Below are 55,445 nucleotides of genomic sequence, written 5' to 3'. Positions count from 1 at the left end.
GATCGTCGTCATGAGCAACGGCGGCTTTGGCGGCGTGCACCAGAAGTTGCTGGAGGCGCTGGGCCGATGATTCTGTACCTGCATGGATTTCGCTCGTCGCCCCTGTCGATGAAGTCGCGCCTGCTGGCCGCGCAGATGCAGGCGCTGGGCCGCGAAGCAGAATGGCTGTGCCCGCAATTGCCGGCCTCGCCCAAGCTGGCCATCGAGCTGGCCTTGTCGCTGGTCAAGGATGTGGCGCCGGCCGACCTGACGATTATCGGCTCCTCGCTGGGCGGCTATTACGCCACCTGGCTGGCCGAACAGCTCGGTTGCCGCGCCGTGCTGCTCAATCCGGCGATTGTTCCCCTTATTGACCTGGAACAACATGTGGGCGTGACGACCGAATTCCATTCGGACAAGCCATTCGAGTTCAAGCGCGAATACATCGATGAGCTACGCACGTTTGCCGTAGAGAAAATTACGCAGCCGCAACGCTATTTCCTGATTGCCGCCACGGGCGATGAAGTGCTCGACTACCGCGACATGGTGGCGCATTATCAGGGGGCGCAGCAGTGCGTCATCGATGGCAGCGACCATGGCATTAGCGAATTTGCCGCATACCTGGCGCCCGTCCTGGCCTTTTGCGGCATCGACGCGGACTCTGCCCGGTGAGGCCGGGTTCGCTGCGCCAGGCGCAATGGCATGCGCACGTGAATGCCGTCCATGCGCCGCCGGCCTTGCGCCACTGGCTGACGGGCGGCGGCTCGCTGACGGCCAAGCTGAAAGCGCATAGCAGCGCGTTCCGCGTGCAATGTTTGCATCAGGAAACATCGCGCTGTTTGACCGACGAGGCCGCCATCATCGGTCTGCACCGTGCGGGCCGGGTGTGGGAACGCGAAGTGCTGTTGCGTTGTGATAACAAACCGGCCGTGTTTGGCCATACCGTCGTGCCCATGCAGGCGACGGCCACGGACTGGCCCTTGTTTTCCGCGCTGGGCGAGCGTTCGCTGGGCACGACCCTGTTTGGCGACCGCATGGTACGGCGCGGTGAACTGGAATTTGCCCGCTTGCGCGCCGGACACCCGCTGGTGCAGCGGGCGCAGGCGGCGCTGGCAGGGGAAGGGCAGCGCGTCGATGACAAGTCGCTGTTTTTTGCCCGCCGCTGCTTGTACCAGCGTCACCAGGGATTGCTGCTGGTAACCGAAGTATTTTTGCCGGCGGTGCTGGAGTTGACGTCCGTCACTCGCACCGTTGCAACCGACACATTAATAAACAAAGCATAACAATGAATCTATTTTTTGAAGAATCCGGCGATTTCAAGGTCGGCACGGTCCTGTCGCAAGCGGGTGAAGCGTACCAGGTCGAAATGGCCAGCGGCAAGCGCACCAAGGTCAAGGTCAAGGACGTGCTGCTGCAGTATGAAAAGCCGTCTCCGGCCGAGCTGCTGGAGCAAGCCAAGACTGTTGCTGCCGAGATCGACCTTGATTTCCTGTGGGAAGTGGCGGGCGAAGACGAGTTCGGCTTTGCCGAGCTGGGCGCCGAGTATTTCGGTCACGCACCATTGCCGCCGGAAGCTGCCGGCCTGATCCTGGCCCTGCATTCGGCGCCCGTGTATTTCTACAAGAAGGGCCGTGGCCGCTACAAGGCGGCGCCGGAGACGTCCTTGAAGGCGGCCCTGGCCGGCATCGAAAAGAAAAAGCAGCAGGCGCTGGTGCAGGCAAGCTATGTGGAAGAGCTGAAACAGAACCGTTTGCCTGCCTCGATGCAGCCGATGGTGCTGCAACTGCTGTTCAAGCCGGACAAGAACACGATTGAATACAAGGCGCTGGAAGCGGCGTGCACGGAATTGCACACGACGCCGCCGCGCTTGATGCTGGCCGTCGGTGGCATTGCTTCGCCGAAAGACTTGCACCTGTCGAAATTCCTCTTCGAGAATTTCCCGAAAGGCGCCGGCTTCCCGAGCGTGCCCGTGCCATCCGTGACGGCCAAGCTGCCGCTGGCCGACGTGGCCGCCTTCTCGATCGACGACGTGACCACCACCGAGATCGACGATGCCTTCTCCGTGCAACCGTTGCCGGATGGCACGGTCAAGGTCGGTATCCACATCGCCGCGCCGGGCCTGGGCATCCGCCCGGAAGACGTGATCGACAAGATGGCGCGCCAGCGCATGTCGACCGTCTACATGCCGGGCGACAAGATCACCATGCTGCCGGATGAAATCGTGAATGCGTTCACCCTGGCCGAAGGCACGACGTGCCCGGCGCTGTCGCTGTACGCCACGCTGGACCCGAAAGCGGACTGGGCAGTTGTCAGCACGCACACGCGCGCGGAACTGGTGCCGATCGCCAGCAATTTGCGCCATAACCAGCTGGACGACCTGGTCAACGAGGAAACCCTGGCCAGCGGTGAAGGCGAGTATCCGCACAAGGCCGATTTTGCCGTGTTGTGGCAATGGGCGCAGCAGCTGGAACAGGGCCGCATGAAAAAGCGCGAAGCGTTTGGCTTGAAGCCGGAACAGAATAACCGCGTCGATTTCAATTTCTATGTGGAAAATGACATTGTCACCGTGGCGCGCCGCAAGCGTGGCGCGCCGCTGGACAAGATCGTCGCCGAATTGATGATTTTTGCCAACAGTACCTGGGGCAAGATGCTGCACGACCATGGCGTGCCGGGCATCTACCGCAGCCAGGGCGGCGGCAGTGGCAATAGCTGGGCGGCAAAGATGCAGGTGCGCATGGTCACCCATGCGGCGCCGCACCAGGGCCTGGGCGTGGATCAGTACGCATGGAGCACCTCGCCCTTGCGCCGCTACACGGACCTGGTGAATCAGTGGCAAATCATCGCTTGCGCCGAGCATGGCGTGACGGCGCCGCTGGTGGCGCCGTTCAAGCCGCGCGACGCGAATTTGTTCGCCATCGTCTCCGCCTTCGACGCCGCATATGCCGCGTATGGCGATTTCCAGTCGAACATGGAACGCTACTGGTGCCTGCGCTGGCTGCACCAGGAAAACGCGCGCCAGGTCGATGCCGTCGTCTTGAAAGATGAAATCCTGCGCCTGGTCGACATTCCGCTGGTCATCAAGCTGCCGGGCATGCCATCGGTGGCGCGCGGGGCCCAGGTGAAACTGGACTTGCTGCGCTGGGATGAAGTCGACCTGAGCATCGAAGCGCGCCTGCTGGAAATCGCCGCCGTGCCGGACGCGGCGGCCGACGACGCCGAGCTCGACTACGAGGAAGATGCGGGCGACGAAGGCGCCGACGAGGGCGATGTGGCGCCGGAAGCATCGCCGGAAGCGGCCAACCAGGTCAGCGATGCCGAGGCGGAAGTGGCGGAACTGGCCAGCGAAGACGTGGTCAGCGAACCCGGGGTCAAGTAAGGCGTCCGTCAGGCCATCAGGCGGTGCTGAAAACTGTTGCCGGCACCGCCCTTTGACGTAGAATTCAGCCATCTTGTATCTTGTGCTTGTTGCGAACTGGGTTGCGCGTGAAGTCTTTCCGAGAGAATCGTTTCCTGATGATAGCCGTGGCGGTGTCGCTGCTGGCGCACGGCGCCTTGCTGGCGATGCATTTTGTCGCCCCGCCGCCGCAGCGGGCCGTGGCTACCGATCCCGGCCTGGAAGTGATCCTGGTCAATGCCAAGCATGCGAACAAGCCGCTGAAGGCCGAGGCGCTGGCGCAAGCCAACCTCGACGGTGGTGGACAGGCCGACAAGGGGCGCGCCAAGTCGCCCTTGCCCGACATGCGCAAGGTGGAAGAGGGCGACAGCGTCAAGGCCAGCGCCCGGCGCATTGCCGAACTGGAACAAAAACAGCAGGAATTGCTGACGCAGGCGGCCAAGCCGACGCCTTACAGCGCCGCGCCCGTCACGGAAAAGGACAAGCCCAATCCCCTGGCCAGCGGCTCGGACTTGATGGAAAGCAGCAAGGCCATCGCGCGCATGGCGGCCGAAATCAGCCAGACCGTGGAAGACCAGAATAAACGTCCGCGCAAGACTTTTATTACGCCCAGCACGCAGGAAGTCGGCTATGCCATGTATTACAAGACCCTGCAAAAGCGCATCGAGGAAATCGGCACCCTGAATTTCCCGCAAAAGAATGGCCGCAAGATGTATGGCGAACTGGTCGTCTATATCCCCATCTTCCAGGACGGCACGATTTACCAGAAGGAAGGCGGCGCCCGCGTGGAAAAAAGCTCGGGCAACCCGGCGCTGGATGCGGCGGCCCTGGCCATCGTGCGCCGCGCGGCGCCGTATGGCCGTTTTCCACCGAATATGTTGTCGAGTGACAAGGATGACCTGTGGGTCGTCATCACCCGCTTCAAATTTACGCGCGAAGAAAAAATGGAAGCTAACCTGACTGGCGGCAGCAATTGAACAAGAATGAAATGAATCCAGATCAATATTGCGTCTTCGGCAACCCTATCGCCCACAGCAAGTCCCCCTTGATCCACGCCGCGTTTGCCTTGCAGACAGGGCAAGCCATGGTCTACGATCGCCGGCTGGCGCCGCTCGACGGTTTTGCGCTGGCGGCCCGTACGTTTGCCGCCGAGGGCGGCAAGGGCGCGAACGTGACGGTGCCCTTTAAACTGGACGCGTGCGCGCTGGCCACCGAGTTGACGCCGCGTGCGCAAGCGGCCGGCGCCGTCAATACCCTGCGTTTCGATAATGAAACCATTCTTGGCGACAATACCGATGGCGCGGGCCTGGTGGCGGACATTGTGCGCAACGCGGGCATGAGCGTCGCGGGCAAGCGCATCCTGCTGCTGGGCGCCGGCGGCGCGGCGCGCGGCGTCGTGCGGCCCTTGCTGGAGCAGGGGCCGCAGGAAATGTTCATTGCCAACCGCAGCGTGGCCACGGCCGAGGCGCTGGTGGCGCAGTTTGCCGATGCGCTGGCGCACCCCGGGCAGCTGCGCGCCGGCGGTTTCGCGCAGCCCGATGGCCAGTTCGATATCGTCATCAATGCCACCTCGGCCAGCCTGGCGGGCGACTTGCCGCCCGTACCGCCGGGTATTTTCGGCCGCCATACCCTGGCGCTGGACATGATGTACGGCGCCCAGCCCACCGTCTTCATGGGCTTTGCCGCCCAGCATGGCGCGCAGGTGCGCGACGGCCTGGGCATGCTGGTGGAGCAGGCGGCCGAAGCGTTTTACGTGTGGCGCGGCGTGCGGCCGCAGACGCAGGATTTGCTGGCGCAATTGCGCAGTGCCCTGTGAGCGCCGGCAAGAAGGGCGCGCGCAAGGGCGGCAGCGGCAGCCGCTACGGCTGGATCAAGTGGCTGTTCATCCTGCCCGTGCTGGCCTTTATCGTCGTGCAACTGTATTTCTTCCTGCAAATCTGGTGGTGGGTCGACCATAACCCGTCCAGCACGGCTTTCATGCGCGAACAGTTGTCTGTCTTGCAGGACAAGAATCCCAACGCCACCATCCAGCAGACGTGGGTGCCGTACAACCGCATCTCGAACAATTTGAAACGGGCCATCATCGCCTCGGAAGACGCGAATTTTTCCGAGCACGAAGGCGTAGACTGGGAAGCCTTGCAAAAGGCATATGAAAAAAACAGCAAGAAGCAAAAGGTCGTGGCAGGCGGCTCCACCATCACGCAGCAACTGGCGAAGAATCTGTTCCTGTCCGGTTCGCGCAGCTATGTGCGCAAGGGCCAGGAATTGATCATCACGTATATGCTGGAAAGCCTGATGGAGAAGCAGCGCATTTTCGAGATCTATTTGAATGTGGTGGAGTTTGGCACGGGCATCTTTGGCGCCGAAGCGGCCGGACGCCACTATTACCGGGTCAGCGCGGCGGGCCTGAGCGCCGGACAGGCGGCAAAACTGGCCGTGATGCTGCCGAATCCCCGCTATTATGACCGTCACCGCGATACGGGCTACCTGAACCGGCGTACCAGTGTCATCCTGCGCCGCATGGGGGCGGCGGAATTGCCTTGAGGATAGTGGAATTTCTTTGCATAAAATCAAGGCTGCCTGATTGGCATTATTGCGGCGCAGCATCTTAATCGGCCCGGTTGGTGCAACGCCGCACTTTTTCCGTGAAAAAGCGGTGCCGGGGGTGGTCGTGAAAAGGCCTTTGCGGGTACACTTGCGCTGTTTTCATTTTTGGCGCCAGCGCCAGCACATCACGATAACCCAACATCCGGCTGAGAGCGCGCATGATCAATGTCTTTGTATTACAGAATGGCCGGCTCAACCAGGTGCCGATCGACAGCCGCGCAGACCTCGAAAATGCCGAACCGGTGTGGGTCGACCTGACCGACCCCACCGATGATGAACGGGCCTGGGTCAAGGCCATCTACAACGTCACCTTGCCGGGCGAAGACGAGGTCAAGGATATTGAAGCGTCGGCCCGCTATTACGAAGCGGAAAACGGCGACTTGCATCTGCGCACGGACTTCCTGCGCGAAGAAGATGACGGTCCCTCGCGCGTCATCACGGTAGCCTTCATTCTTGCCCGCAAGATCCTGTTTTCCATGCATACGGACGACTTGCCCGTGTTCCGCCTGGTGCGCATGCGCGCCCGTTCGCGGCCAGGCTCGATTGCCGACTACATGGACGTGCTGCTCGACCTGTACGCCACCGATGCCGAATATTCGGCCGACGTGCTCGAAGGCATCTACCAGAACCTGGAAGAAGTCAGCACGCGCGTGCTGCAAAAGGAATTTACGGATGCGCACGCGGCCGAAGCGCTGAATGCTATTGCCCACGAGGAAGATTTGAATGGCCGCATCCGCCGCAACATGATGGATACGCGTCGCGCCGTGAGTTTCCTGATGCGCGGCCGCTTGCTCAATTCCGAGCAGTTCGAGGAAGCGCGGCAGATTTTGCGCGACATCGAATCGCTCGACGGTCACACGTCTTTCCTTTTTGATAAGATCAACTTCCTGATGGATGCCACCGTCGGTTTCATCAACATCAACCAGAACAAGATCATCAAGATCTTCTCGGTGGCCAGCGTGGCCTTCCTGCCGCCTACCCTGATCGCCAGCGTGTACGGCATGAACTTCAAGCTGATGCCGGAACTGGAATGGTCGTTCGGCTATCCGTGGGCCTGGGGCCTGATGGTTACCAGCGCCATCGCCCCCTTCCTGTACTTCCGCCACCGCGGCTGGCTGAAATAAGCCCTTGTCGCCGGGACGCGTCCGCGCCCCGGCGCTACCACGGGATCTTGTCCGGATTTCAATGCGAGCGCAGCAATTTCAAAAATCAGCGATAATCACTGGTATTGCGTGGTATTGAATTGGTATTTGCGCGTAGCCGCTTGCCTGACGCCCGATTCTTTCCCCGTTGGCTGCCTTTGGCAGAAAAGTATCGTCATTCAGACGTTTTCTGCGTGGTAGCGTCCGCCTGTTCCACCTATGATCGTTGCGATGCCAGCCTTGGCCGGCTGGCCGCCGCATTTCCCGTCACTGTTGCCTTCTGGAGAGTCCATGCCTGATACCGCCACCATCCCAACGCGCTTTACCCACCTGATCAGCGACTGCGACGGCGTGCTGGTCGACAGCGAGGCCGTGGCCCTGCAAGCGCTGCTGGAATTGCTGGGGCCGCGCCTGCCCAACCTGCCCGAGGGCGTCACCCTGCAGGGCTTGATCGAGCCGCGCCTGGGCCAGCGCCTGGTGCCGCTGATGCAGGACATCTACAAGGAGCTGGGCTTGCCGCAATTGCCGGCCGACGAGATCATGGCCATCGGCAACGCCGTCGATGTGGCCTGCGATGCGCAGCTGCGCGCCGTGCCCGGCGTGGCGCAGGCGCTGGCCGCCATTCCCCTGCCCAAGGCCGTGGCCTCGAACAGCGTCAGCGCGCGCGTGCTGTCGTCGCTCGAGCGGACTAGCATGGCGCCGCTGTTCGACAAGCGCGTCTTCACGCCGGACCTGGTGGGTCACGCCAAGCCGCATCCGGGCCTGTACCTGGCAGCGGCGGCTGCTTTCGGCGTGCCGCCGGGCCAGTGCCTGGTGCTGGAAGACAGCGTCACGGGCGTGACGGCCGCCGTGGCGGCGGGCATGACGGTATTGGGATTCATCGGCGGCGGGCATATCGCCGCCGGCCAGGAAGCGCGCCTGAAGGCGGCTGGCGCGCATGTCGTGTTCAGCGACATGGCCAGCCTGCCGGCGCTGGTGGCCGCGGTGATGGACACCGCGGTGGTGTAACTTTACGCGAGCTTGGCAAACACCTTGCGTGCGGCAGCGATGGTGGCGTCGATGACGGCATCGTCGTGCTGCGCCGAGACGAAGCCTGCCTCGAAGGCGGCTGGCGCGAAGTACACGCCTTCGTCCAGCATGGCGTGGAAGAAGGCGTTGAACTTGCTGCGGTCGCCCGCCATCATTTCCGCGTAGCTGGTCGGTGGGGTGGCGCTGAAATAAATGCCGAACATGCCGCCGATATAGTCGGCGCAGAAGACCACGCCCGCTTCCTTGGCGGCGGCCGTCAGGCCTTCGGCCAGGCGCTTGGCCGTGGCGCCCAGCTGCTCGTAGAAGCCAGGCTGCTGGATCAGTTTCAAGGTGGCCATGCCGGCCGCCACGGCGACGGGGTTGCCGGACAAGGTACCGGCCTGGTAGACGGCGCCCAGCGGCGCCATATGGTGCATCAGCGCCGCGCTGCCGCCGAAGGCCGCTACCGGCATGCCGCCGCCGATCACCTTGCCCAGCGCCGTGAGGTCCGGCTTGATGCCGTACAGCGCCTGCGCGCCGCCCAGGGCCACGCGCAGGCCGCACATGACTTCATCGAAAATGAGCAGGGCGCCGTGCTGCGTGCACAGTTCGCGCATCGCCTGCAGGAATGCCGGGGTGGCTTTCACCAGGTTCATGTTGCCGGCCACGGGTTCGACGATGACGCAGGCGATTTCCGCGCCGAAGCTGTCGAAGGCGTCCTTCAACTGTTCCACGTTGTTATAGTCGAGCACCAGCGTGTGTTTCACGAAATCTTCCGGCACGCCGGCCGACGTCGGGTTGCCGAAGGTGAGCAGGCCGCTGCCCGCCTTTACCAGCAGCGAATCGGCGTGGCCGTGGTAGCAGCCTTCGAACTTGACGATCTTGTCGCGTCCCGTGGCGCCGCGCGCCAGGCGCAGGGCGCTCATGGTCGCTTCCGTGCCCGACGACACCAGGCGTACCTGCTCGATCGACGGCACCAGGCGCGTGATTTCCTCGGCCATCAGCACTTCGCCTTCGGTCGGCGCACCGAATGACAAGCCCAGTGCTGCCGCATCCTGCACCGCCTTGACTACCTCGGGGTGGGCGTGGCCGACGATGGCCGGGCCCCAGGAGCCGATGTAGTCGATATAGCGCTTGCCATCCGCGTCCCAGAAGTACGGGCCTTCGGCGCGCGTGATGAAGCGCGGCGTGCCGCCCACGGAGCGGAAGGCGCGCACGGGCGAATTGACGCCGCCTGGCGTGGTTTTTTGTGCGCGGGCAAACAGGATGTCGTTCTGTGAAGTCGTCGTCATGATAATCGTGCCTTGAAAGTGGATCGTTGTCTGTGTCGTCTGGTCAGTGTCTATTGGCCGCCGCGCGGGCGCTGCTGCCGGAACAGCCGGTTCGGCACCAGCTTGCCCATGCCGTGGCGCTGCGCGTGGGCCAGTGCGCCGGTAGTGAATTCCTGCGCCGCCACGACCACCTGCGGCACATCGTCTTCGTTTTCCGCCAGGGCCAGCAGGGCGGTGGCCGCGGCCGACAGGGTGCTGCCGGCGCCGTTGAAGATGCCGGGCAGGTGCTGCCATTCGTCGTGGCGCACCACGCCGTCCTCGCCGAACAGGGTATTGGCGCGCAGCTTGCCTTCGGCCGTGCCGGATTTGCTGGCGTCGGCCGGCATGCCGGTGACGAGCACGTATTCGCAGCCCAGGGCCACCAGATAGTCGACGTCGTTTTGCAGGGTGTCGTCCGGATCGGCGTCGCGCCAGGTCTCGGCCAGGCGTTCCAGCTCCACCGGCGAGAGCACCAGCAGGGTCGTTTGCGGGATCAAGAGCTGGCGCACGGCCGTGAGGATGTCTTCGTCGTCCATGCCCTGTTCCGGCAGCGCCGAAATGAAGGGGTCGAGGATCAGCGGTACGTTCGGATAGTCGGAGACGATTTCGGCGATGGCCGTGACGTTTTCCACGCTGCCCAGCGCGCCGATCTTGATGGCGGCCACGGACATGTCTTCCAGCAGCACGCGCGCCTGGTCGGAAACCCAGTCAGGATCGACCGCCTGCACGTCTTCCACGCGCGCCGTATCGCTGATCAGCAGGCCCGTGGTGACGGACAGTCCATGGCAGCCGAAGGCTGAAAACGTGGCCAGGTCGGCCTGGATACCGATCGCGCCGACCGGATCGGACACGCCGAAGCTTAATATGAGGGGAGAAGTTTGGTTTTGCACGGCGGGTAGATTAAGATACCTAATTCAGCATTTTACTTGATTGAAGGGTGGCAGAACGTGAGTAGCAACGAAACAACGCAGCAATTCCAAACGTGGATGTGTCTTATTTGCGGCTGGGTTTATGATGAAGCGGCCGGCCTGCCCGACGAAGACATCGCTCCGGGCACGCGTTGGGCCGATGTTCCGATGAACTGGACCTGTCCTGAATGCGGTGCGCGCAAGGATGATTTCGAGATGGTGGCGCTGTAATTGATCGCAGTCCATGGGATGCCGCTGCCGCAAGCAGGTATCGCGGCAGCCTGTGCTATGGTATGAAAGATTGTCGAATAATCACATGACGCGTCCCTTTCTGCCCGAGGCGCCGGCTGATGCCGCATGCACCGGCATCACGATACTCGTCATCGACGACAGCGCGACGATACGCAGCGCGGCCGCGAAGATCCTGGGCGAGGCCGGTTATCGCGTGGTGGTGGCGGAAAACGGCTTCGAGGCCCTGGCAAAAATTGCCGACTGCCGGCCGGCGCTGATCGTGTGCGACATTGTGATGCCGCGCCTGGACGGCTACCGCACCTGCGCGCTGATCAAGGCCAGCGCGGCGCATCACGCCACGCCGGTGCTGATGCTGTCGTCGAAGGAGGGCCTGTTCGACCGCGCGCGCGGCGCCATGGCAGGCGCCAGCGCCTGCCTGGCCAAGCCGCTGGCGCGCGAGGCGCTGCTGGAGGCCGTGCGGCTGCACCTGGCCGGGCATTTTGAGTAAGTGGTTTTATTGATTGACAACGCAGCAAGGAAGCAGATGGCCATACACACAATTCTGATCGTCGACGACTCGCCGACAGAACGCTATTACCTGAGCGAGATCCTGGTGCGTGCCGGCTACGCCGTCCTCACGGCGCAGGACGGCGCCGACGCGCTGGCGCAACTCAAGCAGGCCAGGCCCGACCTGATCCTGATGGACGTGGTGATGCCCGGTGCGAATGGCTTCCAGATCACGCGCGCCATCGCGCGCGATCCCGAACTGCAGGACGTGCCGGTGATTATCTGCTCCAGCAAGAGCCAGGAAACGGACCGCATCTGGGGCTTGCGCCAGGGCGCGCGCGATTACCTGGTCAAGCCGGTGGTCGAAGCCGAGTTGCTGGCCAAGATCGCCGCGATTTCCTGAGCATGCAGACGATGCCAGGTCACGGCGTATCCACCGCGGCTTACCCGTCCGCCGCCATGCCATCTTTCGAGACGGGTGCGCGGCAGGGGCGCTTGCGCCAGTATCAGCTGCAATTGATCGAGCGGATACAGGCCGCGCGCAGCGGCGCACTGGCGGCGCGCAAGGAACTGGGCGTGATGCTCGGTGGCCGGCCGTGCCTGCTCGACCTGACGCAGCTCGGCGAAATCGTCATTGCCGCCGGTGTGCAGATCCAGGGCGTGCCGCTGGCGCAGGACTGGTACCTGGGCCTGGCGGCCATGCGCGGGCGTCTGACGGGGGTCGTCGACCTGGCCCGCTACATGGGCGAACCGGCTTGCGCGCCCGGCAATCACTGCCGCATCATCACCTTTTCTCCCCGCCTGGGCCTCAATTGCGCATTGCTGGTCGAACGCGTGCTGGGCTTGCGCCAGTTGCGCGCGATGCAGCCCGTGCAGGATGCGGCGCAGGGCGTGTTCCCATCGTGGGCGGCGCAGGCGCTGCGCGACAGCGAAGGACAGCAGTGGCTGCGCCTGGACCTGGCGCAGCTGGCGCAGTCGGCACGCTTCCTCGATGCCGGCTTTGACGGCCTCCCTGACCACAAGGATATTTGCTGATGGGTGCCCATTCCCCGATCCTGGCGGCCGGCTTGCCCGAAGCGCAGCACGCTCCGGAAGCGCCGACATCGACGGCCGACCTGCCGCTGCGCCTGCGCGACGCGCTGGGACGGCGCAAGTCGCTGGCCAGCGCGCCTGCCGGGGACTGGAAGCTGCCGCTGATCGGCCATTTTCCGCTGCAAAAACAATTGAGCATCCTGTCGACGGTGATGGCCCTGAGCCTGGCCGCCAGCCTGCTGTTCGTCGGGCTGAACACGCGCAGCGGCAATATTGCCTCGGCGCAGACGCAGCTGGCCAGCGATGCGCTGATGCATTCGCAGCGCATCGGCAAGGCTGCGCCGAACGCTGTGCAAGGCAATCCGGAAGCCTTCCGCCAGCTCGAGGAAAGCCGCAATGAACTGAATCAGGATTTCCGCCTGATGCTGCGCGGCGGTACGTATCACGGGCGCGATATCGGCGAGTCGCGTTCCGCCCTGTTGGCTGCGGTGGCCGACGCGCGCAAGAAGTGGGCCAGCAGCGACCGCGCGGCCAGCACCATCTTGCGCCTGAAACTGGAACTGGGCGAATTCGACAAGACCTTGCAGCAATTGAATGCGCTGTCGCCGGCGCTGCTGGCGCAGACCGAGGAAATTGCCGCGCTCAAGGTGCAGCGTGGCGGCAATGCGCGCGACCTGGCCGTCATCGGCCGCCTGATGATGCTGAGCCAGCGCATGAGCCGCAGCGCCAGCGAGTTCCTGTCGTCGGGCAGCATCAGCTCGGAAACGGCGTTCTCGCTGGGACGCGACACGACGTATTTCCGCACCGCCGTCGAAGGCTTGCTCAATGGCAGCGTGTCGCTGCAATTGGCGCCCACGCGCGACGCCGAACTGCGCGACCGGCTGGTGGCGCTGAAAGCCAGCTTCGACACTTACCAGAAGCTGGTTTCGTCGATACTCGATCGGCTCGATAAATTCAGCTCGGCGAAAAGCGCCGAACAGCTGATCTTCAACGAGAACGAAGACCTGCGCCAGCGTTTGACCCTGCTGCAGCAGATGTACCACGTGAACCAGGAAACCCTGGGCGTCGCCTTCTGGATGATGGTCGGCGGCGTGTTGCTGACCCTGATCGCGGCGGCCGGCATCGGCCGCGTGCTGCTGCAGGACTCCGTCAACCGCACGCGCGACGCCGAGCGGCGGCGCCAGGAAGCGGAAATCCAGCGCCTGCTGTCGCAGGAAAAGGAAGAGCAGGCCAAGGCCAAGAATGAGCAGAACCAGGCGGCCATCCTGCGCCTGATGAACGAATTGCAGAAGGTCGCCGATGGCGACCTGACGGTGCAGGCGACCGTCTCGGAAGACATCACGGGCGCCATCGCCGATTCCGTCAATTACACGGTCGAGGAATTGCGCGGCCTGGTGGGGCGGGTGACGGCAACGGCGGAACAGGTCAACCGCGCCTCGACGCAGGCGCAAAGCATCTCCAGCAAGCTGTTGATCGCGTCGCAGCAGCAGTCGCGCGAAATCCAGGGCGTCAGCGCCACCGTGGTCAAGATGGCCAATGCGATTACCGACGTGTCGAAATCGGCCAGTGTCTCGGCCGATGTGGCGCGCCAGTCGGTGGCGGCCGCGCAGCAGGGTTCGACGGCGGTGGAAAACGCCATCAAGGGCATGCATGAAATCCGCGAGCAGATCCAGGATACGTCCAAGCGCATCAAGCGCCTGGGCGAATCGTCGCAGGAAATCGGCGAAATCACCGAGCTCATTTCCGACATCACCGAGCAGACCAACGTACTGGCGCTGAACGCCGCCATCCAGGCGGCCTCGGCCGGCGAGGCGGGGCGCGGCTTTTCCGTCGTCGCCGAGGAAGTGCAGCGCCTGGCCGAACGCTCGGCCGCCGCCGCCAAGCAGATCGGCGCGCTGGTGCGCACCATCCAGGCCGATACCCAGGATGCGACGCGGGCGATGGAAACGTCCACGCAGGGCGTAGTCGAGGGCGCGCGCCTGTCCGACGCTGCCGGCGCGGCCTTGAACGATATCAGCCAGGTGTCGAAACACCTGGCTGAACTGATCCAGGGCATCTCGTTCGCCACCGGCACGCAGGCCGGTTCGGCCAGCGGCGTGGCCTTGAATATCCAGCATATCCTGAGCGTGACGGAGCAGACCCAGGATGGCACGCAGCAAACGGCGCAATCGATCCATAAACTGTCGATGCTGGCGCAGGAACTGAAAAATTCGGTGTCGCGCTTCCGCGTCGCCGCCTGAACGCCGCGCCAGTCCAGGCGATTTCCTTACCGAGGCATGCATGAGCACACCTGATAGTCCACTGCAGTCCAAGCCGTTCGACAGCGAACCTTTGTCGTGGGTGATGGTGGAAATCCGCGAAGCGCTGGGCCGCTCGAAAACAGCCCTGTTCGAGGCGGGTGGCCGCGAGCGCGAGGAACGCGCCACGGCCCTGCAGCATGCGCGCTCGCATCTGCACCAGGCACATGGCGCACTGGTGATGGTCGACGTGGCCGGCGCCAGCCTGCTGACGGACGGCGCGGAGCAAGCGCTTTCGCGCTTTCGCGACGGCAGCCTCGAATACACCCTGGACCATGCGCAAGTCGTCGCCGAACTGTATCAGGCCCTGACCGAATACCTGGAAGACCTGGTGGCTGGCACGCCGCCGCAGCCGACGCGCTTGTTCCCCTACTACCGTGACCTGCAAACCATGCTGGGCGCCGAGCGCATCCACCCGGCCGACCTGTTCTTTCCGCCAGCGTCGGTGCTGGAAGGGCATGCGATCGCGCTGGCGGACGCGCCCCCGGTAGCCGATTATCCGGCCTGGCGCGGGCGCTTTGAAAAGTCCCTGCTGCCCTTCCTGAAGGCGCAGGATGACGCGGTGCGGCTCCAGCATGCAAGCGACTTGCACGCCACCCTGACCCTGGTGGCCGATGCGCAGCAGGAAGCGCCGGCGCGCACCTTCTGGTTCGCCATGCAGGCGTTTGCCGGGCTGGCGGCCAGCGGCGAGGGCATGGGTACGCTCAACGTCAAACAGTTGTTCGGCCTGATCAATCTGCAGTTGCGCCGCCTGGCGCAGGGCACGGCCAGCCTGCCCGAAGCGATGCTGCGCGACGCCCTGTTCTTCATTGCCGCCGCCACCGAGTCGACGCCGGAGGCGCGCCAGCTGCGTGCCGCCTTCGCCCTGGACGGGCAGGTGCCCGCCGACGTGGAAACGCGGCGCTACGGCCAGGTCGACCAGGAGGTCCTGCAAGGCGCCCGCACGGCACTGGCGCAGGCGCGTGCCAGCTGGAGCCGCCTGGCGCAAGCCGACCTCGATCCTGCCCTGGGCACGGATTTTGACGCCTCGCTGCAACAGGTGGCCGCGCATGCGGAGTCCCTGAAGCAGCCGGCCCTGGCCAGCCTGTTGCGCGAATGCGCGGCCGTGGCGCGGCAAGCCGTGGCCAGCGGACGCAGTGCGGCCCTGGAAAATGAAATCGGCATGACGCTGCTGTTTGCCGACACGGGCCTAGAGCAGGTGCGCCGCCTGCCCGACGATTTCGCCGGCAATGCGGAAACCATCGCCGCGCGCCTGCAGGCGCTGCTGGCTGGCGAAGCGCCGCCGCCCGTCACAGCGGGCGAGCTGTCGCGCCAAATCGAACAGGGGCAGACGGTGGCCGCGCTGGCCGAGGAAATGAAGACGGGCCTGCGCCAGGTGGAAAAGGTGCTCAATGCGTACTACGCGGATGCAGCGGGGGCGAAGGCGGGGGCACTCGATGGCGTCGCGCCCTTGCTGGAGCAGTTGCAGCAGCAGTTGGCCGGGCTGGAACAGGAAGAGGCGCGCGCCGCCGTGCTGCAGGTCGATGCGGCCGTGCGGCAGCTGGCCGATGGCGACGCCAATGCGGACGCCAAGGCGGAGGCGCTCGACGAGATCGCACAAAATATCAGCGCGCTGGGATTTTTTGTCGATATGTTGGGCCGTAACGCGCAGGCGGCCAGCGGGCGTTTCCATTTCGACGCGGCCGCCGGCGCCTTCCGCGCCCTGCCATTTGAAAAAGTCGCCGCCGCCGGCGCCGTGCCCGTACCCTTGCTCGACCAGGCCCTGGCGCCCGCCGCGCCTGCCAGCATGGATGCCGCGCCGGCAGTGACCGATGTCGATGCGGAGATGCTCGACATCTTCATCGCCGAAGCGCGCGAAGTGCTGGCCTTTATCGACACCACCCTGGCCCTGCCGCGCGAGCAAGCCGCCAGCGGCGACCACCTGGCCATGCTGCGCCGCTCGTTCCACACCCTGAAGGGCAGCAGCCGCATGATCGGCCTGGCGCAGTTTGCCGAAGCGGCCGGCGCCATCGAGCGCGTCATGAATACCTGGCTGGCCGAAGCGCGACCCGTCAGCGACGATCTGTTTACCCTGCTGAATTACGGCTGGTACCAGCTCAGCGAATGGGTGGCGGAACTGGAAGGCGGGGCAGGGCGAGAGCGCGAGGCCGGCATGCTGCTGGCGGCAGCCGAGCGCGTGCGCGAAGGAGGTCCGTTCGAATTGCGCAAGCCGCGCCCGGCCGCGCCCGTGGCCGGCAACGGCAATGTGATCGGCCTTCCCTTGGCCACTGCGCCCGCGCTCCACGAGGCGCCGGACGATCACCTCAAGCACGTGGGCGAACTGCGCATCAGCCTTCCCTTGTACAACATCTACCTGGCCGAGACGGATGAATTGCTGCGCGTGCTCACGCGCGACTTCGGCGAATGGCGTCATGAGCAGCGCGCCGTCAGCGCGGAAGCGCTGCAAGCCGTGCATACCCTGGCGGGGACGTCGGGCACGGTCGGCTTCCAGTCCCTGCGCGACCTGGCGCACGCGCTCGAGACGGTGATCGAAACGGTGGTGCCGCCGCTGGCCGGCCTGCGCGCCGAACAGCACGACGTGCTGGAGCAGGCCACGCAGCGCATCGGGCAAATGCTGCAGGCGTTTGCGCTGGGCGATCTGGCGCCAACGCAGCCGGACATGATCGAAGCGCTCAACACCCTGTGGCGCGCCCTGACGGCGGCGCCTGGCGAGAGCAAGGAAGAGCGGCTCGACGCCATGTTTGCGGCCGCTTACGCCAGCATCGTCGGCGCACCGGCGCACCCTGCGGAAGCGCTGCCCGACGCGCTGGCCGAGGTTCCTGTGCCGCAGCTCGAGACCCTGTTCGAGGCGACGTATGCGAGCATCGTCGCCGACGCGCTGCAGCCGGCTGCTGCCGAAGTACCTCTGCCAGCGCCGGTGCAGGACAGCGGCGCCAGCGATGACCTGTTCGACGCCGGTTTCGAACATGCGCCGCCATTGGAGCACGCGGCGCCGGAAGCGCCGGCGCCTGCCATCATGCCAGCCGATGCGGCCGCGCTGCTGGCGGCCAGCGCTGGCATCAGCGATGAACTTGACCTCGATTTATTGTCCGTCTTCCTGGAAGAGGGCGCCGACCTGCTGCCGCAGATCGGCGAGGCGCTGCGCAGCTGGCAGCAGCAGGCGCACGACAGCGGCCAGGCACAGATGCTGTTGCGCACCCTGCATACGGTCAAGGGCAGCGCACGCATGGCCGGCGCCATGCGCCTGGGCCAGCATGCGCATGAAATCGAGACGCATATCGAAAACATGCTGCATGCGGGCACGGCCACGCCGCAGGCTTTCGAGGAATTGCTGGCCCATTACGACCATGCGTTGCACCTGTTCGAGCAGTTGCAGCAGCCCTTGCTGCCCTTGCCGGGCATGGAAGACACGCCGATCGCCGAACCGAAGGCGGCCCTGGTGCGCGTGCGCGCCGATATTCTCGACCGCCTGGTGAACCAGGCAGGCGAAGTGTCGATCACGCGCTCGAAGATGGAAAATGAAGTTGGTGTGCTGTGCGCCTCGCTGTCCGAGTTTTCCGATAATCTGGCGCGCTTGCGGCGCCAGCTGCGCGAAGTGGAAATGCAGGCCGAATCGCAGATTGCCTCGCGCATGGCCGTCGGCAGCGAGCGCGATTTCGACCCGCTCGAATTCGACCGCTTTACGCGCTTGCAGGAACTCACGCGCATGATGGCCGAAAGCGTCAACGACGTGGCCTCCTTCCATGAAAACCTCAGCCACAGCGTCGACGCGGTGACGGACGACCTGGTGCTGCAGGCGCGGCTGACGCGCGAGCTGCAGCGCGACCTGATGCAGATCCGTATGGTACCGTTTGCCAGCATCGCCGAACGCCTGTTCCGCGTGGCGCGGCAAAGCGCCAAGGAAGTCGACAAGCGCGTCAATCTCGACATCCGCGGCGGCGGCGTGGAAATCGACCGCAGCGTGCTCGAACGCATGGCTGCTCCGTTCGAACACCTGCTGCGTAACGCCATCGTGCACGGCGTCGAGCCGCGCGACGCGCGCCTGGTTGCGGGCAAGAGCGAAACGGGCGAGCTGCTGGTGCAGGTCAGTCAGCAGGGCAACGAAGTGGCGATCGCCTTTTCCGACGATGGCGCGGGGCTGGATATGGAACGCATCCGCGCCAAGGCGCACGGCGCCGGCCTGCTGACGACGGACGCGCCATTGACCGACGCGCAGGCGGCCGAGCTGATTTTCACACCGGGTTTTTCCACCGCCGACAGCCTGACGGAATTGGCCGGACGCGGTTTTGGCATGGACATCGTGCGCTCCGAAGCGCTGGCGCTGGGCGGGCGCGTGGAAACGCTGACGCAGGCGGGCCTGGGCATGCGCTTCACCATCCACCTGCCGCTGACCCTGGCCGTCACCCAGGTGGTGCTGCTGGCGGCGAACGGCAAGACGTATGCCTTGCCATCGGTGCTGGTGGAGCAGGTGCTGCACCTGAAAGGCGAGCAGCTGGAGCAGGTGCGGGCGGCCGGGTGCATCGAATCGCACGGGCAGTCGCTGGCGCTGCACCACCTGTCGGCCATGCTGGGCGAGACGCCGGCGGCGCAGGCCACGCAGCGCTATGCGCCCGTGCTGTTGCTGAGGAATGGCAATGACAGGCTGGCCTTGCAGGTCGATGACGTGCTGGGTAACCGCGAAGTCGTGGTCAAGCACGTGGGTCCGCAACTGGCGCGCATGCCGGGCATTGCCGGTGCCACGGTGCTGGGCACGGGCGACATCGTGCTGATCCTGAACCCCGTGGCGCTGGCGCAGCACCTCGAGCACCATCCGGAACTGCTGTCGCAATATGCGCTGGCCAGCCGCGAGCAGCATGCCGTTTCCAGCGCGCTGGCCGCGCCTGTTGTGCGCGTGATGGTGGTCGACGATTCGCTGACGGTGCGCCGCGTGATGCAGCGCCTGTTCGAGCGCGAAGGCTACCAGGTGCTGCTGGCCAAGGATGGCGTCGATGCGCTGGAGCAGTTGCATGCGCTGGAGCCGGCTGCCATGCCGGCCCTGCTGCTGGTCGACGTGGAGATGCCGCGCATGGATGGTTTTGATTTGACGCGTAATGTGCGCAGCGACGACAAGACGCGCGCCATCCCCGTCATCATGATCACTTCGCGCAGCGCCGACAAGCACCGCGCACATGCGTTCGAGCTGGGCGTGAATGCGTATTTCGGCAAGCCGTTCCAGGAAGAGGAATTGCTGGCGGAAGTGGGGCGCTTGTTGACCGAATCTTGACCTACGCCACCACCTTCACCACGGCATAACGCTCCAGGGTCTCCTTGCGCGCCTCGTCGTGCTGCACCAGCGGTTCCGGATAGTCGCGCCCCAGCACGATGTTTTTTTGCTCGAGCAGCATGCGCGGCACCAGCCAGGGTGCGTGGATTTCCTTGTCGCCCAGCGCCTTCAGCTGCGGCAGATAGCGGCGGATGAAGCGCCCGCTGGCATCGAATTTTTCCGATTGCGTGATCGGATTGAAGATGCGGAAGTAGGGCTGGGCGTCGCAGCCGGACGACGAAGCCCATTGCCAGCCGCCGTTGTTCGACGCCAGGTCGAAGTCATTGAGGTGCAGCGCGAAATACGCTTCGCCGCGGCGCCAGTCGATACCCAGGTCCTTGATCAGGAAGCAGGCCGTGACCATGCGCAGGCGGTTGTGCATATAGCCCGTCTGGTTCAGCTGCGCCATCGCCGCGTCCACCAGTGGATAGCCGGTGCGCCCCTCGCACCAGGCGGCAAAGGCGGCATCGGCTTCGGGACCCGTTTCCCAGGCGATGGCGTCGTAGGCCGGCTTGAAGGCGCCGCCTTCCACGTGCGGGTTCTGGTACAAAATCATGGCGTAGAAATCGCGCCAGATCAGTTCGGCCAGCCACACGGGCGCACCATCGCCGCCACCGCCCCTGTCCATCAGGTCGACGATGGTGCGCACCAGGTAGCGCAGCGACACGGTGCCGAAGCGCAGATGCATGGACAGGTAGGACGGCCCCTTCAAGGCGGGAAAATCTCGCGCCACGTCGTAGCGGGCCACGCGCGGCAGGAAGTCCTCGAACAGCGTGCTGGCACCCGACATGCCGGTGGGAATGGCCAGCTCGGCCAGGTTGCTCGGTTCGAAACCCAGCTCGCCCAAGGTGGGCAGGGGCACCGGCGCGCCGGCGCGCGGCGGCGCCAGGCTGGCCGCATGCGGCTCGATAGCGAATGGCGCCAGGCAGCCGGGTTCCGCGCGCATTTTCTTCAGCCAGGCATTCTTGTACGGCGTGTAGACGGTATACGGCTTGGCCGAGAGCGTCAGCACTTCATCCTTTTCAAAGATCACCTGGTCCTTGAAACTGAACCACAGGCGCGCATCGCGCGTGAGCGCGGCGGCCACCGTGGCGTCGCGCGCGATGGCTTGCGGTTCGTAGTCGTGGTTGGCAAAGACGGCGTCGGCGTTCAATTCGGCGGCCAGGCGCGGGATGGCCTCGGCCGCGTCCGCGTGCAGCACGATCAGGTCGCCGCCCAGCTGGCGCAGCTCGCCAGCGAGTTCGGCCACGCTGGCATGGATGAAGTCGACCCGCCGGTCGTGGCGCGGCAGGGCCGCCAGGATGGCGGTGTCGTACACGAAGACGCAATGCACGGCCTGGCTCTGGCACAGGGCGTGATGCAGTGCAGCATGATCAAACGCGCGCAGATCGCGCCGGAACCACACCAGGGAAGTCTTGATTGTCATTATTTCGCGTGTTCAGGGTCAAAGATAGGCCATTTTTTGCCGCCAACGGGGCTTTATCGCCGCTCGGGTCGCGCCTTTGGCGTCGCTGCGGCGGCAATTCAGTGTAAACTACCGGGTATGTTCGTGGTGCTTTATGTGCGACAGCGATTTTGCAATCAATTTTACAATTGGCATTGAAATGCGCTTGCAGGGAAAGCGACGTTTCCTATCAAGCAAGTCACTCAGCGTGCAGGATGTCGCCGCATGGCACAGCGAATTGATAACTAATTTATAACATAGCAAGAATAGCGCCTGGCAACACGGTTCCCGCCGCCCAGCATTCGCGGCAGGATGTGCCAGGCGTACGATAGCGGGGTAAGCGAGACTTGCCAGCAAGCCCACAGAGAGAGCATCGCGTATGAAAAAGAGTAAAATCGACCAGACTCTACCAGGACATCGTCTGATGCAGGGTGTGGGAGAGCCGGCCGCGACCGGTTCCTCCACCCTGAATCTGGCCAACCATTTCCTGATTGCGATGCCGGCCATGCAAGATCCGATCTTCGGCGGCACGGTCGTGTACGTGTGTGAACATAACGAAAACGGCGTGCTGGGCGTCGTCATCAACAAGCCCACCGACATGACCATGGAAGTGCTGTTCGACCGCATCGACCTGAAACTGGCGGCCGGCAGCGACACGCCCATCATCAACGAACCGATCATGTTTGGCGGCCCGGTGCAGGACGACCGCGGCTTCGTGCTGCATACGCCGGGCGCGCGCTATTCCTCGTCGCTGACGGTGACCGATGAAGTGGCGTTTACCACCTCGATCGACGTGCTCGAAGCCGTCGCCAAGGGCGATGGCCCCGAGCGCATGCTGGTCTCGATCGGCTACTCGGGCTGGAGCCCGGGCCAGCTGGAAGACGAGATCGGCCGCAACGGCTGGCTGACGGTGGGCGCCTCGGCCGACATCCTGTTCGATTTCCCCATCGAGCAGCGCTACGTGGCGGCCATCAAGTTGCTCGGTATCGATCCGCTCATGCTCGCCAGCGAGGCTGGCCACGCATGAGCGGTGACGCCATCGACACCATCCTCGCCTTCGATTTCGGCTTGAAACGCATCGGCGTGGCCATCGGCAATACCATGATTTGCCAGGCCAAGCCGCTCAGCGTGATCACGGCCACGGCGAATGAGCCGAAGTTTGCCGCCATCGATAGCCTGATCAAGGAGTGGGGCGCGAGCCGCATCGTAGTGGGCTTGCCCAGCCATCCAGATGGCACGGAACACGAAATGAGCGCGCGCTGCCGCCGTTTCGCCAACCAGGTGCATGGCCGCTTCAACCTGCCGGTGGAACTGGTCGACGAGCGTTATTCATCGGCCGTCATCGCCGCCAAGCGCGGTGAAGTCATCGATGACCGCGCCGCCGCCATCATCCTGCAACAGTATTTCGACGCGAATTATTAATCTGACCTTTGACCCATTCCTGAATGATCAAGAACCCTATGCCGCATCCTACGAATCCTTCCCAACTCGACGCCGAGGCCCTGTACGCGGTCTTGCTGCAACAGGTGCAGAGCGGCCTGGCGGGCATCCCCAACGTGGCCATCGTCGGCATCCATTCGGGCGGCGCCTGGCTGGCTGAACGCCTGGCGCGCGACCTGAACCTGCTCGACCGCCTGGGCGTGCTCGATGTCTCGTTCTACCGCGACGACTTCGCCCAGAAGGGTCTGCATGCCGACGTCAAGCCGACGCAAATCAGCTTTGACGTGGCCGGCGCCACCATCCTGCTGGTCGACGACGTGCTGTACACGGGCCGCACCACGCGCGCGGCCATCAACGAATTGTTCGACTATGGCCGCCCGGCGAAGATCATGCTGGCCGCCCTGGTCGACCGCGGTGAACGCCAGCTGCCGGTGGCCGCCGATTTCGTGGCCGCCTTCACTGCCGTGCCGCCGGGCCAGGCCCTGGTCCTGAAGCAAGCCAACGATGGAAAATTCACGCTCACCATAGATACCCACCATGCTTAATCCGCAACTGAATAAACACGGCGAACTGCAACATTTGCTGACGATTGAAGGCTTGCCGAAGTCTATCGTCAACCACATCCTCGATACCGCTTCCTCGTTCGTCGGCATCTCCGACCGCGATGTGAAAAAGGTGCCGCTGATGCGCGGCAAGAGCGTTTTCAACCTGTTCTTTGAAAACTCCACACGCACCCGCACCACCTTCGAGATCGCGTCAAAAAGGCTGTCGGCCGACGTCATCAACCTGAACATCCAGGCGTCGTCGGCCAGCAAGGGCGAGTCCCTGCTCGACACCATCGACAACCTGTCGGCCATGCATGCTGACATGTTCGTCGTGCGCCATGCGCAGTCGGGCGCACCCTACCTGATCGCCAAGCACCTGATCGACACGAAGCAGCCGCACGTCCACGTGGTCAACGCGGGCGATGGACGCCACGCGCACCCGACCCAGGGTTTGCTCGACATGTACACGATCCGCCACTACAAGAAGGATTTCACCAACCTGACGGTGGCCATCGTGGGCGACATTCTGCACAGCCGCGTGGCCCGTTCCGACATCCACGCGCTGACCACCCTGGGCGTGCCGGAAGTGCGCGCCATCGGCCCGCATACCCTACTGCCGGGCGGCCTGGAACAGATGGGCGTGCGCACCTTCACCAACATGGATGAAGGCCTCAAAGGCGTCGACGTGATCATCATGCTGCGCCTGCAGAATGAACGCATGAGCGGCGCGCTGCTGCCGTCGGCGCAGGAATATTTCAAGAGCTATGGCTTGACGCCCGAGCGCCTGGCGCTGGCAAAACCGGACGCCATCGTCATGCATCCGGGCCCGATGAACCGCGGCGTGGAGATCGATTCGGCCGTGGCCGACGGTCCGCAGGCGGTGATTCTGCCGCAGGTGACGTTCGGTATCGCCGTGCGCATGGCGGTGATGAGTATTTTGGCTGGTAATCAGGGCTGATAGCCCAAGGACGAGTAAGCGAGCATGACGACACTACATATCAAGAATGGCCACCTGATCGACCCTGCCAACGGCATCGATGGCTTGCAAGACCTGTTTATCGCCGACGGCAAGGTGCTGGCCGTGGGCAGCGCCCCGGCCGGTTTCAAGGCTGATACTACCTTTGACGCGGCCGGCCTGGTGGTCTCCCCCGGCCTGGTCGACCTGTCCGCGCGCCTGCGCGAGCCGGGCTACGAATACAAGGCAACGCTGGAATCGGAATTGCAGGCAGCTCTCCAGGGCGGCGTCACGAGCCTGGTCTGCCCGCCCGACACCGATCCCGTGCTCGACGAGCCGGGCCTGGTGGAAATGCTGAAATACCGCGCCAAGACGCAGAACAAGGCGCACGTGCATCCGTTGGGCGCACTGACCATGGGATTGAAGGGCAAGTCGCTGACGGAAATGGCCGAATTGACGGAAGCGGGCTGCATCGGCTTCGCGCAGGCGGAAGAGCCGATCGAAGACACCACTGTGCTGCTGCGCGCCATGCAGTACGCGAACACCTTCGGCTACACGGTCTGGCTGCGCCCGCAAGACCCGCACATCGGCCGCGGCGGCATCGCCCATAGCGGTCCGCTGGCATCGCGCCTGGGCCTGTCCGGCGTGCCCGTGATGTCCGAAACCATCGCGCTGCACACGATCTTTGAGCTGATGCGCGCCAGCCGCGCGCGCGTGCACCTGTGCCGCATTTCGTCGGCGGCGGGCCTGGAACTGATCCGCGCCGCCAAGGCCGAAGGCTTGCCTGTCACCTGCGACGTGGGCGTGCACCATGTGCACCTGACGGACGTCGATATCGGTTTCTTCGACCCGAACGCGAGGGTCACGCCGCCGTTCCGCAGTCAGCGCGACCGCGATGCGATCCGCGCCGGCCTGCTCGACGGTACGGTCGACGCCATGTGCTCGGACCACACGCCCGTCGACGACGATGAAAAATTGCTGCCGTTCGGCGAAGCGTCGCCCGGCGCCACGGGCCTGGAACTGCTGCTGTCGCTGGCCCTGAAATGGGCCGACGACTATGCGCTGGCGCAGCCGCAGGCGGGCGCCCGTCCGCTGGCGCGCGCCGTAGCCAAGGTCACGTCCGACGCGGCCCGTGTCGCCGGCATCCCGGCCGGCAGTCTGGCCGTGGGCGAAGCGGCCGACATCTGCGTCTTCGACCCCGCCGCGCGCTGGACCGTGTCGTCGGCGTCGCTGGCCAGCCAGGGCAAGCACACGCCTTTCCTCGGCTATGAGCTGAGCGGCATCGTCAAGGCGACCATCGTCGCCGGACAGGTGGCGTTTCAGCGTTAAAAAATCAGATCCGTGGACCGGGGCACGCTGCCCCGGCATCCCTTGTCTGCTCCCGGATTTCGGTTCTGGTTTATTTGTTGGTGTGATTTGAAACTTCTGCTTACCTACCGCCTCGCGCGCATCGCCATTCACCTGAGCTGCGGCATGGCCAAGAGCGCCGTGCTCTTTCCCTGGCTGGACCTGGAGGGCCGCAACCGGCGCATCCGCCGCTGGTCGACGCAGCTGCTCGACATCTGCGGCGTGCACGTGGCGCAGCCGGCAGACAGCGTGCCGGCGCTCGACCATGCGATGGTGGTGGCGAACCACGTGTCGTGGCTCGATATCTTCGTCATCAATGCCGTGCACCCCTGCCGTTTCGTCGCCAAGGCGGAAATCCGGGCCTGGCCCATCCTGGGCTGGCTGGCGGGGCGCGCCGGCACCATCTTCATTTCGCGCGGCAGCAAGCGCGATTTGCGCCTGATCTTCCAGGGCCTGGTGGATAAATTGACGGCGGGCGAGCGCATCGCGTTCTTCCCCGAAGGCACCACCGCCGCGCAGGGACAGATACTGCCGTTTCACGCCAACCTGTTCGAGGCGGCCATCGACGCGCAAGTGCCGGTGCAGCCGTTCGCGCTCGTGTATGTGGATGACAAGGGAGCACTGCACCACGCCGTCGACTTCATCGGCGAAATGAGTTTTGTGCAAAGCATGGTGGCAATCCTGAGCGGCCCGCCCATCACGGCGCGCCTGACCTGTCTGGCGCCAGTGGCGACGCTCGATGCGCACCGGCGCGAACTGGCGACGGCAACGCAGGCGGCGGTGGCCGCCGCGCTGCCGCTGGAAAAAACCGCCTAGTTTTTGACGTGCAGCCAGCGCGCATGCGCTGCGCGGGCCAGGTAGTCGAGGATAAATCCAAGTATGCCGATCAGCACAATGGCGGCCATCAGCTCCGAATACGCGAGCCGGTCGCGCGTATCGAGGATGAAGTAGCCGAGACCGGCCGACACGCCCAGCATTTCCGCCGGCACCAGCACGATCCAGATGATGCCGATGGCCAGGCGCACGCCCGTCAGGATGTCGGCCGTAATGCCCGGCAAAATCACCTTGAAGACGATTTCGCTGCGCGTGGCCGACAGGCTGCGCGCCAGCAGCAGCCAGTTCGGATCGAGCCGCGCCACGCCGGCCGCCGTATTGAGCAAAATCGGCCAGACTGCCGCAAACGCCAGCAGGAAGTACACGGGCGCGTCGCCGACGCCCAGCACCATCACGGCGATCGGCATCCACGACAGTGGCGAAATCATGCGCAGCAGCTGGAACAGCGGCATGGCCGCGCCGGAAAAACTATTCGACATGGCCACCAGCACGCCCAGCGGCACGCCGATGACGATCGCCAGTCCCAGGCCCACGGCCACCCTTTGCAGGCTCAATACCACATGCAGCCAGATATCCGAGCCGCCCAGCATCTCCTTGAACGCCAGCGCCGTGGGCAAGGGCGCGAAGGCGGTGGCGATGGGCGTGGATTTCTCCAGCGCTGTCACGCCCATGGACCACAGCAGCAAGGCACAGGCCAGCCCCACGAGGGGCAGGCCGAACTTCGTGAACAACTTGCTTGCCATCGTCAGACCGCCACGGTTTCGCTGCGCAGCAGGTTGGCCGGCAAGCCGAAGGCGGCCGGGCCGCCGACTGCCGCGATGGCCTTGCGCACGAAGCGGTCATCGACCAGGTCGCGCGCGGCGAACTTCGGATCGAGGTTGGCCAGGAAGCGCGTATCGCCTTCCACCTTGGTACGGCCGATGGCGCGCACCAGTTCTTCCGTGTACGAGGCAAACGGATATGGCTGGAAGTCGATGCGGCGCTGCTGCCAGTTCTTGTGCACGATCAGGCCCTGCTTTTCATAGCCGGCGTAATCGGTGGTGGCCAGCACCTTGGTCAGCACCTGCAGCGGATGCGGCGTGTAGCGGTGTTCGCCCACGTTCGACAGCAGCTTGGCCGTGTCGACCTGGTTCGAACGCGTCCACAGCTGCGCCTTGACGATGGCGTTGGTGACCTTCTGCGCCCATTCCGGACGCGTGTTGATGTCGCGCTCGGACAGGAAGGTGACGCAGCACGCATGGTTTTTCCACACGTCGCCCGAGAAGCGCAGTATCTTGCCGATGCCGGCGTTTTCCGCCGCCGCATTGAACGGTTCGGCCACGATGTAACCGGCAATCGACTTGCTGGCCAGTGCCGAGACCATTTCGGCCGGCGCCAGCACGATCAGGTTGACTTCATTCGGCTTGATGGCCGCATTGCGCGCCCGCGTGACCGGGGTCAGGCCGTTCGAGGACAGGATCTGTTGCAGCAGGATGTTGTGGATCGAGTACCAGAACGGGATGGCGACCGTGCGGCCGCCCAGGTCGGAGACCTTGTTGATCTCGTTGGCCACCGTCAGCGCGGAACCGTTGACGTGGTTCCAGGCGACGACTTTCGCGGGGAACTTGGCGCCGTAGCGCACCCACAGGGTGGCTGGCGAAAGCAGGTGGATGACGTTGACCTGGCCGGCGACGAAGGCTTCGATGATCTGCGCCCAGCTGCGGAACAAACGCGGCGTCTCCGCCTGCAGGCCTTCCGCTTCAAACAGCTTGCGGGCGTGGGCGACGAGCAGCGGGGTGGCGTCGGTAATCGGCAGGTAGCCGATTTTCACGGGCTGGTCGTCGCCTTTCGGGCCTTGCTGGGCCATGGCGTCACCGGCGAACAGCAGGGGAGAGGCCACGCTGGCCGTGGCCAGGGCCGACATGCGCAGGAAGTCGCGCCGCGTCAGGCCGCAGTCGCAATCGGACGAGGCGCAGATATGCAGGGGTTTGTTTTGATCTTCGAATGTCATGGGAAGGTTCCGGTCGATTAATTGGGAGCGAAGGCGGGCGTTTGATCCTGCTTTTGCAGCGCCTGCAGGGCCTCGAGGATGTCCATCTTGAGGGCGATGACGTCGGCGCTGTGGCCGATGCGGGGCTGGGCGATGGCGACGGGCCATTCGCGCACGATGTTGCCCGGCTTGCCGCCCATCAGCAAAATGCGGTCCGCCACGAGGATGGCTTCGTCGATATCGTGCGTGACGAGCAGCACGGCCGTGTGCCAGCGGTGCACCACGTCGACCAGCAGCGATTGCATCTCGGCGCGCGTGATGGCGTCGAGTGCGGAAAACGGCTCATCGGCGAACAGCAGTTCCGGTTCGCGCGCCAGCGCACGGGCCAACGCCACGCGCTGCGCCATGCCGCCCGAGAGGGCGGATGGATACAGCTTTTCGCGTCCCTTCAAGCCCACCGCCTCAATGGCTTGCGCCACGCGTGCCTGGTGCGCCTCGCGCGTGAGCTGCGGCTGGTGCTTGAAGTCCAGGCCGAAGCCTGCGTTGCCCGTGACGTTCAGCCAGGGTAGCAGGCTGGCTTGCTGGAACACGAGGGCGCTGCGCGGGTCCGGTTCGCGCATGGGCGCGTCGAGGAATTGAATCTCGCCCGTGGACGGCGGCTGCAGGCCGGCCAGCACGCGCAGCAGGCTCGATTTGCCGCAGCCGCTGCCGCCCAGCAGGCAGACGATTTCACGCTTGCGCACGCCCAGCGAGACGTGCTGGAACACGGGCGCGCTGCGCGCATAGGCGTAGCTCAGGTCCTGCGCCTGCAGCGCCCAGTCTTGCGTCGCTGCCGTCATGCCGGGGCTCCCGCCGCCTTGGCCGCCTGCTGGCTGTCGAACAGCTGCAAGGCTGCCTGCAATTGCGTCAGGCTGGGAGTGACGATGGGGATGAACGACGATTCGCGCCAGCGGCGGGCAAAGCCCTGCTGCTCGGCGTTCAGGTAGGCGCGCCCGCCCATGGCCTGCAGTTCCAGCATCAGCGCCTGCTGCAGTACGTCGGCCAGCTGTATGCGCAGGCGGAACATGGCCGGCGCCTGCGTCTTGAAGCGGCCATCGTGCACGCCGGCCAGCAAGGTCGCGACGGCGGCCTCCAGGGTCGCTTGCAGCGCTTCGATGCGCGGCGTAAGCTGGTTGCGCGAGCCGGCGGAAATTTGCGCCGCTTTGGCCAGGCTGGCGCGCGCCAGGCCGATCGACAGGCCGCACTGCATGCCGAGGAACGATGGGCGCACCTGCGGCAGCCAGGCCGGCGCGTTGTCGCTGATGATGTCCGCGGCGCGAATGTGCACCTGCGTCAGCTTGACGGAAGCGGTATTGCTGCCGCGTAAGGCGATCAGGTCCAGGTCGTCGCTGCGCTGCACGCCTGCCGTGCTGCTGTCGAAGGCAACGATGACGGGTGGCGCGCCGTCGTTCGGCGCCACGGCGGCTGCCGCGACAAAGCCCGCCTTGCGCAAGTTTGTCACCCAGGCCAGGCCGCCGTCGACCAGCAAGCCGTCATCATGGCGCGCGCCCGTGATTTGCAGCTGCTCGATGCCGGACAAGAATTTCATGGCGTTCGACAAACCGCTGGCGCCCGCCTGCGTGCCTGCCAGCAGGCCAGGCAAGCGGCGCTCGGCCAGGGCGCGGTTCCCGCTTTGCAGCAGGAATTCGATGAAGCAGCGCTGGCCCCAGAAAACAAAGGCCGCCGTCACCGATTGTTCGGCCACGTTGGCGATGGCGTCGATGGCGTCGCGTACGTCGCCGCCCGCGCCGCCGTGTTCCTGCGGCACGCCGATGGCCAGCAACTGGTCGCCAGCGAGGGCCGGCAAAATGGTTTCAGCCAGGTCCGACGATTGGTCCAACTGGTCGGCATGCGTGTGCAGCCAGTGATTGAGGTGGCCCATGTCAGACGGCGCCAGGCAGGTAGGGCGTCAATTGCGGATTGACGGGCGTGCCGGCCAGGCTGTTGGAGAAATTGCACAGGGTGGCCAGGCTGATGCCCAGCACCACTTCCAGCGCCTGCTGTTCGTTGTAGCCGGCCGCCAGGAAGGTTTGGTATTCGGCGTCGCTGACGGCGCCGCGCGTGGCAATGACGGCCGTGGCGAAGGCGGCGACGGCGTCGAGCTTTGTATCGCCCGTCGGCTGGCCATGCTGCAGCGCGCGCACCGTGTCCGGTGTCTGGCCCGCTTTTTTCAGCGAGATTGCGCTATGGCCGGCGATGCAGAAATCGCAGCCGTGGATGCGCGCGGCCGTGATTTGCACCACTTCGCGTTCCATTAACGTCAGGCTGGCGCGCGCATTGATGCCGGAGACGGTCAGATAGGTTTCCAGGGCCAGCGGGGCATTGGCCAGCACGCCGATCAGGTTGGGCAGGAAGCCATTGTTGGCGATGGCCTTTTCCACGAAGGGGCGGCTATCGGCCGGGGCGGTATCGAGAGTGTGCAGCGTCAGACGGGACATGGGGTACCTTGCTAAGTTGGTAAGTCACTCATGCATTATATCGGCCATGCCGTGCAGGTAACAGACGTCAGCGTCGTCCTTTTGTGCTCGTTCGTCTGCGATTGTGCGATCCTTGATTTCAGCTGGCCAGTTGGCGCTGGCGCTGGTCGCGCCGGTAGGCGCCTGGCTGTTCGCCCGTGACCCGCTTGAACGCGCGCGTAAAGGCGGCGTGCGAGCGGTAGCCCACCAGTTCGGCCGCGCGTTCGACGGAGACGCCATCGTGCAGGCGCCGCGCGGCGATCTTCATGCGCAGCAGGAGCAGGAACTGGGCCGGCGAGTGGCCGCTGGCGCTGGCGAAATGCTTGCAGAAGCTGGCGCGCGACATGCACGCGGCCTTGGCCATGTTCTCGATCGACCAGTCATCGGCGGGGGCGTCGAGCATGCGTTCGAGCAGCGGTGAAAATGCGGGCTGGTGCAGCAGCGACAGCAGGCCGGCCGCCACCTGCTCGCCCTGCGCCACATGGCGTATCAGGTAAAAGAACAGCAGTTCGACCAGGCGCGCGATGAGCGGCGACGGTTGTTCCGGGTCGCCGCCGGCTTCCGCCAGGATCAGGTCGAACAGCGCGGCAGCGGCGCTGAAGGCGGGCGCGTCGCCGCGTATCAGCAGGTACGGCGGGAAGGAGTCGACGATCAGCGCGGAGAGGGCGCCGCGAAATTGAAAGAAGCCGCAGGCCAGCGCCGTCGCCGGCTGGTCCGTGGACGACTGCAGCGGCAGCATGGCTTGCGCGCTGACCGCCTGCAGCGGGTCGCTGTGTGGGCTGAGGAAGTGCGGCAAGTCGCGCAGCAGGAAGACGCCGTCGCGCGGGCCGAGCGCAATCGGCGCCGCCCCGTCGAGGTGCAGATAGCAGTGGCCATCGAGCACCAAGTGAAAGCTGCCCAGTTCCCGGCCCGCCGTGGAGGCGCGCCAGCGGCCGCAGTACTGGCCTACATGCAGGACGGCGGTGTCGAGCTCCAGGCTGCCGAGCAGCCAGCGCGCCAGTCTGTCGGTATCAGGATGCATGGGATCGCAAAGGCAAAAGTTGCATCATACGGGCTGCGCGCGGCAAGGCCAACGACCGATTTCGACTAAGCATATGCGCGCCATGCTTGCCATTTAGCGCTTGCCGCTGTGCTGCTGGAAGGCGGGGCAGGCGACTTGCAGCAGCGAGCGGTCTTCCAGGCACACGGCCGACAGTTTGCCACCCCAGACGCAGCCGCTATCGAGTCCGATCAGGTGCTCCCGCAGCTGCAGTCCCAGCGCCGACCAGTGGCCGAAGACGATGGTGTCGCCGGCGCTGCGCCGTCCCGGCACGTCGAACCACGGCAGCAGGCCGGAGCCCGGCGGTGGGCTGCCGCTCTCCTTCATCTTGAAGTCCATCACGCCTTCCGGCGTGCAAAAGCGTAGCCGCGTCATGGCGTTGACGATGCAGCGCAGCCGGTCGGCGCCCTGCAGGTCGTCGCGCCAGGCGGCCGGCTCGTTGCCGTACATGGTGCGCAGGAAGGCCACCCAGCCGTCGCTGCGCAGCATCGCGGACACTTCCCCGCTCAGGGACAGGGCCTGGGCCGCGCTCCATTGCGGCAGCAAGCCCGCATGCACGAGCACGTGGCCGTCGTGCTCCAGTGCCAACGGCCGCTGGCGCAGCCAGTTGATCAACTCGTCGCGGTCGGGTGCGTCGAGGATCTCGGCCAGCGTATCGGACGCATGCTCGGGGCGGATGCCGTTGGCCACGGCCAGCAGGTGCAAGTCATGGTTGCCCAGGACGCTGTCGGCCAGGCCCTGCTGCGCTAGCGCGTGCACGTGGCGCAGCGTGGCCAGCGAGGCCGGGCCGCGGTTGATCAGGTCGCCCGCGAACAGCAGGCGGTACGGGCCATTCGCCGCCGCCTGGATCCGTTCGATCAGTTCGATGGTTTGTGCATGGCAGCCTTGCAGATCGCCGATAAAGTAAGTTTTCATATGTGCCAGGGTGAAGTGAACTACGCGCCTGCATTATAAGCATGCCTGCCCTTTGGTGTTGGGTGCATTCCTGGTCGGTACCCGATTGCGCGCACGGCTGGCGGGAAGAGAAGCGGATACCGATTATGCTGTCGGAAATTTAATGGGGGGCATTTCCCGCTGGCATATATCGATAATCATCCGCCAGCGCGTTTATCGGAATGGATAGCCGCGCCACGCTGGTCTTGCAAGCGGGCTGCGCAGGAAGTCGGAATGCCACTCATCCATGTTTATTTATTTTCTGCGCGTACTTTCGGCATATTTTTCATTGAATCTTAATGTGGAGCAGATAAATAAGCCGATAGCCGTGATTCAATAGGCGATGGATTATGCAATGCTGCGCAGATGTTTATGCAATGTAGTATATTTCACGCTTATTTTATTATTTAAATTAATATAAAGGATGTACGGGATGGATCTGTCTACGATGACGATGCTGGAATTGCGCAAGCTGGAAGATAATATCAAGCAGGAATTGAACAGCCGCGAACGTGAAGATTTGAACAAGGCGCGCGAACAGATCATGGCCATCGCGCAGCAGGCGGGCATTCCGCTGAAACAACTGATACTCGACGGCTTGCACCCGCGCACGGGCAAAGTCGCGGTGCGTTACCGCCATCCTGACAATGCGACCGAACAATGGACAGGCCGTGGCCGCCAGCCTCTGTGGGTCAGGCAATGGGTGGAATCGGGCAAGTCGATCGATCTGCTGCGCGTATAATTCGGTATACTCTTGGCGCAGTAGCAAGCTGTCAGTCCCGCGCTGCACCTCGCCAGGCACCCTATTTGACCCTCTTTATACCGCCCACACCATGCTTCCATTGTCCAGAACGATCTTCAAGGCCTACGATATTCGCGGCATCATCGCTAAAACCCTCGATGCCAGCGTGGCCCACAAGATCGGTCAGGCATTTGGCCAGGCCGCTCTGGCCAAGGGCGAGCAGCGGGTCGTGATCGGCCGCGATGGCCGCCTGTCGGGGCCGGAATTGACGGCGGCGCTGGCGCAGGGCTTGCAAGCTGCAGGCGTCGACGTGATCGACCTGGGCGTGGTGGCCACGCCGATGGTCTACTTCGGCACGAATGTGCTCGACACGCGTTCCGGCATCATGGTCACGGGCAGCCACAATCCGCCCGACTACAACGGCTTCAAGATGGTGCTGGCCGGTGAAGCCATTCACGGCGAAGCGATCCAGGCCCTGTACCACAGCATCGTCGCGCACGACGGCAGCGCCAGCAGCACGCCAGGCAACTATGCCACGCACGATATCCGCGCCGCCTACCTGGAGCGCATCCTGGGTGACGTCAAGCTGGCGCGCCCGATCAAGATCGCCGTCGATTGCGGCAATGGCGTGGCCGGCGCATTCGCGGGCGACCTGTTCCGCGGCATGGGCTGCGAAGTCATCGAACTGTTCTGCGAAGTCGATGGCAATTTCCCGAACCACCACCCGGACCCGGCGCATCCGGAAAACCTGCAAGACCTGATCCGCTGCCTGGCCGAGACGGATGCCGAAATCGGCATCGCCTTCGACGGCGACGGCGACCGCCTGGGCGTGGTCACCAAGGATGGCCAGATCATCTACCCTGACCGCCAGATGATGCTGTTCGCCGCCGACGTGCTGACCCGCCATCCGGGCGCGCAGATTCTGTATGACGTCAAATGCACGCGCCACCTGGCGCCTTACATCACCAAGCATGGCGGCGTGCCGCTGATGTACAAGACGGGCCACTCGCTGGTAAAAGCCAAGCTGCGTGAAACGGGTGCGCCGCTGGGTGGCGAAATGAGCGGCCATATCTTCTTCAAGGACCGCTGGTACGGTTTCGACGACGGCCTGTATTCGGCTGCGCGCCTGCTGGAAATCCTCACGCGCGAAGCCGATCCATCGGCCTTGCTGAACTCCCTGCCGCAGTCCGACAGCACGCCCGAACTGCACCTGGAGCTGAAGGAAGGCGAGAATGTCGCGCTGATGGACATGCTGCGCCGCGACGCCGTCTTCCCCGGCAATGAGCAGATCATCACCATCGACGGCTTGCGCGTGGAGTATGCGGATGGTTTCGGCCTGGCCCGCTCGTCGAACACCACGCCGGTGATCGTCATGCGCTTCGAAGCAGAAACGCCGGCAGCGCTGGCGCGCATCCAGGGACAGTTCAAGAGCGTGATCCTGGCCGCCAAGCCAGACGCTGTGCTGCCGTTCTGACAGCATGGCCGGCCAAGCTGGCGCACAGGCGCCCTTGAAAATCCTGCTGGTGCGGGTGTCCTCGCTGGGCGACGTACTGCATAACCTGCCGATGGTGGCGGATATCGCCCGCCATTATCCGGATGCGACCATCGACTGGGTGGTCGAAGAGGGTTATGTCAGCCTGGTGCGCCTGAATCCGCGCGTGGGCACCATCTTCCCGTTCGCGCTGCGGCGCTGGCGCAAGAGCCTGGGCAAGAAAGAAACGCGCGCGGAAATCGCTGCCTTCTTCCGCAGCCTGCGGCAGACGCGCTACGATTATGTGTTCGATACCCAGGGCTTGCTCAAGACGGGCATCATCATGGGTGCCGCGCGCCTGGCGCCGGGCGGACAGAAAGTCGGCCTGGCCAATGGCAGCGAAGGCTCCGGCTACGAAGGCATCTCGCGCATTTTTCATACGAAAAGCATTCCGCTCGATCCGCGTACACATGCGGTAGCGCGCGGCCGCCTGGTGGCCGGCGCGGCGCTCGGCTATACGGTCGATACGCCGGCCGATTTCGGCTTGCCCGACGTGTCGGGCAGCGAAGCGCGTCCGGACTGGATGGGCGAGGCGCCCTACTGCGTGTATTTCCACGGCACGGCGCGCGACGCCAAGAAGTGGGCGCCGGAAAACTGGATCGCCCTGGGCCACGCGCTCGCTCCCATGCCGATTTTGCTGCCCTGGGGTTCGCCCAAGGAAAAGGCGGAAGCCGAACAACTGGCGGCCAGCCTGCCCAACGCGCGCCTGCTGCCGAAGCTGTCGATGGAAGACGCCACCCTGCTGGCGCGCCATGCGGCGCTGGTGATCGGCGTCGACACGGGCCTGACGCATATCGCCGCCGCCTTTGTACGTCCGACGGTGGAAATCTATGCCGATTCGCCGCTGTGGAAAACGGAAGGCAACTGGTCGCCGAAAATCATCAACCTGGGCGACAAAGGCGCGCCGCCCGGCGTGCCGGAAGTGCTGGCCGCGGCGCGGCGCCTGCTGGCCGACCATCCTCCCGCCTGACTTCAACATCAAACAAACATGCGACTTCTTTATACCCTTGCCTGGTGGCTGGCCTTGCCCCTGGTGCTGGCGCGGCTGTGGCTGCGCGGACGCCAGGAACCTGGCTACCGCCAGCACTGGGGCGAGCGTCTGGGCTTTTATGGACGCCGGCCGACATCCGCTACCGACACCATCTGGCTGCACGCCGTCTCCGTCGGCGAGACGCGCGCGGCCGAGCCGTTGATCGATGCGCTGCTGGCCACATGGCCCGCGTGCCGCATCGTCCTCACGCACATGACGCCGACGGGGCGCGCCACGGGAAAATCCCTGTTCGCCAGACACGGCGCGCGCCTCGTGCAAAGCTACCTGCCGTATGACACGGGCGCCATGCCGGCCCGTTTCATCCGCCATTTCGCGCCGCGCATCTGCATCCTGATGGAGACTGAAGTGTGGCCAAACCTGATCCACCAATGCAATCGCTACAAAGTGCCCGTGGTGCTGGCCAATGCGCGCCTGTCGCAGCGATCGCTGGGCAAGGCGCAGCGCCTGGGGAAACTCATCGCCGATGCGGCGCGCGGCATCACCCTGGTCGCGGCGCAGACGCAGGACGACGCCGATCGCGTGCGCCAGCTGGGCGTGCGTGACGTGGTGGTCACGGGCAGCATCAAGTTCGACGTCGTCGTGCCCGAGGCGGTGCTGGCGACAGGCGCCTGGCTGCGCGGCGCCATCGGCACACGTCCCGTGCTGCTGTGCGCCAGCACGCGCGAAGGGGAAGAGCAACTGATTCTCGACGCCTTGGGCCGCGCCAGCCTGCCAGCGAATGCGCTGCTGTTGATCGTGCCGCGCCATCCGCAGCGCTTCGACGAGGTGGAAAAGCTCATCGCGGCGCAGGGCCTGGCCGTGCAGCGCAGGTCTGGCATGGCGCAGGGCGATGCCGTGGCGGCGGGCACGCAGGTGCTGCTGGGCGACTCGATGGGCGAGATGTTTGCGTATTATGCGGCCTGCGATTGCGCTTTCGTGGGCGGCAGCCTGCTGCCGCTGGGTGGTCAAAACCTGATCGAGCCGGCGGCCCTGGGCAAGCCCGTGCTGATCGGCCCCCACACCTTCAATTTTGCGCTGGTGACCGAGCAGGCGATTGCCGCAGGCGGTGCCGCGCTGGTGGCGGACGCCGACGCGCTGATGGCGCAGGCGGCGGCCCTGCTGCAGGATCCCGCGCGTCTGGCGGCCATGGGAGAAAAAGCGCTGGCGTTTGCCAGCCAGCACCGGGGCGCCACGCCGCGCACGATCGCTGCGATCCAGCCTTTGCTGCCAGCTTAATTGAACAGGACTGGCAATTCCTGCGAGCGTTTTCTGAGCGCCTGCTTGGCTCCATCGTAATCGGGATAGATCGATTCCACGGTGGCCCAGAAGCGGGGGCTGTGGTTCATTTCCAGCAGATGCGACAGTTCGTGCGCCACCACGTAGTCGATGAGCGGCAGGGCGAAATGGATCAGGCGCCAGTTCAGGCGGATCTTGCGCTCGATGGTGCAGCTGCCCCAGCGCGTGCCGGCCGATGACAGCGACAATGAATCGTAGCGCACGCCCAGCTTGTCCGCATAGACGTCCAGGCGCGACTCGAACAGCTGGCGCGCCTCGTGCTGGAACCAGCCCTTCACTTTTTCCTTCAACTGCTGCTCGCTGCCCGTGGGCGTGACCCATACGTGCAGTTCATTCGTCTCGCGCTGGAAGCTGGCACGGTGGCGCGGCGCCTGGTGCAGGCGCAAGGTGATGTCGCCGCCAAGATACGGCAGCACGGCGCCGTCGACCCATGCCACGGGCGGGCGCTGCTGGCGCTGCACCTTGCGTTCGCCCCGTTCCAGCAGTTTCGAGACGATCCAGCCTTGCTTGGCGCGGATGGCGTTGTCGATTTCGGCCAGGGTGACGCGCTTGGGCGCCGTGACGCGCAAGCCGTTATCGTCGATCATGAAGCCGATGGAGCGGCGCGTGGAACGGCGCAGGGCAAATTCGACGAGGTGGCTGCCCAGTTGCAGCTGGCGCAGTGGCGGGCCATCGGCGGTGCGTGGCGGGGAAGGCAGGGGAGGCGAGGCAGGACGAGCGATGGGGGGCGCGGGTGCCACTAGCGGTGGCGCCACGGGCGGCGCTGGCGGTGCCGTGGGGCGCGCCGCCGGGGGCGTGCTGGTCGAGACGTCATGCGCGAACAAATCCAGTTGCTGGTCGCCGACCCTGATGGTCTTCATCTGCTGGCGCAGTGTCGGCTCCTGGATGACCGCGCTGATGCCGTCTAGCCAGCGTTGTAGGCGTGAGGCGAAATGACGCGCATTTCTGATTCTATCCAATTTTCCACCTGTTGCATCATGCTGTCCGGGGTTTGCCCTTCCGGCGAAATCGGTTTGCCTATCGAGACGGTGATCAGTCCCGGGCGTTTGAGGAACGATTGCTTGGGCCAGCACTCGCCTGAATTATGCGCAATCGGCACCACCACGGCGCCCGTGGCGATAGCCAAACGCGTGCCGCCGCTCTTGTACTTGCCCGCCTGGCCCACGGGAATGCGGGTACCTTCAGGGAACATGATAATCCATTGGCCATCTGCCAGGCGGCGCTTGCCATGTGCGACGACGCTCTTGAACGCATGCTTGCCCTGCTTGCGGTCGATGGGGATCATGCGCAGCAGCGCCATGGCCCAGCCGAAGAAGGGGATGTACAAAATCTCCTTCTTGAACACATATACGAGCGGACGTGGCAGGCTGGGAAGCAAAAAGATGGTTTCCCAGGCCGACTGGTGCTTCGAGAGCACGATGGCCGGCGCATCGGGGAAGTTCTCTGCGCCCTTGACTTCATAGCGGATGCCGCAAATGACCTTGGCACACCACAGGATAAACACGTTCCAGCGCGAGGTGACCCAATAGCGCTTGTTGTAGCTCAATGGCGCGGCAAAAAAGCACACGCAGGCCCAGACGATGGTGGCCACGATCATGATGATCATGAACAGCAGGGATCGCAGGAACAGGGAAATATTACGCAATGCGGTTCTCCGAAGATTAGATACTGAATGCCACTGTGGGCGCCGGTGTCGCTGGCGCCTTGAGCAGGTGGCTGACGACGGCGGCCAGGTCGGGGAAGACCTGGGTGCCAGGCGGCAGGCCGCCCGTTTCATTGGTCTTCTCGCCCTTGCCCGTCAGGACCAGGTAGGGCACGCAGCCGCTGATGAAGCCTGCCTGCAGGTCGCGCAGCGAATCGCCGACCGTGGGCACGCCCTTCAGGCTGGTGTTGTAGCGCTGCGAAATTTCATGGAACATGCCGGGCTTCGGCTTGCGGCAGTCGCAATTGTCCGCGCCCGCATGCGGGCAAAAGAAGATGGCGTCGATATCGGCGCCCACTTGCTGCGCCAATGTGTGCATCTTCTGGTGGATCGCGTTCAAGACCGTCATGTCGAAGTACTCGCGCGCGATGCCCGACTGGTTCGAGGCGATGACGACGCGATAGCCTGCCTGGTTCAGGCGGGCGATCGCTTCGAGCGAGCCGGGGATCGGCAGCCATTCGGCAGGCGACTTGATGAAGTCCGGCGAGTCATGATTAATGACGCCGTCGCGGTCGAGAATAATCAGCTTCAGCGCCGGCGTGCCCATTATGCCGCCAGCTTCGAAATGTCGGCGACGCGGTTCATCATGCCGTGCAGCGACGACAGCAAGGCCAGGCGGTTGTTGCGCAGGGCGACATCCTCGGCCATTACCATCACGTCGTTGAAGAAACCATCGACGTCGTCGCGCAGCTGCGCCAGGGTTTGCAGGGTGCTGGTGAAGTCGCCCTTGGCGAAGGCCGCGTCGACTTCCGGCTGCACGCGCGAGACGGCGGCGGCCAGTTTTTTCTCCGCCTCGTCCTGCAGCAGCGCCACGTTGACGCCGCCGGCGGCAACCTGGCTCACGGCTTCTTCGTTCTTTTTCAGGATGTTCGTGATGCGCTTGTTGGCGGAGGCCAGCGAGGCGCTTTCCGGCAGGGCGGCAAACGCCTGCACGGCTTCCAGGCGCTGCACGATGTCGTCCAGGCGGTCCGGATTCTGCGCCACGACGGCTTCGATTTCATTCGGCGAGAAACCGCGCTCGCGCAGGATGCCGCGCAGGCGGTCCAGCATGAAGGTGGTCACGTCGGCCACCGGGTCCTTGAAGCCGGGAACGGCTGCGAACTGCGCGGCGGCATCGGCCAGCAAGCCCTGGATCGACAAAGGCAAGCGTTTTTCCAGCAGCATGCGCAGCACGCCCAGGGCATGGCGGCGCAGCGCGAATGGATCCTTGTCGCCCGTCGGCGCCAGGCCGATGGCCCAGATACCGACCAGGGTTTCGAGCTTGTCGGCCAGGGCCACGGCGGTGCCGGTGGCGGTCGATGGCAGGGCGTCGCCGGCAAAGCGCGGCTGGTAGTGCTCCGAGGCGGCCAGCGCCACTTCCTCGGCTTCGCCGTCATGGCGCGCGTAGTACGTGCCCATGATACCTTGCAGTTCGGGGAATTCGCCCACCATGTCGGTCAGCAAATCGGCTTTGGCCAGCAGGGCGCCCCGTTCGGCCAGGGCGACGTCATATTGCAGCTTGGCGGCGATGGCGCCGGCCAGCGACTTGACGCGCTTTGTGCGCGCGGCTTGCGTGCCCAGCTTGTTGTGGTAGACGACATTGGCCAGCAGCGGCAGACGCGATGCCAGGGTCTTCTTCTTGTCTTGCTCGAAGAAGAACTTGGCGTCGGACAGGCGCGGGCGCACGACGCGCTCGTTGCCGCCGATGATGTGCTCTGGCGTGTCCGTCTCGATGTTCGAGACGATCAGGAAGCGCGAGCGCAGCTTGCCTTCGCTGTCCGTCAATGCGAAGTATTTCTGGTTCGTCTGCATGGTGAGGATCAGGCATTCCTGCGGCACGGCCAGGAATTCTTCCTCGAAGTGGCACTCATACACGACCGGCCATTCGACCAGCGCCGTGACTTCATCGAGCAGCGCTTCGGGCATCAGCACCTGGTCGGCACCGGCCTTGTCCAGCAGCTGGGCGCGGATGCGCTCCTTGCGTTCTTCGTTGCTGGCGATGACGCTGGCGTTGAGGATCAGCGACGGTGCATAGTTTTCCGCGTGCGCAATGGTGATCGGCGCGCCGTCGGTGAGGAAGCGGTGGCCCAGGGTGGTGCGGCCGGCCGTCAAGCCCAGCAAGGTCAACGGCAGGATATTGATGCCGTGCAGGGCGATCAGGCTGTGGGCCGGGCGCACGAATTGCACGGTGCTGCCGTCCGGGCGCTGATAGCTCATCAGTTTTGGAATCGGCAGCTTGGCGCAAGATTCGGTTAATGCCGCCTGCGCGCCGGTGGCGAGCTGGCTGCCTGGCGCCGTGTAGGTATAGAAGAAGCTTTCAGCCTTGCCGTCGGCGGCGCGTTCCAGCTCGGCCACCGTCAGGTCGGGGAAGCCCAGCGCGGCCAGTTTCTTGGCCAGCGGCGGCGTGCCGTTGCCGTTCGCGTCCAGCGCCACGGAGACGGGCAAGACTTTTTCGCGGATCGATTTATCGGGCGAGACTTCGCGCACGTTGGTGATGGAAACGGCCAGGCGGCGCGGCGAGGCGTAGCTGGTGGCGACGCTGTCGGCTTCCAGGAAGTCGCGCGCTTTCAGTCCGTTGACGATGCCGGCCGTGAAGGCGGCGCCCAGTTTGGCCAGCGCTTTCGGCGGCAGTTCTTCGGTCAGCAGTTCGATGAGCAGTGTTTGGTTCATGGTGTTCTTGTCTGGTACGGCGGTGTATGAGCTAGGCAATCAAGCGGCGGCGGATTGGTCTGCGGCGGGCAGCATCGGGAAACCGAGGCGCTCGCGCGAGTCGTAATACGCTTGCGCCACCAGGCGCGACAGGGTGCGCACGCGGCCGATGTAGGCGGCGCGTTCCGTCACCGAGATGGCGCCACGCGCATCTAACATATTGAAGCTGTGCGAAGCCTTCATGATCTTTTCGTAGGCGGGCAGGGTCAGTTGCAGCTCGATCAGGCGTTTCGCTTCCGCTTCGTAGTTGCCGAACTGTTCGAACAGCAGGTCCGTATTCGCGTGTTCGAAGTTGTAGGTCGATTGCTCCACTTCGTTCTGATGGAAGACGTCGCCGTAGGTCAGCTTCTTCGTGACCCCGTTCTCTTCCCACTCGGTCCACACCAGGTCATACACGTTTTCCACGCCTTGCAGGTACATGGCCAGGCGTTCGATGCCGTAGGTGATTTCGCCCAGCACGGGCTTGCAATCGAGGCCGCCCACTTGCTGGAAGTAGGTAAATTGGGTCACTTCCATGCCGTTCAGCCAGACTTCCCAGCCCAGGCCCCAGGCGCCCAGGGTCGGGCTTTCCCAGTCGTCTTCGACGAAGCGCACGTCATTCTGCTTCAAATCCAGGCCCAGGGCGGCCAGCGAACCCAGATACAGGTCGAGGATGTTTTCCGGCGCGGGCTTGAGCACCACCTGATACTGGTAATAGTGCTGCATACGGTTCGGATTTTCGCCATAGCGGCCATCTTTCGGGCGGCGCGACGGCTGCACATACGCGGCGCGCCAAGGCTCCGGGCCGATCGCGCGCAGGAAGGTGCCGGTGTGGAAGGTGCCGGCGCCGACTTCCATGTCGTAAGGCTGGAGCAGGGCGCAACCTTGCTTGTCCCAATAGGTTTGCAAGGTCAGGATAATTTGTTGAAATGTGAGCATCGTATGAGTTCGCCGCGCGGGAGGCTGCGCTTTGTTAAGGTTTGCTTGAAGCCCGGACACATGCTTGGAAGCGCGTCCGGGCCGGGGTTTTGCTAATTTTAGCGGTTTTTACGGGCCCACTGTGACTCTTCGGGCAATATCGGCCGCTTATTGCTGCGCGGCGCGGCCACGGCGGGCGGCGCGCGACAGCAGGAAGGCCGTCAGCAGGGCCAGCGCGGCCAGGGCCAGCACCAGTTTGTTGCCGTAAAGAATGTATGGCGTCATGCCGCCCATGCCTTGCACCTTGGCCGCCAGGGTGGCTTGCTGTTCCGGCGGCAGCAGGCTTTGCACTACGCCCTTGCCGTCGATGACGGCGGTGGCGCCCGTATTCGTCGAGCGCAGCATCGGGCGGCCCGTTTCCAGGCTGCGCATCTGCGAAATCTGCAAATGCTGCGGGATGGCGATCGAATCGCCAAACCAGGCCAGGTTCGAGATATTCAGCAGCACGGATGCCGACTGCTTGCCGCTGCGGTGGGCGCTGGCCAGCTGGCCGGCGATTTCCTCGCCAAACAGGTCTTCGTAGCAGATATTCGGTAGCACCAGCTGGTCGCGCACGGCCAAAGGCGCTTGCACCTCGGCGCCGCGGCCCATGTCGCCCAGCGGGATGGCCATCATGGCGACAAACCAGTGCAGGCCGGGCGGCACGAATTCGCCGAACGGCACCAGGTGGTGCTTGCGGTACTGGTAGTACGGTCCCGGCGTGCCGTTGGGCGTGATCCCCACGGCTGCATTGTAGAAGCGCTGCTGCTCGTCGAGCACGGGCATGCCGACCAGGATCGAGCTACCCGTCTGCCGCGCATACGTCGCCAGGCTATCTAGATAGCCGGGCGGCAGCTGGTGCGGCAGCACGGTGACGGCCGTTTCCGGCGTGGCGATCAGGTCGGCCGGCGCGCTGGTGATGGCGCTTTGGTACATCTGCAGGGCGCCCAGCACGAAGCCGGGGTCGAATTTCTGCTGCTGCGGCACATTGCCCTGCAGCAGGCGCACCGTGATCGGGCGTCCGACCGGGTGCGTCCACGCCACGTACTGCAAGCCGATGCCGGCCGCGTACAGCGCGATGATGCCGCCCAGCGCGAACCAGCGCGTGCGATGCGTGAGCAAGAGCAGGGCGCCGGCCGACAGCGCCGCCAGCCAGCCCAGGCCATAGGCGCCGACGATGGGGGCAAAGCCGGCCAGCGGGCTGGCGTTGTGGGCGTAACCGGTGGCCAGCCACGGGAAACCCGTAAACAGCCAGCCGCGCGTCCATTCGAACAGGGTCCAGGTCGCGGGCAGCACCAGCAGGGTCATGGCGGGCAGGGACAGCACCCAGCGCTGGCGCAGCCAGGCGGCAGCGCCCATGGCCAGGGCCACGTAAATGGCCATCAACAGGGCCAGCAGGGCCACGGCGACGGCGGCAATCGGCGCGGCCATGTCGCCATAGCGGTGCATGGAGATGTACAGCCAGTGCGTGCCGGCCGCGCACCAGCCGAAGCCGTAGGCCCAGCCGATCAGCGCGCCGCCCTTGACGCTGGACGAACGCAGCACTTGGTAGAACAGCACGCCCAGGCTGAGGATTTGCAGCGGCCAGTAACCGAAAGGGGCGAACGCCAGCACGGCGACGGCGCCGGCGATGGCGGCAGTCAGCATGCGCGCCCAGGTGCTGCGGGGCGGTTTGGCGGGGGCGTTGGGGTCGGCGCGTCTGAAACGCATTTACAGGACGCGCATGTCAGAGTTCCAGTTCCGGCACGTTGGGCAGGCGCTCGACGAGCAGCACGTGCACCTGGCGCGCATCGGCGCGCAGCACCTCGAAGCGCAGGTTGCCCAGGTCGAAAATATCGCCCTTGTGCGCCATGCGGCCCAGGTACTTCGACACGAGGCCGCCGATGGTGTCGACGTCGTCGTCCACCAGGTGGCTGCCTACCTCTTCGTTGAATTGTTCGATCTCGGTCAGCGCCTTGACGCGCCAGCGGGGGCCGAACTGGCCTTCCTTCAGCGACAGGATATTGTCCTCGGCTTCGTCGAAGTCGTATTCGTCCTCGATATCGCCGACGATCTGTTCCAGCACGTCTTCGATGGTGATCAGGCCGGCGACGCCGCTGTATTCATCGACGACGATGGCCATGTGATTGTGGTTGGCGCGGAAATCGCGCAGCAGCACATTCAGGCGTTTCGATTCGGGGATGAAGATGGCGGGGCGCAGCATGTCGCGTACGTCGAAAGTTTCTTCTGCGTAATAACGCAGCAAGTCTTTCGCCAGCAGGATGCCGATGACCTTGTCGCGCTCGCCTTCGATCGCGGGGAAGCGCGAGTGGGCGGTGGACAGGACTTCCGGCATCCATTCCTCGATCGGCTTGCTGATGTCGATGACATCCATTTGCGAGCGGGGAATCATGATGTCGCGCGCACAGAGATCCGATACCTGAAACACGCCTTCGATCATCGACAGGGCGTCGGCGTCGATCAGCTTGCGTTCATGCGCATCGTGTAGAACATCGAGCAATTCTGCACGGTTCTCTGGCTCGGGGGAAATGAGTGCGGTCAGGCGTTCAAACAGTGACCGGTGGGGCTTGACGTCAGTTCTGACGCCACTAGGGTGCTCGGGCATAGGAGGCGTGAGCCGTTGTTGCGAAGGGATATAGGATACACCAAAAGTGGGGGAATACCGGATTTCCCCGCTTTTGATGCAAATTTAATACGTCGAAGTGCGCCGTTGCCCGATGTTTTACGCGGCGTCCGGGCCCAGCACGCGTGCGCGCAAGGCCGCCACGTCCGCCTGCCAGTCGGCGAAATGCTCGCTGTCCTGCCACAGTTGGCGCAGTTCCGACGACTCGGCCGTGATGCGCTCGAAGGCCAGGCGCGCCTTGTCCAGCAGCGGCGGCGTCACCTTCCTCTTGCAGGCGGCCACCCACTCGTCCACTTCCGCCGTGGCCGGATCGTCCTCGCCCGGCTTGCCCAAGAGGCGCGCGATCACTTCCAGCGCGGCCAGCGCTTCGGCGGCGAACGGCGCTTCCAGCTCCGCTTCCTGGCTGTCGATGACGTTGTCGAGCGTCGTCTCGACCAGTTCCAGGGTTTTATATTCGTGCAAGTCCTGCGCCCAATCCATGGCGTAGTCGTTGCCGAAGGCGTCAGTGGCCCAGGTTCCCATGGTCTTACTCCTTGTACGGGTCGGTGATGCCGAGCTTGGCCAGGATGTCCGTTTCCAGGCCCTCCATTTCGGCCGCTTCTTCGTCATCCATGTGGTCGTAGCCCTGCGCATGCAGCACGCCGTGCACGATCAGATGGGCTGTGTGCTCTTCCACGCTTTTCTTCTGTTCCGCCGCTTCCTTTTCCAGCACGTCGGTGCACAGGATGATGTCGGCGCGCGTCGGCTCGTCGTCGCTTAATTCTTCGCCTTCGTTGTAGGCGAACGTCAGCACGTTGGTGGCGTAGTCCTTTTCGCGGTAATCGCGGTTCAAGGTACGGCCTTCTTCCGCGTCGACGAAGCGGATGGTGAATTCGGCGGGGGCGAACAGGGCCGCCTTGACCCAGCGGCGCACTTTCGGGCGCGTGATCAGGGTTTCCAGGCGGGCGTCCGGGTATTGCACGGACAGGGACAGTTTATTTTTTTCGGACATTTTTGGCGGCAGCTGGTTTCAACAAGGGAAGTAACTGGGCGGCGTCGGCGTTGGCCGCCTGCGCCGTTTCATAGGCGTCGACGATGCGCGCGACGAGCGGATGGCGCACCACGTCGGTGCTGTTAAATTGCGTGAAGCCGATGCCGCGCACGTCTTTCAATACGTGCACGGCGTCGATCAGGCCGCTCGTCTGGCTCTTGTGCAGGTCGACTTGCGTGACGTCGCCCGTCACCACGGCCTTGCTGCCGAAGCCGATGCGCGTCAAAAACATCTTCATCTGTTCGACGGTGGTGTTTTGCGCCTCGTCAAGGATGACGAAGGCGTGGTTAAGGGTGCGCCCGCGCATGTAGGCCAGCGGGGCGATCTCGATCACCTGTTTTTCAAACAGTTTTTGCGTGCGGTCAAAGCCCAGCAAATCATACAGCGCATCGTAGAGGGGACGCAGATACGGGTCGACCTTTTGCGCCAGGTCGCCCGGCAGGAAGCCCAGGCGTTCGCCCGCTTCGACGGCGGGGCGCGTCAGAATGATGCGCTTGACGGCGTCGCGTTCGAGCGCGTCGACGGCGCAGGCGACGGCCAGGTAGGTTTTGCCCGTGCCCGCCGGGCCGACGCCAAAGCTGATGTCGTGTTCGAGGATGTCGCGCAGGTAGGCGATCTGGTGCGGCGTGCGCCCGCGCAGGTCGGCGCGCCGCGTTTTCAGCACGGGGCTGGCGATATCCGGCTCGACGAAGGTGCTGACGGGGGCGTTGGCGTGGTGTTCCGAGGCGGCGGACAGGCCCGCACGCTGTTCCACCAGGGCCAGCTGCACTTCTTCCAGCGGCACGACCTTGTTGGCGATGGCGTAGAACTGTTCGAGGATTTCCACGGCGCGTTCGGCATTGCTGCCGCCGACGATGAATTTCTCGCCGCGGCGGAAGATCGTCACGTCGAGGGCGGCGGAAATCTGGCGCAGGTTTTCATCGAGGGGGCCGCACAGGTGCGCCAGGCGCGTGTTGTCGAGCGGCTCGGGGATGAAGTAATGCGGCTGTATCGGGGCTTTGGTTTTCAACTGGCTCTTTTCAATGCGGGTGCGCTGGCGACGAGTTCGCCGCGCAGGGTGTAGGAATGGCTTTCGGTGATGCGCACGTCGACCAGCTGGCCGATCAGTTGCAAACCGTCAGGGCCGGCGTCGAAATTGACCACGCGGTTGTTTTCCGTGCGGCCTTGCAGTTCGCGATCTATCGTATCCTTTTTCGAGCGGCCTTCGACGAGGATGGTTTGCACGGTGCCGACCATGGCCAGGCTGTATTTGCGCGTGTTGGCGTCGATGGCCGCCTGCAATTGCTGCAGCCGGGCCAGCTTGACTTCATGCGGCGTGTCGTCTTCCAGGCTGGCGGCCGGCGTGCCGGGGCGCTTGCTGAAGATGAAGCTGTAGCTGTTGTCGAAGCCCACGTCGGCGATCAGCTTCATCATGGCGTCGAAGTCGGCCTGGGTCTCGCCGGGGAAACCGACGATGAAGTCGGACGAAATGGCCATGTTCGGGCGCACGGCGCGGATGCGGCGGATGATGGACTTGTATTCGAGGCCCGTGTAGCCGCGCTTCATGGCGCCGAGCACCTTGTCGGAACCGTGCTGCGCGGGCAAATACAGGTGGTCGACCAGCTGCGGGATCTTCGCATAGGCGTCAATCAGGCGCTGCGTGAATTCCTTCGGGTGGCTGGTGACGAAGCGCATGCGTTCGATGCCGGGGATGTCGGCCACGTATTCGAGCAGCAGGGCGAAATCGGCAATGTCTCCGCCTTCCATCGCGCCACGGTAGGCGTTGACGTTTTGCCCCAGCAGGGTGATTTCCTTGACGCCCTGGGCGGCCAGGCCCGCCACTTCCGTCAGCACGTCCTCGAAGCGGCGCGACACTTCCTCGCCGCGCGTGTAGGGCACTACGCAGTAGCTGCAGTATTTGCTGCAGCCTTCCATGATGGAAACGAATGCCGAGGCGCCTTCCACCTTGGCCGGCGGCATGTGGTCGAACTTTTCGATTTCCGGGAAGCTGATGTCCACTTGCGCGTCGCCGCTGGCGCGGCGCAGTTCGATCATCTGCGGCAGGCGGTGCAGGGTTTGCGGGCCGAAGACCATGTCGACATACGGCGCGCGCTTGACGATGGCGTCGCCTTCCTGCGACGCCACGCAGCCGCCCACGCCGATCAGCAGGTGCGGCTTGCCCAGTTTCAGCTCGCGCAGGCGGCCCAGGTCGGAAAACACTTTTTCCTGCGCCTTTTCGCGCACGGAGCAGGTATTGAGCAGGATCACATCGGCATCTTCCGGCGTGTCGGTGCGCACCAGGCCATCGGAGGCGCCCAGCACGTCGGCCATCTTGTCCGAGTCGTACTCGTTCATCTGGCAGCCGAAGGTTTTAATGAATACTTTTTTCTGCATGGCGTCGGGTGCTTATCGGTAAATGTGGCGGCAAATAAGTGGGACAAATAATGGAGCAAATCAGTGTGGCTGCAAATAAGCTGGGCAGGGGGCTTGCGCTGTGCGCCGCTCGGGGCGGGAGGCGGTGGATGACCGGCCGGGCGCCTCTGGCTGCCCGGCGGCAGGCTCGCTGCAAGTTCAGGCCATAGTTTAGCGTAAATCGCCGGGGCGGGCCATGTTGTGCTTACCTTGCCGACAAGGTTGTCGCCTGTATATGCGGCCCTGAGTCGTGATGCTCAAAAGCATTTATTGCCGTGTGACACCATTGATTTGTAACAAGTTGCTGCAAAGCCTTGTGTGCGCCCGCTGGCATCCTAATGTGTTGAAATAGCATCGTTGCCAAGCCAACCAGCAGCTTGATTGATATTTAACAATCAGGAAGTTTGCGCGAGGCGCAGATGCCGCGTGTTTGGGCTAGTATATTGCCTTATATGCAATTCATTTCAGTGAATTGCACGTGCTTTTACTCACGCGGCAAATTGCGTACGTTGGCTGGGCGTGGCTGTGCGAGTCCTGTGCAGGCAGTGCGATACGGAGGAAAGGCGGGGGAGGGCTGAATCCGATGACAGACGTTTATTTGAACACTCTAAGCCAGCCTTAAGTTCGTATCGGCATTATTTTCTACATTCACCAGACGAGGAAAAATCATGGCACATCATGCATTAGCATCGCAAGAGAGTTACAACCCGAACCACCTGCTGGATATTCTGCTGAGCAAGATGCAGCTGAAAAACGATGCAGCCCTGTCGCGTCTGCTCGAAGTGGCGCCACCCGTCATCAGCAAGATCCGCCATCACCGCTTGCCGGTCGGCGCCTCGCTGCTGATCCGCATGCACGAAGTGACGGGCATGAGCATCCGTGACCTGCGCGACTTGATGGGCGACCGCCGCACCAAGTATCGTCTGTCCGACGCCCAGGGCCGTCCAAAGGCGGAAGACCGCGGCGATGCGCAAGAATCGAATTACGCGCACTGATGCGGCGGTGGCGCGCTGACTGTGCCGCTTGCGTAGCTGCTGGCGGCAACAGGCCGGCGTGGACCGGGCAGCATGGACACACCGCAGTACCCTTGACGGCTTTCGCTTTGCAGCGAGAGCCGTTTGCGTTTGCGGCCATGTTTAGCTCAGCAGTGCCGAGGTGATTTCGTCATAGCGCAGTTCCGTCTCGCGGAACAGCTGCAGATACGTGTCTTCGCCCAGGCCCAGCGCATCCCAGGCCACCGGCGAGACGCGCGGCACCATGTCGTCGCCCGCCTGCGCCAGGTCGAGCGCGCAGACGACGGCATTGGCCACGTGGATCAGCGACGCGAGGAAGCCTGCTCCCGGCGTGTCCGGCTGCAGATAGTTGCCCAGCGCCAGGCGCATCGTGTCGGAAAAATTCCAGTGTTCGGCCAGCGCCACGCCGGCTTGCACGTGATCCACGCCCAGTACGGCTTGCTCCGCTTCGAGCAGGCTGCAATCGTGCGCCGCCTGGTGCGCGATGACTTGCGCATAGTGCGCGGGGAAACTGCTGACCAGCACCAGGCGGCCGATGTTGTGCAGCAAGCCGGCCGTGAACGCGTAATCCTGGTTGAAGCGGATTTGCCGCGCCAGCACCTTGGCGCAGGCGGCCGTCGCCACCGAATGGCGCCAGAAGGCCTTGTCGTCGAAACCGGGGCAGCGTCCTTCCGGGAAGCAACCCGTGATGGCCGCCGACGTGATCAGGCTGCGCGTGGTCTGGAAGCCCAGGTAAGTGATCGCCTGCTGGATGGTGGTGGCTTTCACCTGCAAGCCATATTGCGAGGAGTTGGCCAGGCGCAGGGTTTTCGCCGTCAGCGCCTGGTCGTACGACACTTTTTTGGCCAGCACGGAAATATCGACGTCTTCCTGGTCGATGCTGTTCAATAGTTCCATGACGACGGCGGGCAGCGAAGGCAGGTCGTCGAGGTGGGCGACGATATCGTCGAGCGTCAGCTGGGTGCTCATGCTGCCTCTCCCGTGCCCAGGCGGTAAGCCGTGACATAGCTGCGCAGCAAGGTGGTGGCCGCATCCAGGGGATCCTCGGGGTCATGCTTGCGGAACAGGTAGGCCAGCCGTTCGCTGTCGGCCGCCTGTTGCGCGGCGATTTCTTCGGGCGAGGGGGGCGGCGCCTGGATCGGCAGCATGTCGATGTTGTGGCGCGGCATCAGGGCCAGCATGTTTTCCGTCAATACCGCGCCTTGCGGCAACAGCACTTGTCCATGCGCATCGAGCAAGACATCCGACAAGACCATGCCAGGACGAACTTGTTCCAGGGGTAGATGTTGATGCATGACCGCCATGACGACTCCTTAGATGATTGCGGGATATTACCATTGCCATGACGCAATGTCTCAACCTGTATCAAGGCCTGGTGGAAAACGGCATTGCTGTAAATCTTGCCAATAAGCATGTCATACCGTACATTTGATTCAGGCTGTTGTCCGTTGACGTCACTGCGCCCGCGCCGCGGGCTGGCGGCCTGGCCCGGGGAGTGTTGATTGATGGTGAGTATCCAAGTCCGGCTGACCCTGCTTTTTGTCGTGATCGTCACCCTGGTGCTGGGCATTTCGGGTAGCTATACCCAATATACCTTGAGCAAGGAACTCGAATCGGGCAGCGCGCGTCTGCGCAGCGGCGTGCTGACCCGCTTGCAGACCAGCTTGCCGTCCGCCCTGTGGGACCTCGACAAATCCAAGGTCGACAGCATCGTCGCGGCCGAAATGCTGCCGCCGGAACTGGTCGGCATCCGCGTCTACGACGCCTCCGTCGGCCTGTTCGCGGGCGAAGTGCGCGACGCGGCCGGCACCCTGGTGCCTTTGACCTCCGACGTGGCCATGGGCGGCACGCCCGTCGAGGCGCCGCTGGTGTTCCGCGACGCCGTGGCCGCGGCCACGGGCGGCAAGCCGGTGATCGTCGGCAAGGTCATCGTCAATTTCAGCCGTGCCCAGATCGATGCGGCCCTGCGCGGCGAAGTGCGGCGCAAGGTGCTGGAAGTGTTGCTACTTGACATCATTTTGGTGGGCGCCCTGGCGCTGAGCCTGCGCATCGTCTTTGGCCCCTTGAAACAGTTGCGCGACGGCTTGTTCGATCTGGCCACGCGCGGCAGCGATGACGTCGAAGAGCTGCCGGAAAACCGGCGCGACGAGCTGGGCGACGTGATCCGCGGCTTCAATGCCGTGCAGCGCAAGCTCAAGTCCATCATCGAGGGCAGCCGCGAGGCGGAAGACATGGCGCGCCGCTCGCAGCAGGAGACGGCGCAGGCCATGGACGAGTTGCGCCGGGCGCAGGAATCGTTGCTGCAGTCGGAACGCCTGGCCTCGCTGGGCAGCCTGGTGGCGGGCGTGGCGCATGAAATCAACACCCCGGTCGGCATCGCGCTGACCAGCGCCTCGGTGCTGAAGGAAGCCACCGATGACATCAGCGCGGCGGTGGCGGGCGGCAGCGTGAAGAAGACCGATATCGTGCGCTACCTGGAAACGGCCGGCGAAAGCGCGCGCCTGATCATGAACAATGCCTACCGCGCCGCGCACCTGATCCACAGCTTCAAGCAGATCGCCGTCGACCAGGTCAGCGAAGCGCGCCGTTTGTTCGAATTGCGCGACTATATCGGCGAAGTCATCTCGAGCCTGCAGCCGACCTTGAAAAAGACGCGCATCCGCATCGATATCGATTGCCCGCCCGGCATCATGCTCGACAGCTATCCTGGCGCGCTGGCGCAGGTGCTGACCAACCTGGTCCTGAACTGCGTCGAGCACGCCTTCGATGCGGACACGGACGGCCACATCCATATCGGCGTGCACGGCGACAACGACTGGATCGCCATGCAGGTGCGCGACAATGGCCGCGGCATCGCGCCCGACATGCTCGACCGCGTGTTCGACCCGTTTGTCACCACGCGGCGCGGACAGGGCGGCACGGGCCTGGGCTTGAATATCGTATTCAACTTGATTGCCAAGCAGTTTGGCGGCACCATCACGGTCAGCAGCACCTTGGGGCAGGGCGCGACGTTCCTGCTGCGCCTGCCCAAGGTGACGCCATTGCCGGAAGGCGCCGCCAGCGTTCCGGCCGGCCAGGCATAGGCAAGGAGACAACACATGGCACAGATGGAAAATAGTCAGCAAGTGGCGCTTTTGCGCGGGATCAATGTCGGCCGCGCCAAGCGCGTGGCCATGGCCGACCTGCGCAAGCTGCTGGGCGACCTGGGTTTTGCACAGGTGCGTACCGTGCTCAACAGCGGCAACGTCGTGTATGACGGAGGCAAGGTCGCGCCGGCCGACGCCGCTGCCCGCATCGAGGAAGCGCTGGTGCTGAAACTGGGCGTGGCGGCCCGGGTGACGGTGCTGTCGGCCAGGCAGTTTGCCGAACTGATCGAACAAAACACCCTGGCGCCGGCGGCCGATGCGGCGCGTCTGCTGACCTTGGTGCTGAACAATCCGGCCGACATGCAGCGCCTGGCGCCCCTGGCGCAGCGGCCGTGGCAGCCGGAAGCGCTGGTCCTGGGGCGCTGGGCCGCGTATGCCTGGTGTCCCGACGGCGTGTTGGCCAGTAAGGTGGTGGCGGCGCTGGGCGTGCTGCTCGGCGATGGCGTCACCTCGCGCAACTGGGCCACCATGCAAAAATTACATGTGCTGCTGAACGGGCCGGAGGCGGCCGCCACCTCTTCATTTTCCAAGGAGTACTGATGCCTACCATTCACGGTACCTTCGACGTCACCATCACCCCGGAAACCTTGTCGGACACGGCCGCGCAATCGGGGTTGGGACGCCTGTCGCTCGACAAGCGCTACCACGGCGCCCTCGACGCCAGTGCGCGGGGCGAGATGCTCAGCGCGCGCGCCAGCGTGGCGGGCTCGGCAGGCTATGTGGCGCTGGAGCGGGTGGAAGGCACGCTGGACGGGCGTCACGGCAGCTTTTATTTGCAGCACAGCGGCACGATGACGCGCGGCGCGCCCGCCTTGTCGGTGACGGTGGTGCCCGATACGGGGACGGAGCAATTGCAAGGCCTGTCGGGCAGCCTGGCCATCCGCATCGAAGAGGGCAAGCATTACTATGCTTTCACGTATGAGATTGCTGACACGCCATGAACTGGGAGATCGTCAAGGGCGTGCTGATATTGCTGGTCGCCGTCAGCGTCCTGGGCACGGCCTTCGTGCTCATTTCCGCCTCGGGCACGGACAAGGCAGCCTGCATCGCGCGCGCCCTGAAGTCGGGCATTCCTGTGGGCAATATCGAACGGGTTTGCCGCTTGCTGGACAAGTGAGCATCAAGTGAGCATCAACCCAGGCAAGGCAGGCAAAAAAAATTCCGCGCAAGGCGGAATTTTTTTTAAGGCAGCGGCATCGGCTGCCGGAATAGGGTCAGCTATCGAATTTTTCCTGTTTTTCACCGTGCATGCTAAAGGCCAGCAAGCCCAGTCCCACCAGCAACATCGAGACCATGCTCGCTTCGGGCACGGGCGGCGGCACGTTCGTTTGCTGCACGGGCGGGGCCGTGGCGGCTGCGGACGGAGGCAGTGCGCCGTGGCGCGCACCGGTGCTGCTCCAGCGCGGGGCCGCGTTGAGCATGGTGCCCTGCGCCAGCAGACGCGCATACGGCAAGTCTGGTGTGTCCCAGCCGGGATTGTCGGCAGTGCTGGTGAAACCGAGACTGTCGTCGCTCACGACCTGGGCGTGTGTCGTGGGCGGGGCGCTGGCCGCCGCACTGCCGGCGCACGCCGACAGCGCCAGCATGGCCATGCCTAGCGGCTGAAGTAACTTCATCTTTGACTCCCTGGTTCACCGTGCGGTGCGGTCGAAAACCGGCCTGCGCCTGGACGGACAATGCGCCTGTACGGGGGCGTATCACGATTTTTCTGAAGAGGTCTTATTACAGCACAAGTCGTGGCAATTTTGCTACGTTTATTTACTTTAAATTACGAATATTTATCATTTTGATAGCGTGATGGCTATCGCTGCCGCACACTTCGCATGAGCACGCTATCGCCGAAAAACACTGTTGTTTTTTTGTGCGAATCGCCAGCAGGAAAACAGTATATTGATTAGTATATTGTTTATCGCATGATGATCAATATGACCGCCTGTGGGAGGGCACGATGGAGACAGTCGCAACACAACACGCCGAATACAACCTCGACGCCATGCGTGGCTCGGCCTACAAGGCCAGCTCGCTGCTCAAGGCCATGGGCAATGCCGACCGATTGATGCTGCTGTGCCAGCTATCGCAGGGCGAGCATTGCGTCAGCGACCTCGAGCAAACAGTGGGCATCGGCCAGCCGACCCTGTCGCAGCAGCTGGGCGTGCTGCGCGAAGAGATGCTGGTGGCCACGCGGCGCGACGGCAAGCAGATCTATTACCGCGTCGCCAGCGCGCCCGTGCTGGCCGTGCTGCAAGTGCTGTACGCGCAATTTTGCGCGCCACGCCCCACGTTCAACGACGAAGCGGACTGAGTATTTCCATGCACATCGACTGGCAGCATTTCACGCCGTGGGCCTCGCTGGCCGGCGGCATGCTGATCGGCCTGGCCGCGGCCCTGCTGATTCTGTTCAATGGCCGCATCGCCGGCATCAGCGGCATCGTCGGCGGCTTGCTGCGGCCGCGCCGTGGCGACCTGGGTTGGCGCATCGCCTTTCTTGCCGGCCTGGTCGGCACGCCCTTGCTGTATTCGCTGTGGCAAGCCTTGCCGCCCGTGCGGATCGATGCGGGCACGCCCGCCCTGATCGTGGCGGGCTTGCTGGTGGGCGTGG

The 55,445-nt window shown here is 64.0% G+C and carries 57 protein-coding genes (2 of these 57 running past the window's edge); 32 read left to right on the top strand and 25 right to left on the bottom strand.

The window, feature by feature from the left end:
* The 7 genes from mpl to mtgA all read left to right on the top strand — a co-directional run.
* Window positions 1-70, top strand: partial view of a UDP-N-acetylmuramate:L-alanyl-gamma-D-glutamyl-meso-diaminopimelate ligase gene (gene mpl, locus O3298_RS05720; RefSeq protein WP_305058730.1) — the final stretch only. The gene continues 1,319 nt to the left of window position 1, outside the view; the window shows 70 of its 1,389 coding nt (coding positions 1,320-1,389); its start codon lies off the left edge, out of view; it ends in the stop codon at window positions 68-70.
* Window positions 67-651, top strand: a complete 585-nt coding sequence (locus O3298_RS05715; RefSeq protein ID WP_305058729.1) for a YqiA/YcfP family alpha/beta fold hydrolase — start codon at window positions 67-69, stop codon at window positions 649-651. The genes mpl and O3298_RS05715 overlap by 4 nt, the downstream gene beginning before the upstream one ends.
* Window positions 648-1,262 carry a chorismate lyase gene (locus O3298_RS05710; protein WP_289917292.1) on the top strand — a complete coding sequence of 205 codons (615 nt, stop codon included), beginning with the start codon at window positions 648-650 and terminating at the stop codon, window positions 1,260-1,262. The genes O3298_RS05715 and O3298_RS05710 overlap by 4 nt, the downstream gene beginning before the upstream one ends.
* 2 nt (window positions 1,263-1,264) lie before the next feature.
* The gene (locus tag O3298_RS05705) at window positions 1,265-3,355 is read left to right on the top strand and encodes a ribonuclease catalytic domain-containing protein (protein WP_305058728.1); all 2,091 of its coding nucleotides are present in this window, start codon (window positions 1,265-1,267) and stop codon (window positions 3,353-3,355) included.
* A gap of 137 nt (window positions 3,356-3,492) precedes the next feature.
* Window positions 3,493-4,350 (top strand): energy transducer TonB, encoded by an 858-nt coding sequence (locus O3298_RS05700; RefSeq protein ID WP_289913189.1) that lies wholly within the window; start codon window positions 3,493-3,495, stop codon window positions 4,348-4,350.
* Between the two features lie 11 nt (window positions 4,351-4,361).
* Window positions 4,362-5,189 carry a shikimate dehydrogenase gene (gene aroE / locus O3298_RS05695; protein ID WP_305058727.1) on the top strand — a complete coding sequence of 276 codons (828 nt, stop codon included), beginning with the start codon at window positions 4,362-4,364 and terminating at the stop codon, window positions 5,187-5,189.
* Window positions 5,171-5,917, top strand: a complete 747-nt coding sequence (gene mtgA, locus O3298_RS05690) for a monofunctional biosynthetic peptidoglycan transglycosylase (RefSeq protein ID WP_369811509.1) — start codon at window positions 5,171-5,173, stop codon at window positions 5,915-5,917. Before aroE ends, mtgA begins: the two co-directional genes overlap by 19 nt.
* A gap of 64 nt (window positions 5,918-5,981) precedes the next feature.
* Here mtgA and O3298_RS05685 read toward each other — a convergent pair whose 3' ends face one another.
* Window positions 5,982-6,140: a hypothetical protein gene (locus O3298_RS05685; RefSeq protein ID WP_161789554.1), complete on the bottom strand. Its 159-nt coding sequence runs from the start codon at window positions 6,138-6,140 to the stop codon at window positions 5,982-5,984.
* Between O3298_RS05685 and corA the strand changes: the two genes are divergently transcribed.
* A complete protein-coding gene (gene corA / locus O3298_RS05680) occupies window positions 6,139-7,104 on the top strand; it encodes a magnesium/cobalt transporter CorA (protein ID WP_077408488.1) in 966 nt (321 codons plus the stop codon). The two genes, O3298_RS05685 and corA, sit on opposite strands and share 2 nt — an antisense overlap.
* A 309-nt stretch (window positions 7,105-7,413) precedes the next feature.
* On the top strand, window positions 7,414-8,130 hold the full coding sequence (locus O3298_RS05675) for an HAD family phosphatase (RefSeq protein ID WP_305054007.1): 717 nt from the start codon (window positions 7,414-7,416) through the stop codon (window positions 8,128-8,130).
* A 2-nt stretch (window positions 8,131-8,132) separates the two neighbouring features.
* Here O3298_RS05675 and hemL read toward each other — a convergent pair whose 3' ends face one another.
* Both hemL and O3298_RS05665 read right to left on the bottom strand, forming a co-directional pair.
* Window positions 8,133-9,422, bottom strand: coding sequence for a glutamate-1-semialdehyde 2,1-aminomutase (gene hemL, locus O3298_RS05670; RefSeq protein WP_305058726.1), 1,290 nt, complete (start codon window positions 9,420-9,422; stop codon window positions 8,133-8,135).
* A gap of 50 nt (window positions 9,423-9,472) precedes the next feature.
* Entirely contained in the window at window positions 9,473-10,330 is an 858-nt protein-coding gene (locus O3298_RS05665) for a hydroxymethylpyrimidine/phosphomethylpyrimidine kinase (RefSeq protein WP_289900301.1), read from the bottom strand.
* A 96-nt stretch (window positions 10,331-10,426) separates the two neighbouring features.
* Between O3298_RS05665 and O3298_RS05660 the strand changes: the two genes are divergently transcribed.
* The 6 genes from O3298_RS05660 to O3298_RS05635 all read left to right on the top strand — a co-directional run bounded on the left by O3298_RS05660 (window position 10,427) and on the right by O3298_RS05635 (window position 19,678).
* Complete coding sequence (locus O3298_RS05660) at window positions 10,427-10,579, top strand: rubredoxin (RefSeq protein ID WP_010401308.1); 153 nt, start codon at window positions 10,427-10,429, stop codon at window positions 10,577-10,579.
* A gap of 85 nt (window positions 10,580-10,664) precedes the next feature.
* A complete protein-coding gene (locus tag O3298_RS05655) occupies window positions 10,665-11,087 on the top strand; it encodes a response regulator (RefSeq protein ID WP_289913196.1) in 423 nt (140 codons plus the stop codon).
* 36 nt (window positions 11,088-11,123) lie between these two features.
* Window positions 11,124-11,489, top strand: a complete 366-nt coding sequence (locus O3298_RS05650) for a PleD family two-component system response regulator (RefSeq protein WP_077408483.1) — start codon at window positions 11,124-11,126, stop codon at window positions 11,487-11,489.
* 2 nt (window positions 11,490-11,491) lie between these two features.
* Window positions 11,492-12,121: a chemotaxis protein CheW gene (locus O3298_RS05645; RefSeq protein ID WP_305058725.1), complete on the top strand. Its 630-nt coding sequence runs from the start codon at window positions 11,492-11,494 to the stop codon at window positions 12,119-12,121.
* The gene (locus O3298_RS05640; RefSeq protein WP_305058724.1) at window positions 12,121-14,358 is read left to right on the top strand and encodes a methyl-accepting chemotaxis protein; all 2,238 of its coding nucleotides are present in this window, start codon (window positions 12,121-12,123) and stop codon (window positions 14,356-14,358) included. Before O3298_RS05645 ends, O3298_RS05640 begins: the two co-directional genes overlap by 1 nt.
* Before the next feature lie 40 nt (window positions 14,359-14,398).
* On the top strand, window positions 14,399-19,678 hold the full coding sequence (locus O3298_RS05635; protein WP_305058723.1) for an Hpt domain-containing protein: 5,280 nt from the start codon (window positions 14,399-14,401) through the stop codon (window positions 19,676-19,678).
* A gap of 1 nt (window position 19,679) precedes the next feature.
* On the opposite strand, the gene O3298_RS05630 is transcribed toward O3298_RS05635, so the two are convergent.
* Complete coding sequence (locus tag O3298_RS05630) at window positions 19,680-21,143, bottom strand: deoxyribodipyrimidine photo-lyase (protein ID WP_305058722.1); 1,464 nt, start codon at window positions 21,141-21,143, stop codon at window positions 19,680-19,682.
* Window positions 21,144-21,585: 442 nt separating this feature from the next.
* On the opposite strand from O3298_RS05630, the gene O3298_RS05625 reads away from it, so the two are divergent.
* The 6 genes from O3298_RS05625 to O3298_RS05600 all read left to right on the top strand — a co-directional run bounded on the left by O3298_RS05625 (window position 21,586) and on the right by O3298_RS05600 (window position 26,264).
* Window positions 21,586-22,188: a YqgE/AlgH family protein gene (locus tag O3298_RS05625; protein WP_034746689.1), complete on the top strand. Its 603-nt coding sequence runs from the start codon at window positions 21,586-21,588 to the stop codon at window positions 22,186-22,188.
* A complete protein-coding gene (ruvX, locus tag O3298_RS05620) occupies window positions 22,185-22,583 on the top strand; it encodes a Holliday junction resolvase RuvX (RefSeq protein ID WP_223278885.1) in 399 nt (132 codons plus the stop codon). The genes O3298_RS05625 and ruvX overlap by 4 nt, the downstream gene beginning before the upstream one ends.
* Before the next feature lie 38 nt (window positions 22,584-22,621).
* Complete coding sequence (gene pyrR, locus O3298_RS05615; RefSeq protein WP_305057446.1) at window positions 22,622-23,146, top strand: bifunctional pyr operon transcriptional regulator/uracil phosphoribosyltransferase PyrR; 525 nt, start codon at window positions 22,622-22,624, stop codon at window positions 23,144-23,146.
* Window positions 23,139-24,104: an aspartate carbamoyltransferase catalytic subunit gene (locus O3298_RS05610; RefSeq protein WP_034746695.1), complete on the top strand. Its 966-nt coding sequence runs from the start codon at window positions 23,139-23,141 to the stop codon at window positions 24,102-24,104. The genes pyrR and O3298_RS05610 overlap by 8 nt, the downstream gene beginning before the upstream one ends.
* 24 nt (window positions 24,105-24,128) lie before the next feature.
* On the top strand, window positions 24,129-25,430 hold the full coding sequence (locus tag O3298_RS05605; RefSeq protein ID WP_305058721.1) for a dihydroorotase: 1,302 nt from the start codon (window positions 24,129-24,131) through the stop codon (window positions 25,428-25,430).
* Between the two features lie 87 nt (window positions 25,431-25,517).
* Window positions 25,518-26,264, top strand: coding sequence for a 1-acyl-sn-glycerol-3-phosphate acyltransferase (locus O3298_RS05600; RefSeq protein WP_305058720.1), 747 nt, complete (start codon window positions 25,518-25,520; stop codon window positions 26,262-26,264).
* Here O3298_RS05600 and O3298_RS05595 read toward each other — a convergent pair.
* The 7 genes from O3298_RS05595 to O3298_RS05565 all read right to left on the bottom strand — a co-directional run bounded on the left by O3298_RS05595 (window position 26,261) and on the right by O3298_RS05565 (window position 32,700).
* On the bottom strand, window positions 26,261-27,025 hold the full coding sequence (locus O3298_RS05595) for an ABC transporter permease (RefSeq protein ID WP_305058719.1): 765 nt from the start codon (window positions 27,023-27,025) through the stop codon (window positions 26,261-26,263). The two genes, O3298_RS05600 and O3298_RS05595, sit on opposite strands and share 4 nt — an antisense overlap.
* A gap of 2 nt (window positions 27,026-27,027) precedes the next feature.
* Window positions 27,028-28,272 (bottom strand): ABC transporter substrate-binding protein, encoded by a 1,245-nt coding sequence (locus O3298_RS05590; protein WP_305058718.1) that lies wholly within the window; start codon window positions 28,270-28,272, stop codon window positions 27,028-27,030.
* Window positions 28,273-28,289: 17 nt separating this feature from the next.
* The gene (locus tag O3298_RS05585; RefSeq protein ID WP_289917274.1) at window positions 28,290-29,090 is read right to left on the bottom strand and encodes an ABC transporter ATP-binding protein; all 801 of its coding nucleotides are present in this window, start codon (window positions 29,088-29,090) and stop codon (window positions 28,290-28,292) included.
* A complete protein-coding gene (locus O3298_RS05580; RefSeq protein WP_305058717.1) occupies window positions 29,087-30,172 on the bottom strand; it encodes an acyl-CoA dehydrogenase family protein in 1,086 nt (361 codons plus the stop codon). Before O3298_RS05580 ends, O3298_RS05585 begins: the two co-directional genes overlap by 4 nt.
* A gap of 1 nt (window position 30,173) precedes the next feature.
* Window positions 30,174-30,728, bottom strand: a complete 555-nt coding sequence (locus O3298_RS05575; protein WP_099666548.1) for a carboxymuconolactone decarboxylase family protein — start codon at window positions 30,726-30,728, stop codon at window positions 30,174-30,176.
* A gap of 118 nt (window positions 30,729-30,846) precedes the next feature.
* Window positions 30,847-31,767 (bottom strand): AraC family transcriptional regulator, encoded by a 921-nt coding sequence (locus tag O3298_RS05570; protein WP_289917271.1) that lies wholly within the window; start codon window positions 31,765-31,767, stop codon window positions 30,847-30,849.
* Window positions 31,768-31,860: 93 nt separating this feature from the next.
* Complete coding sequence (locus O3298_RS05565) at window positions 31,861-32,700, bottom strand: symmetrical bis(5'-nucleosyl)-tetraphosphatase (RefSeq protein WP_289917268.1); 840 nt, start codon at window positions 32,698-32,700, stop codon at window positions 31,861-31,863.
* A 451-nt stretch (window positions 32,701-33,151) separates the two neighbouring features.
* On the opposite strand from O3298_RS05565, the gene O3298_RS05560 reads away from it, so the two are divergent.
* The 4 genes from O3298_RS05560 to waaA all read left to right on the top strand — a co-directional run bounded on the left by O3298_RS05560 (window position 33,152) and on the right by waaA (window position 37,257).
* Window positions 33,152-33,460 (top strand): H-NS histone family protein, encoded by a 309-nt coding sequence (locus O3298_RS05560; RefSeq protein ID WP_289917266.1) that lies wholly within the window; start codon window positions 33,152-33,154, stop codon window positions 33,458-33,460.
* Between the two features lie 91 nt (window positions 33,461-33,551).
* The gene (locus O3298_RS05555) at window positions 33,552-34,934 is read left to right on the top strand and encodes a phosphomannomutase/phosphoglucomutase (protein ID WP_305058716.1); all 1,383 of its coding nucleotides are present in this window, start codon (window positions 33,552-33,554) and stop codon (window positions 34,932-34,934) included.
* Window positions 34,935-34,938: 4 nt separating this feature from the next.
* Window positions 34,939-35,961, top strand: a complete 1,023-nt coding sequence (gene waaC, locus O3298_RS05550) for a lipopolysaccharide heptosyltransferase I (protein ID WP_305058715.1) — start codon at window positions 34,939-34,941, stop codon at window positions 35,959-35,961.
* An 18-nt stretch (window positions 35,962-35,979) separates the two neighbouring features.
* The gene (waaA, locus tag O3298_RS05545) at window positions 35,980-37,257 is read left to right on the top strand and encodes a lipid IV(A) 3-deoxy-D-manno-octulosonic acid transferase (RefSeq protein WP_305058714.1); all 1,278 of its coding nucleotides are present in this window, start codon (window positions 35,980-35,982) and stop codon (window positions 37,255-37,257) included.
* On the opposite strand, the gene O3298_RS05540 is transcribed toward waaA, so the two are convergent.
* The 11 genes from O3298_RS05540 to miaB all read right to left on the bottom strand — a co-directional run bounded on the left by O3298_RS05540 (window position 37,254) and on the right by miaB (window position 48,669).
* On the bottom strand, window positions 37,254-38,177 hold the full coding sequence (locus O3298_RS05540) for a M48 family metallopeptidase (protein ID WP_305058713.1): 924 nt from the start codon (window positions 38,175-38,177) through the stop codon (window positions 37,254-37,256). The genes waaA and O3298_RS05540 overlap by 4 nt on opposite strands.
* Before the next feature lie 44 nt (window positions 38,178-38,221).
* Entirely contained in the window at window positions 38,222-38,962 is a 741-nt protein-coding gene (locus O3298_RS05535) for a 1-acyl-sn-glycerol-3-phosphate acyltransferase (protein WP_034746739.1), read from the bottom strand.
* A gap of 16 nt (window positions 38,963-38,978) precedes the next feature.
* The gene (gene gmhB, locus O3298_RS05530; protein WP_072455078.1) at window positions 38,979-39,566 is read right to left on the bottom strand and encodes a D-glycero-beta-D-manno-heptose 1,7-bisphosphate 7-phosphatase; all 588 of its coding nucleotides are present in this window, start codon (window positions 39,564-39,566) and stop codon (window positions 38,979-38,981) included.
* The gene (gene glyS, locus O3298_RS05525) at window positions 39,566-41,668 is read right to left on the bottom strand and encodes a glycine--tRNA ligase subunit beta (protein WP_305058712.1); all 2,103 of its coding nucleotides are present in this window, start codon (window positions 41,666-41,668) and stop codon (window positions 39,566-39,568) included. The genes gmhB and glyS overlap by 1 nt, the downstream gene beginning before the upstream one ends.
* A 39-nt stretch (window positions 41,669-41,707) precedes the next feature.
* Window positions 41,708-42,625, bottom strand: coding sequence for a glycine--tRNA ligase subunit alpha (gene glyQ / locus O3298_RS05520; protein ID WP_151096984.1), 918 nt, complete (start codon window positions 42,623-42,625; stop codon window positions 41,708-41,710).
* A gap of 147 nt (window positions 42,626-42,772) precedes the next feature.
* Complete coding sequence (gene lnt, locus O3298_RS05515; RefSeq protein ID WP_305058711.1) at window positions 42,773-44,353, bottom strand: apolipoprotein N-acyltransferase; 1,581 nt, start codon at window positions 44,351-44,353, stop codon at window positions 42,773-42,775.
* A gap of 16 nt (window positions 44,354-44,369) precedes the next feature.
* Window positions 44,370-45,248: an HlyC/CorC family transporter gene (locus tag O3298_RS05510; protein ID WP_071075558.1), complete on the bottom strand. Its 879-nt coding sequence runs from the start codon at window positions 45,246-45,248 to the stop codon at window positions 44,370-44,372.
* A gap of 117 nt (window positions 45,249-45,365) precedes the next feature.
* Window positions 45,366-45,788, bottom strand: a complete 423-nt coding sequence (locus O3298_RS05505; RefSeq protein ID WP_289913220.1) for a DUF4259 domain-containing protein — start codon at window positions 45,786-45,788, stop codon at window positions 45,366-45,368.
* Window positions 45,789-45,792: 4 nt separating this feature from the next.
* A complete protein-coding gene (gene ybeY / locus O3298_RS05500; protein ID WP_099666559.1) occupies window positions 45,793-46,257 on the bottom strand; it encodes an rRNA maturation RNase YbeY in 465 nt (154 codons plus the stop codon).
* Complete coding sequence (locus tag O3298_RS05495; protein ID WP_099666560.1) at window positions 46,241-47,305, bottom strand: PhoH family protein; 1,065 nt, start codon at window positions 47,303-47,305, stop codon at window positions 46,241-46,243. Before O3298_RS05495 ends, ybeY begins: the two co-directional genes overlap by 17 nt.
* Window positions 47,302-48,669: a tRNA (N6-isopentenyl adenosine(37)-C2)-methylthiotransferase MiaB gene (gene miaB, locus O3298_RS05490; protein WP_305058710.1), complete on the bottom strand. Its 1,368-nt coding sequence runs from the start codon at window positions 48,667-48,669 to the stop codon at window positions 47,302-47,304. Before miaB ends, O3298_RS05495 begins: the two co-directional genes overlap by 4 nt.
* A gap of 686 nt (window positions 48,670-49,355) precedes the next feature.
* Between miaB and O3298_RS05485 the strand changes: the two genes are divergently transcribed.
* Window positions 49,356-49,682, top strand: a complete 327-nt coding sequence (locus O3298_RS05485; protein WP_034746769.1) for a hypothetical protein — start codon at window positions 49,356-49,358, stop codon at window positions 49,680-49,682.
* A gap of 141 nt (window positions 49,683-49,823) precedes the next feature.
* Here the strand turns inward: O3298_RS05485 and O3298_RS05480 are convergent, their stop codons facing one another.
* Together O3298_RS05480 and O3298_RS05475 are read right to left on the bottom strand one after the other, a co-directional pair.
* Window positions 49,824-50,669: an HDOD domain-containing protein gene (locus tag O3298_RS05480; RefSeq protein WP_289903568.1), complete on the bottom strand. Its 846-nt coding sequence runs from the start codon at window positions 50,667-50,669 to the stop codon at window positions 49,824-49,826.
* A complete protein-coding gene (locus tag O3298_RS05475) occupies window positions 50,666-51,004 on the bottom strand; it encodes a hypothetical protein (protein ID WP_070257435.1) in 339 nt (112 codons plus the stop codon). Before O3298_RS05475 ends, O3298_RS05480 begins: the two co-directional genes overlap by 4 nt.
* Before the next feature lie 201 nt (window positions 51,005-51,205).
* Here O3298_RS05475 and O3298_RS05470 point away from each other — a divergent pair, with 201 nt between their 5' ends.
* Genes O3298_RS05470 through O3298_RS05455 form a run of 4 tightly spaced genes read left to right on the top strand, consistent with a single transcriptional unit; the run spans window position 51,206 to window position 53,963 of the window.
* A complete protein-coding gene (locus O3298_RS05470) occupies window positions 51,206-52,783 on the top strand; it encodes a sensor histidine kinase (RefSeq protein ID WP_289913249.1) in 1,578 nt (525 codons plus the stop codon).
* A 15-nt stretch (window positions 52,784-52,798) separates the two neighbouring features.
* A complete protein-coding gene (locus O3298_RS05465) occupies window positions 52,799-53,386 on the top strand; it encodes a DUF1697 domain-containing protein (RefSeq protein ID WP_289913221.1) in 588 nt (195 codons plus the stop codon).
* Window positions 53,386-53,787, top strand: a complete 402-nt coding sequence (locus tag O3298_RS05460) for a DUF3224 domain-containing protein (protein ID WP_289913222.1) — start codon at window positions 53,386-53,388, stop codon at window positions 53,785-53,787. Before O3298_RS05465 ends, O3298_RS05460 begins: the two co-directional genes overlap by 1 nt.
* Window positions 53,784-53,963, top strand: coding sequence for a hypothetical protein (locus tag O3298_RS05455; RefSeq protein ID WP_099666566.1), 180 nt, complete (start codon window positions 53,784-53,786; stop codon window positions 53,961-53,963). The genes O3298_RS05460 and O3298_RS05455 overlap by 4 nt, the downstream gene beginning before the upstream one ends.
* Window positions 53,964-54,060: 97 nt before the next feature.
* Here the strand turns inward: O3298_RS05455 and O3298_RS05450 are convergent, their stop codons facing one another.
* The gene (locus tag O3298_RS05450; protein WP_289913224.1) at window positions 54,061-54,462 is read right to left on the bottom strand and encodes a hypothetical protein; all 402 of its coding nucleotides are present in this window, start codon (window positions 54,460-54,462) and stop codon (window positions 54,061-54,063) included.
* Window positions 54,463-54,794: 332 nt separating this feature from the next.
* Between O3298_RS05450 and O3298_RS05445 the strand changes: the two genes are divergently transcribed.
* Both O3298_RS05445 and O3298_RS05440 read left to right on the top strand, forming a co-directional pair.
* Window positions 54,795-55,148 (top strand): helix-turn-helix transcriptional regulator, encoded by a 354-nt coding sequence (locus O3298_RS05445; RefSeq protein WP_305058709.1) that lies wholly within the window; start codon window positions 54,795-54,797, stop codon window positions 55,146-55,148.
* A gap of 8 nt (window positions 55,149-55,156) precedes the next feature.
* Window positions 55,157-55,445 carry the 5' portion of a YeeE/YedE family protein gene (locus O3298_RS05440; protein WP_289913225.1) on the top strand. Its footprint extends 137 nt past the window's final position, so 289 of the gene's 426 nt are visible here — the first part of the coding sequence; the start codon lies at window positions 55,157-55,159; its stop codon lies off the right edge, out of view.

Origin of the sequence: Janthinobacterium sp. SUN137, assembly GCF_030587265.1 — a bacterium.
Taxonomy (GTDB): domain Bacteria; phylum Pseudomonadota; class Gammaproteobacteria; order Burkholderiales; family Burkholderiaceae_D; genus Janthinobacterium; species Janthinobacterium kumbetense.
The sequence above is the reverse complement of the archived record's forward strand: the minus strand, read 5'-3'. Positions and strand labels throughout refer to the sequence as shown.

Bases quoted from the DNA above. Each gene is read 5' to 3' on its own strand.
- O3298_RS05715 (WP_305058729.1), top strand. From the start codon at position 67: ATGATTCTGTACCTGCATGGATTTCGCTCGTCGCCCCTGTCGATGAAG.
- O3298_RS05705 (WP_305058728.1), top strand. From the start codon at position 1,265: ATGAATCTATTTTTTGAAGAATCCGGCGATTTCAAGGTCGGCACGGTC.
- O3298_RS05700 (WP_289913189.1), top strand. From the start codon at position 3,493: ATGATAGCCGTGGCGGTGTCGCTGCTGGCGCACGGCGCCTTGCTGGCG.
- aroE (WP_305058727.1), top strand. From the start codon at position 4,362: ATGAATCCAGATCAATATTGCGTCTTCGGCAACCCTATCGCCCACAGC.
- corA (WP_077408488.1), top strand. From the start codon at position 6,139: ATGATCAATGTCTTTGTATTACAGAATGGCCGGCTCAACCAGGTGCCG.
- O3298_RS05685 (WP_161789554.1), bottom strand. From the start codon at position 6,140: ATGCGCGCTCTCAGCCGGATGTTGGGTTATCGTGATGTGCTGGCGCTG.
- O3298_RS05675 (WP_305054007.1), top strand. From the start codon at position 7,414: ATGCCTGATACCGCCACCATCCCAACGCGCTTTACCCACCTGATCAGC.
- hemL (WP_305058726.1), bottom strand. From the start codon at position 9,422: ATGACGACGACTTCACAGAACGACATCCTGTTTGCCCGCGCACAAAAA.
- O3298_RS05660 (WP_010401308.1), top strand. From the start codon at position 10,427: ATGTGTCTTATTTGCGGCTGGGTTTATGATGAAGCGGCCGGCCTGCCC.
- O3298_RS05655 (WP_289913196.1), top strand. From the start codon at position 10,665: ATGACGCGTCCCTTTCTGCCCGAGGCGCCGGCTGATGCCGCATGCACC.
- O3298_RS05650 (WP_077408483.1), top strand. From the start codon at position 11,124: ATGGCCATACACACAATTCTGATCGTCGACGACTCGCCGACAGAACGC.
- O3298_RS05645 (WP_305058725.1), top strand. From the start codon at position 11,492: ATGCAGACGATGCCAGGTCACGGCGTATCCACCGCGGCTTACCCGTCC.
- O3298_RS05640 (WP_305058724.1), top strand. From the start codon at position 12,121: ATGGGTGCCCATTCCCCGATCCTGGCGGCCGGCTTGCCCGAAGCGCAG.
- O3298_RS05635 (WP_305058723.1), top strand. From the start codon at position 14,399: ATGAGCACACCTGATAGTCCACTGCAGTCCAAGCCGTTCGACAGCGAA.
- O3298_RS05630 (WP_305058722.1), bottom strand. From the start codon at position 21,143: ATGACAATCAAGACTTCCCTGGTGTGGTTCCGGCGCGATCTGCGCGCG.
- O3298_RS05625 (WP_034746689.1), top strand. From the start codon at position 21,586: ATGCAGGGTGTGGGAGAGCCGGCCGCGACCGGTTCCTCCACCCTGAAT.
- ruvX (WP_223278885.1), top strand. From the start codon at position 22,185: ATGAGCGGTGACGCCATCGACACCATCCTCGCCTTCGATTTCGGCTTG.
- pyrR (WP_305057446.1), top strand. From the start codon at position 22,622: ATGCCGCATCCTACGAATCCTTCCCAACTCGACGCCGAGGCCCTGTAC.
- O3298_RS05610 (WP_034746695.1), top strand. From the start codon at position 23,139: ATGCTTAATCCGCAACTGAATAAACACGGCGAACTGCAACATTTGCTG.
- O3298_RS05605 (WP_305058721.1), top strand. From the start codon at position 24,129: ATGACGACACTACATATCAAGAATGGCCACCTGATCGACCCTGCCAAC.
- O3298_RS05595 (WP_305058719.1), bottom strand. From the start codon at position 27,025: ATGGCAAGCAAGTTGTTCACGAAGTTCGGCCTGCCCCTCGTGGGGCTG.
- O3298_RS05590 (WP_305058718.1), bottom strand. From the start codon at position 28,272: ATGACATTCGAAGATCAAAACAAACCCCTGCATATCTGCGCCTCGTCC.
- O3298_RS05585 (WP_289917274.1), bottom strand. From the start codon at position 29,090: ATGACGGCAGCGACGCAAGACTGGGCGCTGCAGGCGCAGGACCTGAGC.
- O3298_RS05580 (WP_305058717.1), bottom strand. From the start codon at position 30,172: ATGGGCCACCTCAATCACTGGCTGCACACGCATGCCGACCAGTTGGAC.
- O3298_RS05575 (WP_099666548.1), bottom strand. From the start codon at position 30,728: ATGTCCCGTCTGACGCTGCACACTCTCGATACCGCCCCGGCCGATAGC.
- O3298_RS05570 (WP_289917271.1), bottom strand. From the start codon at position 31,767: ATGCATCCTGATACCGACAGACTGGCGCGCTGGCTGCTCGGCAGCCTG.
- O3298_RS05565 (WP_289917268.1), bottom strand. From the start codon at position 32,700: ATGAAAACTTACTTTATCGGCGATCTGCAAGGCTGCCATGCACAAACC.
- O3298_RS05560 (WP_289917266.1), top strand. From the start codon at position 33,152: ATGGATCTGTCTACGATGACGATGCTGGAATTGCGCAAGCTGGAAGAT.
- O3298_RS05555 (WP_305058716.1), top strand. From the start codon at position 33,552: ATGCTTCCATTGTCCAGAACGATCTTCAAGGCCTACGATATTCGCGGC.
- waaC (WP_305058715.1), top strand. From the start codon at position 34,939: ATGGCCGGCCAAGCTGGCGCACAGGCGCCCTTGAAAATCCTGCTGGTG.
- waaA (WP_305058714.1), top strand. From the start codon at position 35,980: ATGCGACTTCTTTATACCCTTGCCTGGTGGCTGGCCTTGCCCCTGGTG.
- O3298_RS05540 (WP_305058713.1), bottom strand. From the start codon at position 38,177: ATGAAGACCATCAGGGTCGGCGACCAGCAACTGGATTTGTTCGCGCAT.
- gmhB (WP_072455078.1), bottom strand. From the start codon at position 39,566: ATGGGCACGCCGGCGCTGAAGCTGATTATTCTCGACCGCGACGGCGTC.
- glyS (WP_305058712.1), bottom strand. From the start codon at position 41,668: ATGAACCAAACACTGCTCATCGAACTGCTGACCGAAGAACTGCCGCCG.
- glyQ (WP_151096984.1), bottom strand. From the start codon at position 42,625: ATGCTCACATTTCAACAAATTATCCTGACCTTGCAAACCTATTGGGAC.
- lnt (WP_305058711.1), bottom strand. From the start codon at position 44,353: ATGCGTTTCAGACGCGCCGACCCCAACGCCCCCGCCAAACCGCCCCGC.
- O3298_RS05510 (WP_071075558.1), bottom strand. From the start codon at position 45,248: ATGCCCGAGCACCCTAGTGGCGTCAGAACTGACGTCAAGCCCCACCGG.
- O3298_RS05505 (WP_289913220.1), bottom strand. From the start codon at position 45,788: ATGGGAACCTGGGCCACTGACGCCTTCGGCAACGACTACGCCATGGAT.
- ybeY (WP_099666559.1), bottom strand. From the start codon at position 46,257: ATGTCCGAAAAAAATAAACTGTCCCTGTCCGTGCAATACCCGGACGCC.
- miaB (WP_305058710.1), bottom strand. From the start codon at position 48,669: ATGCAGAAAAAAGTATTCATTAAAACCTTCGGCTGCCAGATGAACGAG.
- O3298_RS05485 (WP_034746769.1), top strand. From the start codon at position 49,356: ATGGCACATCATGCATTAGCATCGCAAGAGAGTTACAACCCGAACCAC.
- O3298_RS05480 (WP_289903568.1), bottom strand. From the start codon at position 50,669: ATGAGCACCCAGCTGACGCTCGACGATATCGTCGCCCACCTCGACGAC.
- O3298_RS05475 (WP_070257435.1), bottom strand. From the start codon at position 51,004: ATGGCGGTCATGCATCAACATCTACCCCTGGAACAAGTTCGTCCTGGC.
- O3298_RS05470 (WP_289913249.1), top strand. From the start codon at position 51,206: ATGGTGAGTATCCAAGTCCGGCTGACCCTGCTTTTTGTCGTGATCGTC.
- O3298_RS05465 (WP_289913221.1), top strand. From the start codon at position 52,799: ATGGCACAGATGGAAAATAGTCAGCAAGTGGCGCTTTTGCGCGGGATC.
- O3298_RS05460 (WP_289913222.1), top strand. From the start codon at position 53,386: ATGCCTACCATTCACGGTACCTTCGACGTCACCATCACCCCGGAAACC.
- O3298_RS05455 (WP_099666566.1), top strand. From the start codon at position 53,784: ATGAACTGGGAGATCGTCAAGGGCGTGCTGATATTGCTGGTCGCCGTC.
- O3298_RS05450 (WP_289913224.1), bottom strand. From the start codon at position 54,462: ATGAAGTTACTTCAGCCGCTAGGCATGGCCATGCTGGCGCTGTCGGCG.
- O3298_RS05445 (WP_305058709.1), top strand. From the start codon at position 54,795: ATGGAGACAGTCGCAACACAACACGCCGAATACAACCTCGACGCCATG.